Genomic DNA, 55,697 nt, shown 5'->3' with positions numbered 1-55,697 from the left:
CGCGACGGCCGGCGATGCGCTGGTGCGGCATCCGGACGTGCGTGCGGTGTCGTTTACGGGCGGCACGGTCACGGGCAAGCGCATCATGGAGCGCGCGGGCCTGAAGAAGTATTCGATGGAACTCGGCGGCAAGTCGCCGGTGCTGATTTTCGACGACGCCGATTTCGACCGCGCGCTCGACGCGTCGCTGTTCACGATCTTCTCGATCAACGGCGAACGCTGCACCGCGGGCTCGCGGATCTTCGTGCAGCGCACGATCTACGATCGCTTCGTGCAGGAATTCTCGCGCCGCGCGAACAACCTCGTGGTCGGCGATCCGTCCGATCCGGCGACCCAGCTCGGCGCGATGATCACGCGCCAGCACTGGGAGAAGGTGACGGGCTACATCCGCATCGGCGAGCAGGAAGGCGCGCGGATCGTCGCCGGCGGCGCGGACAAGCCGGCGGGCCTGCCCGATCACCTGCGCAACGGCAACTTCGTGCGGCCGACCGTGTTCGCCGACGTCGACAACCGGATGCGCATCGCGCAGGAGGAAATCTTCGGGCCGGTCGCGTGCCTGATTCCGTTCGAGGACGAGGAAGAAGGGCTGCGGCTCGCGAACGACACGGCCTACGGGCTCGCGTCGTACATCTGGACGCAGGACGTCGGCAAGGTGCATCGTCTGGCGCGCGGCATCGAGGCCGGCATGGTGTTCGTGAACAGCCAGAACGTGCGCGACCTGCGCCAGCCGTTCGGCGGCGTGAAGGAGTCGGGCACCGGGCGCGAAGGCGGCGAGTACAGCTTCGAGGTGTTCGCGGAGATCAAGAACGTCTGCATCTCGATGGGCTCGCATCATATTCCGCGCTGGGGCGTGTGACGCGCGCGGGTCGATCTGCCGCAAGAACAAACGGAGACTCACGATGGGCAAACTGTCCCTCGCCGCGAAGATCACGCACGTGCCGTCGATGTACCTGTCGGAGCTGCCCGGCAGGCATCACGGCTGTCGTGAAGCGGCGATCCGCGGCCATCAGCTGATCGGCGAGCGCTGCCGCGCGCTCGGCGTCGACACGATCGTCGTGTCGGACGTGCACTGGCTCGTCAATGCCGGCTATCACGTGAACTGCAACGCGCGGTTTGCCGGCACGTACACGAGCAACGAACTGCCGCATTTCATCCGCGACATGACGTACGCGTATCCGGGCAATCCCGCGCTCGGCCGGCTGATCGCCGAAACGGCCAGCGAACGCGGGATCGCGACGCGCGCGCACGAGATCGACAGCCTCGAACTCGAATACGGCACGCTCGTGCCGATGCGCTACATGAACGGCGACCAGCACTTCAAGGTCGTGTCGATCGCGGGCTGGTGCATGTGGCATCAGCTCGACGAAAGCCGCCGCTTCGGCGAGGCGCTGCTCGAAGCGATCGAGAAGAGCGATTCGAACGTCGCGTTCCTCGCGAGCGGATCGCTGTCGCACCGCTTCAACGACAACGGCAGCCCGGAGGAATCGATCCACGAGATCAGCCGCGAGTTTTTCCGCCAGGTCGACCTGCGCGTGGTCGAGCTCTGGAAGCAGGGCGATTTCAAGACGTTCTGCGCGATGCTGCCCGACTACAACACGCATTGCCACGGCGAGGGCGGGATGCACGACACCGCGATGCTGCTCGGGCTGCTCGGCTGGGACCGTTACAACAAGCCGGTCGAGATCGTCACCGACTACTTCGCGAGTTCGGGGACGGGGCAGATCAATGCGATTTTTCCGCTGTGCTGAGCACCACGGCGCCCACTCCGACCGACAGGATGAGCCATGCCCCATATCGTCGTTGAATACACCGCGAACATCCGCGACGACGCGCGCATTCCGGCGCTGCTGCGCACGATCAACGCGACGCTGATCGCACAGGGCGGCGTGTTTCCGATCGGCGGAATTCGCTCGCGCGCGATCGAGCTGCAGGACTACTGCGTCGCCGACGGCAGCGCCGACGACGCGTTCGTCCACGTGACGCTGAAGATCGGTTCGGGCCGCAGCGACGCGCAGAAAAAGGCCGCGTGCGACGCGCTGTTCGATGCGATCAAGACACATTTCGCCGAGCTGTATGCGAAGCGCTATCTCGCGCTGTCGATGGAGCTGACCGAGTTCAGCGAAAGCGGCACGTACAAGCACAACAACATCCATGCCCGCTACAAGCGGGCCGACTGACCCCGATCCCGATCCGACCATGCTCGACACCGCCATCATCGACCAGCTCGCCCGCCGCCTGCACGACGCCGAGCGCGAGCGCAAGCAGATCCGCCAGATCTCGCTCGACCATCCCGACATCACGATCGACGACGCGTATGCGATCCAGCGCGCGTGGGTCGCGCTGAAGCTCGCGGAAGGCCGCACGCTGAAAGGGCACAAGATCGGCCTGACGTCGAAGGCGATGCAGAACACGTCGCAGATCGACGAGCCCGACTACGGCGCGCTGCTCGACGACATGTTCTTCGACGACGGCGGCACGATTCCGACCGGCCGCTTCATCGTGCCGCGCGTCGAGGTCGAGCTCGCATTCGTGCTCGGCAAGCGCTTGAGCGGCCCGGACTGCACGATCTTCGATGTGTACGACGCCGTCGACTACGTGGTGCCCGCGCTCGAGATCATCGACGCGCGCAGCCAGTCGATCGATCCCGACACGCAGCGGCCGCGCAAGGTGTTCGACACGATCGCCGACAACGCGGCGAACGCGGGCGTCGTGATCGGCGGGCGGCCCGTGAAGCCGCAGGACGTCGACCTGCGCTGGGTCGCGGCGATCATGTCGCGCAACGGCGTGGTCGAGGAAACGGGCGTCGCGGCCGGCGTGCTGAACCATCCGGCCAACGGCGTCGCGTGGCTCGCGAACCGGCTGGCGCGCTTCGACGTCGCGCTGGAGCCGGGCCAGATCGTGCTCGGCGGATCGTTCACGCGGCCGTGCGCGGCGCGGCCGGGCGATACGTTCAGCGTCGACTACGGCCCGCTCGGGACGATTCAGTGCTACTTCGGGTGAACCCACGATGCAGATTCCTTCGAATGCCTTCAAGGCCGCGCTCGCGCGCGGCGATGCGCAGATCGGGCTGTGGCTCGGCCTTGCGAATGCGTACAGCGCGGAAGTCGTCGCGGGCGCCGGTTTCGACTGGCTGCTGATCGACGGCGAGCACGCGCCGAACACGGTGCCGACGATCCTTGCGCAGCTGCAGGCGATCGCGCCGTATCCGTCGCAGCCGGTCGTGCGGGTGCCGTGGAACGATCCGGTGATCGTCAAGCAGGTGCTCGACCTCGGTGCGCAGACGCTGCTGGTGCCGATGGTGCAGAGCGCCGACGAAGCGCGCGCGGCGGTGGCGGCGACGCGTTATCCGCCGCACGGGATTCGCGGCGTCGGCAGCGCGCTCGCGCGCGCGTCGCGCTGGAATCGCGTGGACGATTACCTGCATCGCGCGAATGAGGAGATGGCCGTGCTCGTGCAGGTCGAGACGCGCGCGGGACTCGATGCGGTCGATGCGATTGCGCGTGTCGAAGGCGTGGATGGCGTGTTCATCGGGCCGGCGGATCTCGCGGCCGATCTCGGGCATCTCGGCCATCCCGGGCATCCGGACGTGCAGGCGGCGATCGACGGCGCGATCCGGGCGATCAAGGCGGCGGGGAAGGCGCCGGGGATACTCAGTGCGGATGAAGCGGCCGCGCGGCGTTACCTCGAAGCGGGCGCGCTGTTCGTGGCGGTTGGCGTCGATACGACGTTGCTGGCGAGGGGGGCGGAGCGGTTGGCGGCGCTGTTCAAGGGGAAGGAGGGGGATGTTGGGAGGAAGGGGGATGGGGCGTATTGAACGAGGAAACCGGCTGTACTCGGCATATTTGGGGGCTTGATCAAGTTTCGTTTATTTCGAATAGACTGAGGGAGTTCTGAAATTCCGATTGGAGAGCGCCATGCCTCATGCCACGACACCCGACATGATCTTGCCCGTCGAGCGCGAGATGCAGGCGGCCGTCGAGGGGCAACGCATGCTGGCGGCTTATCTCGCAACACGAAACGATACGCAGCGCATTCAGATCTTTGATGACGAGAATCGAGCGCATCAGGTCGAACTGCCGACATCTGCGCTCCGCCTGCTGGTGGATATTCTTGCGGAGTTGGCGGACGGCAACGCGGTCAAGGTTGTGCCGGTTCATGCGGAATTGACGACCCAGGAAGCGGCAGATTTGCTCAATGTCTCCCGCCCGCACCTGATCAAGCTGCTTGAATCGAATGCATTGCCCTATCACCGGACAGGCAAGCATCGGCGCGTGCGCTTTTCCGATCTGATGCGCTACAAGGCTGAGCGCGACCAGGCGAGTGCCGATGCAATGGAGGAACTGAGCAAGCAGGCACAGGAACTGCGGATGGGCTACGAATGACGAGTTCGGCATTTACGGCCGTCTACGATGCCTGTGTACTTTATCCCGCGCCACTTCGCGATTTCCTGATGCGCCTTGCGTTGAAGCGGATGTTTCCGGGCCCGCTGGAGCGCGCATATTCGCGATGAGTGGAAGCGCAATCTGTTGGAGAACCATCCGGACCTGACAGCGGAACAGCTTGATCGAACCTCAAGTTTGATGGATCGAGCGATACCCGATGCCGTCGTGACCGGTTATGAATCGCTGATTGCCGGGCTTGTTCTTCCGGATGCCGATGATCGTCACGTGCTTGCCGCTGCAATCCGCTGCAACGCCAGCGTGATCGTGACGTTCAACCGGAAGGACTTTCCCGAAGAGGTGTTGTCGCCGTATGGCATCGAGGCGCAGCATCCCGACGAGTTCGTCGACAATCTTTTCGACCTTGAACCGGCCGTGGTCGTTGCGGCCGCGAGGCGACAGCGAGAGGCGCTCAAACAACCACCGTTGACTGCAGACCGGTATCTCGAGATCTTGCGGCGACAAGGCATGGTTCAGACCTGTCAGGCGCTCGAAGCCTATCGGGTACTTCTTTGAACGGGTGTTGCGCGGTGCGTGGATCCAGCGATGTGATGTGATCGCGCGTCGATGCTCTCGTACAGCGTCCATACATTGCACGGGCGTCGCTCCTGGCGATCGCCGTCACCGGCATGCTGCCGGCGATTTTCGCGACACTCGCGCGAGGGAAACGAACGAAACGAGCCGGACGAAGAAGCGAGATGCATCTTCGTCCTAATGCGTCGCTCATCGAGGCTCGAAACCGCTGCTGAATCCCCGCCGTCACTCCCACCTGCGTCGTCCCATACCCGGTGAAATCGCGCGACTCATCGACCTTTCGGTCCTGCTTCGCGAACGCGCCGGACCGGTGCCGAACGACGAATTCGCTATTTGCAGCTTTCAACAATGCTGTGCGCGTTACGTTCGGCGACATCGATCCGATCGCCCCCGCGCTGCACGCGGATCATGACGAACCTGCGTCCTTCCCGGTTTCAAGTCGCGCAAGCTCCCCATACTTCCCCGGCGTCGTCCCCAGCGCACGCCGAAACATGTCGATGAACGCGCTCACGTTGTCGTAGCCGAGATCGAGCGCAATCGTCGTGACCGGCACGCCGTCGGCCACTTTTTCGAGCGCGCGCATCAGCCGCGCCTGCTGACGCCACTGCGCGAACGTCAGCCCCGTCTCCGCGACAAAGCGCCGGCTCAGCGTGCGCGCGCCGATTCCGGCCCAGCGCGCCCAGTCTTCGAGCCGGCGGTTGTCGGCCAGATCGGCCGCGAGCGCATCGGTGATCCGGACGAGCCGCGGGTCGCGCGGCCGCACGAGGCCGAGCGACTGCGCCTCCGACGCGGCGATTTCGTCGACGATCACTTCGGCGATCCGCGTCTGTGCGGCGTCGAGCCCGGATCCGTCCCAACTCGCCGCGCGCCGCACGGCTTCCCGCAGCAACGGCGTCGTGCGGATCGCGCGCGGTTCCGACGGCAAGGCGCCGCAGCGCGCCTCGGCCACGAACACCGACCATCCCGAAAACGGTCCGAACGACTGCAGCCCATGCCGGCAGTGCGGCGGAATCCAGATCGCATGGATTGCCGGCACGACCCAGTCCTGATCGTCGAGCCCGATCGACAGCAGCCCGCTCAGCGCGCCGACGAGTTGTCCGCGCGCATGCGCGTGCGGCGCGGTCGTACGCGCGTCGCGCTGCGTGAGCACGGCCGCGGCGACGAACGGACCGTCGTCGCTGAGCACGAGCCGCACGGGAAGAAGGGGGGCGGACATGGCCGAATCTCCGTATCGAATGGCTCTTATACCGGAGATCGGCATCGATCGCACGCGTAAATTGTGCGCTTCGATCACAGACACGGAGCCAAACGATGCGAGCCGAACAATTGCTTCCCGACGATCAGGACCGGATCGACGCCGGCGACACGACGATCCGCAAGGGCACCGTCGGTGCGTTTCTCGTCAATGCGCGCGTGCTGACCGACCCGCATGCGTCGACGGCCGAGTGCGCCCGCGCGGAAGCCGACGTGCTCGACGCGTTGCCGGCGCTGCGCGCGCTCGGGCTGTTCGATGTGCTCGACGTGCGCGATGGCGCGCTGCGCGCTTGGCTCGACGCGCATTGACGGTTGCCGGCACCGCGACGTCAAGCGTACGCGTGCCCAGGCCGGGTATTCACATCAGCAAATTCGAGGAGTCGACATGAAGGCAGCAGTCGTGAAGGGGCGCGGCGAAGGGCCGGTCTATGCGGAATTCGACGCGCCGCAGGCGCAGCCGGGTCACCGGCTGATCGACGTGACGGCGTCGGCGCTGAGCCGGCTGGCGCAGGGGCGGGCTTCCGGCGCGCACTATTCGTTCGACGGGCGCTACCCGTCCGTCGTCGGCGTCGACGGCGTCGGGCGGCTCGACGACGGGCAGCGCGTCTACTTCTTCAGCGCCGCGGCGCCGTTCGGCGCGATGGCCGAGCGCACGATCGTGCCCGATACGCAGTGGGTGCCGCTGCCGGACGATCTCGACGACGTCACGGCCGCCGCGATCGCGATCCCGGCGATGTCGTCGTGGGCCGCGCTGACCGAGCGCGCACGCATTGCGGGCGGCGAGACAGTGCTCGTCAACGGCGCGACGGGCGCGTCGGGCCGCCTCGCGGCGCGAATCGCGAAGCACCTCGGCGCCGCGACGGTGATCGCGACGGGCCGCAACCCGGCCGCGCTGCACGCGCTGCTGGACGCCGGCGCCGATGCCGTCGTGCCGCTGCAGCAGGACGCCGCCGCGCTCGCGCGCGCGCTCGAACCGCACTGGCGTGCGGGCGTCGACGTCGTGCTCGACTATCTGTGGGGCGATACCGCGCGCACGCTGCTGGTGAGTGCCGCGCCGAACCTGCCGGCGGGACGCCCGCTGCGCTTTGTGCAGATTGGCTCGATCGGCGGAGCGGACGTGTCGCTGCCGGGCGCCGTGCTGCGCGCCGCCGCAATCGAACTGATGGGCAGCGGGCTCGGCAGCGTGCCGCTGCCGCGGTTGACTTCGGTCGCGCGCCGCGTGTTCGACGCCGCCGCACTCGCGCGGCTGACGCTCGACACACGCGTGGTGCCGCTGTCGGCGGTCGGCGCACACTGGAACGACACGAGCAGTGCCGTTCGTACGGTGTTCACGATGGGAGCGGAACGCTGACCGCCGTGCGGCGCCGCGGGCGACATGCGTGCCGCCGCCCGCGGCGCCGAGCGAGGCGTCAAAACCGCTGCTGAATTCCCGCCGTCACGCCAATCTGGGCCGTGCCATATCCGGCGAAATCGCGCGACACGTAGACCTTGCGCACCTGCTTCGCGATTGCGAATGCCCCGAGCGCGCGTCCAATGACGAATTCACTGTTTGCAGTCTTCAACAATGCTGCGCGCGTCACGCTGCGCCGCTAGCTTGTCTACGAGATGCATCAGGAAACGCGTTTCCGCCCGGAACGGACGAGCGTATGTGCGATTCCTGTATGCGGAACTGGAACGACCTAATTCGGGATTCGATTGTGTCGACCATGGCAAGCGAGGCACCATCGAGCCGGCGACTTCATCACATTTCCCGACGACAGGCGATCATGCTGGCCAAGCCCATAACGGTGCATTTCGAATGAACGGATTGGCGATAGGTGTGCAAGCGGCCGGCGTGATCGCACTCGCGGCCGTCGTCCTGCTCGGAATCATGGTAGGTCTGTTGATCGTCGTCCTATACAGCTTCTCGCGCCATGAGGGACGCCTCGAACGAATGAAGTCGGGAATGAAAGCGCTCGGTTCCGCTCTGGCAATTGTCGTCTTGTTGTTCTGCGCCGGCGTCTACTACAAGGACGCTCGCTTACGCACACGCGCGACGCAGTTCGTCACCGAACTTTCCCGGGGCGACGGGGGACGCTACACCGCGCGATATGCGTACCTCGGAGGGGAGCGAATCCTTTTGCGGCTCTATCGGACCTCCGATATGCGATTGCTTGCCGAGCGCACGTACGCGTACCCGGATGCCGTTCGCTTGATATGGACCAGGGAATCGCTGATCTTCGATACCGCCGTTGACCATGATGGCGAGATCCCGTTGCCGCCCACCGGCTTTGATCGACTCAAAGCCATGTTGCCGTAGTAGGCGGCGCTCCTGCGTGAGCGACTTCATGCGAGTGCGGAAAGGCGGCGCACGACGGCGCGCGAGCGCAGATAACCGCACCGCGCACAGGCACGGGCGACGTGCGTACCGTCGCCCGCGTCGTCGAGCGAGGTGTCAAAACCGCTGCTGAATCCCCGCCGTCACGCCCACCTGCGTCGTCCCATACCCGGCGAAATCGCGCGACACACCGACCTTCTGGTCGTGCTTCGCGATCGCAAACGCGCCGGACAGATACAGCACCGTGCGCTTCGACAGCGCGTAATTCGCGCGCATCGACACGAGCGTCGGATCGGCGTCGGTGCCGCCCTTGATGTCCTGGTGATAGACGGCCGCGATCAGCGAGAACGTCGGCGTGAACTGGTACGAGCCGCCGACCCAGTACGTGTCGCTCAGCTGGTTCGCGGCGCTCGTGTGATACGTGCGCCGATAGTTGCGGTAGCCGGCCATCGTCTTCAGGTTGCCGAAGTCGTAGCTCAGGCCTGCGTGGATGCCCTGGATGTAGTTGACCGTGTCGGCCGGCGTGACGCTGTCGGCTGCGCCGTTCTGCCGGTCGAACGTGACCACCGCCGCGAACGGTCCGGTTTCGTAGCCGAGCGCGAAGTCGTATTTCGAGCTGGTCTTGACGCTGCCCGGCACGTTGCCGAAGCCGTACAGCGCGCCGAACTTGAAGCCGCTGAACTCGCCGTCGTAGCGCACCGCGTTCGACGAGCGCGTAAACATGCCGTCCTTGCGGCCGCTTGTCGCCATCGACGAGGTCGCCCACGAGTAGTTCTGGGCATAACCCATCGGGTCGAACGGCAGCAGGTAGTCGTAGGTGACGGTGTAGTTGCGGCCGAGCGTCAGCTCGCCCCATTTGCCTTTCAGGCCGACCGTCGCGCGGCGCGCGAAGATCGAGTCGGGGCCGTCGTCGAACGCGCCGTTCGCGAGATCGATCCCGCTTTCCAGGCGGAACACGGCCTTCAGGCCGCCGCCGAGATCCTCGACGCCGCGCAGGCCCCAGCGCGACGTGTTCTTGTTGCCCGACTTCAGCTTGACCGAGCTGCCGCCTTCCGGCGCCGCGTGATTCGTGTACTCGATGCCGGCATCCATGATCCCGTACAGCGTGACTGACGATTGCGCGTGCGCGGCGCCGGCCGCGAGACCGGCGACGGCGGCCGAGCCGGTCAGGACCGCGGCGCGAAGGGAACGTGACTTCATTGACGGTGTCTCCTTGGTTTTTGTGGTTGAGGTGAAACAGATGCGGCGCGCAAGCCGCCGCCCGGGTCAGCCCGCTTTCGCGAACGCCCAGCAGTCGTTGGTCGGGAACTCGATCCAGTGCTTGCCGGCCGTGCGCGGCACGTGGCCGAACGCGCGCAGCCGCATGTCGCCGCAATGGAACAGGTATTCCCAGCGGTCGCCGAGATACATCGACGTGACGAGCTCGGCCTGCAGCCGGTTGGCGCCGGGGCCGTCGGCGACCTGCACGCGTTCGAGGCGGATCACGGCCTGCGCATCCTGGCCCGGCGCGAGTGTGTCGCGCGCCAGCGCGCGGATTTCCCAGCCGTCGCCGGCGAGCGTCACGCATTCGCCGTCGATCGCCGCGACGCGCGCGTCGATCCGGTTGTTGCTGCCCATGAACTCGGCCGTGTACAGCGAGCGCGGCGCGCCGTACAGCTCGGCCGGCGTGCCTTCCTGCTCGATGCGGCCGTTGCGCAGCAGCAGGATGCGGTCGGACATCGCCATCGCCTCGGTCTGGTCGTGCGTCACGCACAGCGCGGACAGGCCGAGCGACACGATCAGTTCGCGCAGCCACGCGCGCGCTTCCTCGCGCAGCTTCGCGTCGAGGTTCGAAAGCGGCTCGTCGAGCAGGATCACCGGCGGGTTGTAGACGAGCGCACGCGCGATCGCGACGCGCTGCTGCTGGCCGCCCGACAGCTGGTGCGGAAAGCGTTCCGCGAGATGGCCGAGGCCCAGCTGGTCGAGCGCGGTCTGCACGCGGCGCTTCTGCTCGGCCGGCGCGACGCGGCGCAGCTTCAGGCCGTAGCCGACGTTGTCGGCAACGGTGCGGTGTGGCCACAGCGCATACGACTGGAACACGAGGCCGAGCGAGCGCTGCTCGACCGGCAGGTCGACGCGCTGCGCGCCGTCGAAGAACACGCGGTCGTCGAGCTGGATACGACCGTCGGACGGCTGCTCGAGGCCGGCCACCGCGCGCAGCAGCGTGGTCTTGCCGCTGCCCGATGCGCCGAGCAGGCACACGACTTCACCGGCCTTCAGTTCGAACGACACGCCCTTGAGGATCGGGTTGGCGCCGTAGCTCAGATGCAGATCGTCGACGATGAGCTTATCCATGAAGTTTCACTCCGAAACGCAGGGCCACGCCGAGACCGACGCCGACCATCGCAATGTTGATGACAGAGAGCGCGGCAACCTGGTCGACGGCGCCCGTCGCCCACAGCGACACGAGCAGCGCGCCGATCACTTCGGTGCCGGGCGACAGCAGATAGACGGCGGTCGAATACTCGCGCTCGAAGATCATGAAGATCAGCAGCCACGCGGCGAGCAGACCGAAGCGCACGAGCGGCAGCGTCACGTCGAGCGACACGCGCTGGCGCGTCGCGCCGACGCTGCGCCCGGCTTCCTCGAGCTCGGGGCCGACCTGCAGCAGCGCGCTCTGGATCAGCCGCATCCCGTAGGCGAGCCACACGACCGTGTACGCGATCCAGATGCTCCACATCGAGTTCTTCAGCTCGCGCAGGCCCGGCACGAACAGGAAGATCCACAGGAACGCGAGACCGGCGAGCAGCCCCGGCACCGCGCGCGGCAGCAGCACGAGGTAGTCGAGCAGCTTCGTCGCCCAGTCGTGGCGGCGATGGCCGGCGAACGCGACGAGCGAGTAGAAGCCGATCGCGAGCGCGCCGCCGATCACGCCGATGCCGAGCGTGTTGACGATCGCGCGCACCAGGTTGTCCTGTTCGAACAGCTCGACGAAGTTCGACAGCGTCAGCACTTCCGCGAGCGCCACGCCTTCGCCCCAGTTGGTCACGAACGCGCGCAGCACGATGCCGGAGATCGGCACGATCACGGTCAGCGCGAGCCACAGCGCGACGATCGCGAGCGCGACCCAGCGCCACACGCCGAGCGGCAGCACGGTCGAACGGCCGGCCTTGCCCTTCACGGTGACGAAGCGGTTGGCCGTCTTCAGCAGCCGGCGTTGCAGCAGCACGAGCGGGAACGTGATCGCGACGATGCATACCGCGACCGCGGCCATCAGGTGATACGACGGCACGCCGAGCTTGTTGGTCAGCTTGTACAGATAGGTCGCGAGCACGAGATGGCCTTCCGGATCGCCGAGCACGAGCGGCAGCCCGAACACCTCGAAGCCGAGGAAGAACACCAGCACGCCGGCGAACAGCAGCGCGGGCATCGTCATCGGCAGGCTCACGTCGAGCGCGACGCGGAACGGCCGCGCGCCGCTCACGCGTGCGGCTTCCTCGACGTCGGAACCGAGGTTGCGTAGCGCGGCCGACGAGTACAGGTACACGTGCGGCACGTGCGTGAGGCCGACGATCACCGTGATCGCGAAGATCGAGTAGACGTTCCACGGTACGCTCTGCGCGCCGAACAGTGCCTTGAACCACACCGAATAGAAGCCGACCGGGCCGGCGGCGACCACGTAGCCGAACGCAAGCACCATCGGCGACACGAACACGGGCGTCAGCAGCAGCGGTTCGAGCCAGCGGCGGCCGGGCAGGTCGGTGCGCACCATCAGGAACGCGAGGATGCCGCCGAGCGGGATCGAGATGAACAGCATCCCGCTGGCGATGACGAACGAGTTCTTCACGGCCGACCAGAAGTCGGGATCGCTGAAGATGAAGCGGAAGCCTTCGATGCCGAGCGTCTTGTTCGCGTCGAAGAACGGCGCGGACAGCAGGCTCTGGAACAGGATGAAGCCGAGCGGCAGCGCGACCGCGACGGTCAGCACCGCGACGACGATCCAGCGCAGCATGCCGGCGAGCGGCTGCAGGCTGCCGGCCGGCAGCGCGGGAACCGCGCCGCCGCTGCCGGTGGTGGGCGGAACGGCCGGCGCCGTTCCGCGTGTGCTGGTTGAAAGCATGCGTGTACCCCTGCGGCCATCCGAATGGCCGCCTCCAGGACGTCATCAAGGGGAAGGGACCGCCCGCGAACCGGGCGGCCCGTCGATCAGCAGGTCAGCGCTTGATCGCCTGCTGCCACTGCTTCAGGAAGGCGAGTCGCTTCGACTGGTCGAGATAGACGAGCAGGCCGGTGCCGATCGGGATCGGCTTCAGCGAATCGCCGAGTTCCTTCGTGAGGCTCGCGGCCGAGGTTTCGCCGTTCACGTCCGTGCGGATCGCATACAGGTTCGCCTGGTTCGCGATCAGCGTCTGGCCGCGCTTCGACAGCAGGTAGTCGACCCACAGCTTCGCGGCGTTCGGGTTCTTCGCCTTCTTCGAGATCGTCGCGAGACGGCTCACGACCTGCGTGTAATCCTTCGGAAACACGTAGCCGATCGACTTGTCCTTCTTCGCCTTCGCGTAGGCATACGAGCCGATGATGTTGTAGCCGATCAGGTTCTCGCCCGACGAGATCCGTTCCATCATCGCGCCCGTGCTCGACTGCAGCTTCGGACCGGTCGCGCCGATCGCCTTCACCAGCTCCCACGTGACCTTTTCGTTCAGGTGCGCGTCCTGCGTCAGCGCATTGAAGCCGACGCCGGATTTCTCGACGTCGTACGTCGTCAGCTTGCCCTTGAACTTGTCGGGCTGCGACGCGAGCAGCTTGATCAGGTCGGTGCGCGTCTTCGGCACTTCGTTCTCGGGAATCAGCCGCTTGTTGTAGACGATCGACAGCGGCTCGAACGTCGTGCCGTACGCCTGCTTCTGGTATTGCGCCCATTGCGGCACGTTCGCGCCTTCGGGCGAGTCGTACGACGCCATCAGGCCGTCGTTCACGAGCTTGACCTGCAGGTCCATCGCCGAGCTCCACAGCACGTCGGCGCTGGTGCTGCTCGCCGCGTTCTCGCTGATGTAGCGGTTGTACAGCTCGGTGCTGTTCATGTCGTTGTATTCGACCTTGATGCCGTACAGGCTTTCGAAGTCCTTGATCAGCGGCCGCACGAGGCCGGTGTCGGTCGTCGAGTAGACGATCAGCTTGCCTTCCTGCTTCGCGGCGTCGATCACGCCCTGGTAGTTACCCGGATACCCGGCCGGAACCTGTGCGGCGGCCGTGCCGGCGGCGCTGCCCAGGACGACCGCCAGCGCGGCGGCGAGGTGCTTCGGTACGAACGGCATGTCTTCCTCCAGTTACGCTTGTGTGTTGTTCGAGTGCAGCGGATGGTAATTGCGAAGCACTTTCAGCCCGCTTTCATTTCGGTTCACAATAGCGTCCTTTGTGTCATGGATTTCCCGAGGTCCCCATGCGTGTGCTGCTTGTCGAAGACAACCCGAACCTGGCGCAGTCGCTGAACGACGCGCTGAGCGCCGCGCGCTTCGCGGTCGATCACATGGCGGACGGGGAGGCGGCGGACCACGTGCTGCGCACGCAGGACTACGCGCTGGTGATCCTCGACCTCGGCCTGCCGAAGCTCGACGGGCTGGAGGTGCTGCGGCGGCTGCGCGCGCGCCGCAATCCGGTGCCGGTGCTGATCCTCACCGCGCACGGCTCGGTCGAGGACCGCGTGAAGGGGCTCGACCTCGGGGCCGACGATTATCTCGCGAAGCCGTTCGAGCTGACCGAGCTGGAAGCGCGCGCCCGCGCGCTGATCCGGCGCAGCCTCGGCCACGAGCATTCGCGCGTCGCATGCGGGCCGCTCGCGTACGACAGCGTCGACCGCAGCTTCCGGCTCGCGGACGAAGCGCTGCCGCTGACGCCGCGCGAGCGCTCGGTGCTCGAAGTGCTGATCCTGCGCAACGGCCGCGCGATCAACAAGGAGACGCTGTCGGAGAAGATCTTCGGGCTCGACGAATCGGTCAACCCGGACGCGATCGAGATCTACGTGCACCGGCTGCGCAAGAAGCTCGAGAACAGCGGCGTCGCGATCGTCACGCTGCGCGGGCTCGGGTATCTGCTGGAAGCGAAAACGGAATGAACGGCCGCCCCGCCCGCAAGCGGCCGTCGGCCGCGCCGGCGCATGCGCGATGTACGACGGCGCGGCGCAGCGCATGACGATCCGTCCCAATCTCCGCACGCAGGTCGCGCTGTGGCTGCTGCTGCCGCTGCTCGGCCTGCTCGCGCTCGATTCGTGGCTCACGTACCAGCGTGCGATGAGCGCCGCGCACGTCGCGTTCGACCGCACGCTGTCGTCGTCGCTGAAGTCGATTCGCGAAGGCGTGCGGCTCAACGACGGCGAAATCGAGGTCGACCTGCCGTATCTCGCGCTCGAGATGTTCGAGTCCGGCGACGGCGGCAAGATCTACTACCTGATCCGCGAAGACAACGGCCGCACCATCACCGGCTATCCGGACCTGCCGTTGCCGCAAGGCGGCGACGCGGGCGACGGCGCGCTGTTCGTCACGCGCTACTACGACGTCGTCTACCGCGGCGAGCGGCTGCGGATGGCGGCGCTGCGCGTGCCGGTGCACGACGTGCCGACCGCGCAGACGCGCATCGTGTGGGTGATGGTCGGCGAGACGATCGAGGCGCGCCAGGCGCTCGCGCGCGAAATCCTGGCCGGCTCGCTGCTGCAGGAAGGCCTGCTGGTCGTGCTCGCGCTCGGCATCGTATGGCTCGGCGTCGGGCGCGGGCTACGGCCGCTGAACCGGCTGTCGGCGACGGTCGCCGCGCGCAGCGAGGACGATCCGACGCCGCTCGATACGGGCGGCATGCCGAGCGAGTTGGCGCCGCTCGTCGATTCGATCAACCAGTACATCGGCCGCACGCAGCGGATGCAGGTCGCGCGGCGCCGCTTCTTCGCGGATGCCGCCCATCAGCTGAAGACGCCGCTCGCGGCCGTGCAGGCGGGTGTCGAACTCGCGCTGCGGCCCGACGAGCAGCCGCGCGTGAACGTGCATCTGCGGCGCGTGAACGGCGCGGTGCGGCAGGCTGCGAAGATCGTCCAGCAGCTGCTGTCGCTGTCGCGGCTCGATTCGGACAGCGGCCACGCGGTCGCGCACCAGCCGGTCGCGCTGCACCGGCTCGCGCGCAGCGTGACGCTCGACTGGTCGCCGGTCGCGCGTGCGCGCGGCATCGATCTCGGCTTCGAGCACGAGGGCAATGTCGAGGTGCACGGGCAGCCCGACCTGCTCGGCGAGATGATCGGCAACCTGATCGACAACGCGATCCGCTATGCGGGCGACCGCGCGGTGATCACGGTGCGCGTGTCGCGCGACGGCGCGCAGGCACGGCTCGACGTGATCGACAACGGGCCGGGGATTCCGGAGGACGAACGCGACGCGGTGTTCGAGCGCTTCCATCGCGGCAGCAAGACGCAGACGGTCGAAGGCACGGGGCTCGGGCTCTCGATCGTGCGCGAGGTCGCGCGCGTGCATCAAGGGCGCGTGGTGCTGGTGGATGCGGCCGGCGGCGGCCTGATCGTCACGATCGAATTGCCGGCGGCGAGCGACGAGGCGGGGAGAAGGGCCTGAGCGGCCTGAGCGGATTCACGATGCCGACGCGACCGTCCGCCGTCCGGTCGCGACGGCTACAGGGTGCCGCCGCAGGCGCGCTCAGTCGCCGAAGCCGATCTCCGCGTCGAGCGGCTGGCCGACTTCGAGCCACGCACCCGCGCCGTGCACGACGATCGCGTTGTTGCCGAACGTCAGCGCGTTGTCGTAGTTCGGGTGCGCGCGATAGGTCTGCATCGTGTCGGTCGGCTCGTGCGGCCAGGCGGGGTCGGGGGCGCCGATGCGCTGGTCGATCGTCGGCACCGGGCAGCGCGTGCACAGCTTCACGAGGCGCAGCCGCACGGCCGCCGCACCGCCGGCGTCCGCGTCGAGATGCTCGACGTAGTCCTCTTCGTACGCGTCGAGCCCGGCCACGACGATGTTCGGCCGGAAACGGTTCATCGGGATCGCCGGCGCGCCTTTCGCGACGAGCCGCGCGTTCAGGTCGTCGAGCGACGCCTGGCCGATCACGAGCAGCGGATAGCCGTCCGCGAATTTCGTCGACGCGTCGATGTCGCCGGTCCATTTCGCGCTGCATGCGCGGCGCGAGCCGGGCGCGAAGCGCGCGAGCTTCGCGGGCATGCCGAGGTATTCGCTGAACCAGGCCGCCGTGTCGACGCCGGTGTCGATCGCCTCGACGGTGTCGCGCCACACGGTGGCGGCCATCGTCGGCGTGGCGGACGACGCGTTGCCGTCGAGCGGCGTGCGCAGTTCCGGCATGCCCGGCGCGTTCAGCACCAGCGTGTCGCCGTCGAACGCGGGCTGCACGAGCGCGAGGCGCGCGTGCGTGCGCTGCGTGATCATCTGGCCGTTCGCGTCGGTCACCATCCAGTGACGGTCGTACGCGAGCCCGGTGTCGAGCAACTGCGCGCGCGGCAGCGCGAGGCCGCCGCAGGATTTGATCGGATAGACGAAGAGTTCGGCGATGGCTGGCATGACGCTGGCGGCGCGCGGCGCGGATAGTCAAAGCGCGATTGTGCCAGATCGGCCCGGACCCGTTTTGTGTCGTTGGGCCGCCGCCGTCACGCGGACAACGGAAAGCCGTGGTCGAACGTCGCGCGTACGTCGAGCGGCTGGCGCAGCAGGCCCGCCTTCAGGTAGAAATCGGCGGTGCGCTGCTGTTCGGCGACGATCGTCGCGTCGATCGGCTGCCAGCGCGTGTGGCGTCGTTCGAACTGCAGCTTCGCGGCGGCCGGCGGGATGCCGATGATGCGCGCGAGCGTCGCGGAATAGGTGTCGACGTGGCGGTACGACCACGTTTGCGCACGGACTACGCGTTGCAGGAAATCGCGCAGCACGTCGCGCTTCGACGCGATCGCGGCATCGGTCGCCGCGACGTAGCTGAGACCCGACCACAGGCCGCGGCCGTCGACCAGCACGCGCGCGCGGCCGCTCGTCTCGGCGAGCGCCGTATAGGGTTCCCAGGTCGCCCACGCGTCGATCGAGCCGGTCGCGAGCGCGAGCATCGTGTCGGCCGGCGGCAGGAACCGGAACGACACCGCATCGGGCGGCAGGCCGGCCGCGTCGAGCGCCTTCAGCGTGACGAAATGGCCGATCGAGCCGCGCGTCGTGCCGATGCGCTTGCCCTGCAGGTCGGCCGCGCGCCTGAGCGTCGCGTCGGGCCGCACGAGCACGGCGGTGCCGTACGGATCGGAGCGGTTCGCGCCGATCACCTTGATGCGTGCGCCCGACGCGAGCGCAAAGATCACCGGCGCGTCGCCGATCGGCCCGCAATCGACGGCAGCCGCGTTCAGCGCCTCGGCGAGCGGCGCGGCAGCCGGAAACTCGGTCCACGCGATGTCGTACGCGAGGCCGTTCAGTTCGCCGGCGGCCTCCAGCAGCGCGCGCAGCCCGCCTTTCTGGTCGCCGGCGCGCAGCAGCGGCCGTGCGCCGGATTGCGCGTGCAGTGCGGCCGGCGCGGCAGCGAGGGTGGCAAGTGCGCTGGCCTGCGCAAGGAAATGGCGTCGGGTCGGATTCATCGTGAAGTCGATTCGGTCGAGAAACGGGTTCGGGAATTCAGTGCGGCAAGCCCGCCTGCACGTCGCGCACAGGTTCGGCGTCGACGCGCTGCAGCAGCGCGGTCAGCGGGTCGCGATCGCCGGGGCCGGTGCGCGACGGCGGCCGCGCGCCGGCGTCGGCGCGGCACAGCAGGTCGGCGTCCGACCATCCGGCGCTGCCCGGCAGCGCGCGCGCCCGCAGCCAGCCGCGGCGATCGGCGAGGAACTGCGTGCCGCCGAGCGCATCGGGCGCGACGCCCGCGATCGTCGCGAACGCCTGCCACGCGTCGGGCGTCGCGGCGACGCAGTTCGCGCGCGCGTCGGCGGCGGCTGGTATCGGCGCACCCTGCGTCGTGACGAGCAGCGTCTGCCAGCGCGGATCCTCGGGCGGCGGCGCCGCACCCGTTGCGAGCGCAACGATGCGCACGCGCTGGCCGTCGCGCCAGCGCGCGAGCGGCTGCGGCGCGGCGTAGCCGCAGCGCACGTCGAGCGCGGGCAGCGCAACCGGCACCGGCCACGCGCCTTCCGCCCGCGCGCCGCTGCCGGCCGCCAGCGCTTTCAGGTAATCGAGCACGGCCCACGTGTCCTGCGCATCGAGCGTCGCGGCAAAGCCCGGCATCGACGGCGCGCCGCCTGCGTCGCGCGTGCCGTGCCGCACGCGCCAGAACAGCTCGCCGTCGAGGCGACGGGCCAGCAGCGTGCCGGCGAAGGTCGGCGGCCAGTGCGCGAGCGTGGCCGCGAGCGGCCCTTCGCCGCGGCCATCCGCGCCGTGGCATGCGGCGCAGCGGCTCGCATACAGCCGCGCGCCGTGCATCACGCTCGCGACCGAGAACGGCACGGGGTTGCGTTGGAAACTGGTCGGCACCGCAGGCGCGAGCCACAGCGACGAAGGCGGCCACGGCGCAAGCCACGCGGCGGCCAGCGCGACGATCGCGCAAGCGAATCGCCGCTTGCGCGACGCGATTGCGACGAGTGCGAACCCGACGGCGAGCGCAGTCGCCGCACACGCGAACGCGAGTTGCCGCGTCAGCGCCGCGTCGATGCGCAGCGTTTCGAGCGCGATCCGGTGCGCCCACGGCCATGCGGCCTGGCCGTCGGCGTCGCCGCTCAGGCCGAGCGCATGCAGCGTGCGCGCGAGTGCGGCCTGCGCGCGATACAGCAGTTGCAGAAACGCGAGCGTCCAGTCGGAGAGCGGCGGCCCGTTCATGCGCGAAGCGGCCGCCGCGATGCGGCCCGACGACCGACGTGACCGACGAGCGCGACCCGGCCAGCGAATCCGGCACCGCGCATCTACCAGCTCGCATCGAGTCCGAGATGCCGCAGCGCTTCGTGGCGCAGCTCGGCGAGACGCGGATCGCCGCGATGACGCGGATACGGCAGGTCGACGCGCAGCTCGGCGACGATGCGCGCGGGACGCGGCCCGAGCACGATCACGCGTTGCGCGAGGAACAGCGCTTCCTCGACGTCGTGCGTGACCAGCAGCGCCGAGAAGCCGTCGCGCTGCCACAGCGCGGTCAGTTCGGCCTGCATCGTGAGCCGCGTCAGCGAATCGAGCTTGCCGAGCGGCTCGTCGAGGATCAGCAGGCGCGGGTCGTTGACGAGCGCGCGGGCGAGTGCGACGCGCTGCGCCATGCCGCCGGACAGCTGATGCGGAAACACGTTCGAGAAGTCCTGCAGCCCGACCCGCGCGAGCGCATCGTCGACGCGATGCTGCGCAACGCGCGCCACGCCGCGCGCCTCGAGGCCGAGCGCGACGTTCGCGCGCACGCGGCGCCACGGGTAGAGCGTCGGGTCCTGGAACACGACGATGCGCGACGGGTCGGGCCGCTCGATCGGCGTGCCGTCCTGCGCGATCGTGCCTTGCCGCGCGGCATCGAGGCCCGCGACGAGGCGCAGCAGCGTCGATTTCCCGCAGCCGCTCGGGCCGAGCAGCGCGACGAATTCGCCGGCCGCGACCGACAGCGTCACGTCGTCGAGCACGGGCAGCGGGCCGCCGGGCGCGTCGAACGCGTGGCTCACGCGGCGGATGTCGATGCGGGCGCCGCGCGGCGGCGTGCCGGCCGGCGATGCCGAAACGACAGGTTCGAGAGCGGCGACGTCTACCATTTGACGGTTCCTTTCTGCCACGCGAGCACACGATCGCGCACCGCGAACAGCAGCGCGATCAGCCCGGAAAACAGCAGCGCCATCACGAGCAGCGCCGCATACATGTTCACGTACGACGCCCAGCCCTGCGCCCAGCTCAGATACCAGCCGAGCCCGGACTTGACGCCCATCATCTCGGCGACGACGAGCACCGTGAACGACGCGCTCAGCCCCATGAAGATGCCGACGAACACGTGCGGCAGCGCGGCCGGAATCGCGACGCGCAGTACGAGGAAGCGCGCGTTCGCGCCGAGCGTGCGCGCGACGTCGTAGTACTGCCGGTTCACGCTCGCGACGCCGGACCAGGTCAGCACCGCGACCGGAAAACCGGTCGCCAGCGCGATCAGGAACGCGGCGGCCGAATAGCTCGACGGGAAGAAATAGAAGGTAAGCGGCAGCAGCGCGGTGGCCGGCACCGGGCCGAGCACGCGCAGCACGGGATGGACCCAGTAGCCGATCCGGCGCGACCAGCCGATCGATACGCCGACCGCGAACCCGACTGACACGCCGTACGCGAAGCCGAGCGCGAGCAGCTTCAGCGTGTTGCCGGCGCTGCCGGCGAGGCGCGGCCAGTCGTCGACATAGACTTCGATCAGCGCTTGCGGCGGCGCGAAGAACGGCGTCGGCAGCCAGCCGGTTTTCGCGGTGAGGATTTCCCATGCGGCGAGCGCGAGCGGCAGCGCGACCAGCCACGGGCCGGCCGGTCGCAGGCGGGCGAGCCGCACGCGCGACGCGGCCAGCCGGTGGCCGAGCGTCGCGGCGACCAGCAGCAGCGCGGCGATCGTCCACGCGGCGGTGCCGAACGTGTCGGTGTAGGCCCAGTCGGTGAAGCCGACGATGCGGTTCGGCCACAGCCGCGTCACCGCGCCGAGTGCGCCCCACGCGAGCGCGGCGACGATGCCGGTCGGCCAGGTCCGCGCGCGGCGCGCTTCGGCCGCGAGCGTGGCCTCGCATGCGGTGCAGGCCGCGCGGGAAGCAGCGGGGGCGTGGGCCGGCGCGGACGTGGCGCGCGGCGCGGCGGTCGGTTCGAGCGTCGACATCGCGTTACCCCAGCACGTTCGCATAGACCTGCTGCGCGAAGCGCTGCGGGTCCGTGCTTTTCTTCAGCACGTTGATGCGGCGGAAATCGTCCGCGTAGAACGCGATTTCCTGCTGCAGGTCGACGTTGGTCGGATGATGCGTATAGGTCAGCGTCGCGTACAGCTTGCGCAGGTCGTCCGGGCTGATCTTCGGCGAATACTTCGCGAACACCGTCGCGGCCTCGTTCGGGTTGTCGTGCGTGAACTCGGTCGCCTGCACGATCGAGCGCGCGAGCGCCGCGGCGGCCGGCCGGTCGTTGCGCACGAGGTCGCCGCGCGCGCCGATCACGCAGCACACCTTGCGCGCGTATTCGCCCGACAGGTTGGTCGCGAGTTCCGTATACGCGCCTTGGGTGCGCTTTTCGAGCAGGTAGAGATTCGGGTCGCCGTCGGCGATCGCCTGGATCTCGCCCTTGTCGACCGCGACGCCGAGCAGGTCGGCCGGATACTGCCGCCACGTGATGTCGCGTTCGGGATCGATGCCGTTCTTCGCGAGCAGGATCGAGAAGAAATGCTTGCCGGGCGCGGCGAGATCGCTGACGCCGACCGTCTTGCCCTTCAGCGCCTGCAGCGTCGTGACGCCGGCCGCCTTCGCGCCGACCAGCCGCACGCAGCCGCCGTGCGAGCTGCCGATGATCTTCACGTCGAAACCCGCTTCGAGCGGCTTCAGCCAGCGGTGGATCATCCCGACCGCCGCGTCGGCCTTGCCGGTCGCGATCGATTCGAGCAGCTGGTCGGTCGAGCCGCTGTAGTTGATCAGGTCGACCTTCAGGCCGTTCTTCTCGAAGAAGCCGCGCTCCTGCGCGACGACGATCGGCGTCAGGCAGAACGCGTTCTGGTTCCACGCGAAGGTCAGCTTCTTCAGCGGCGGCGCGGACCACGCCTTGCGACCGAGCGTGATCGCGGGCGCGGCGAGGGCGGCCGCGCCGGCGGCGCGCAACAGTCGGCGGCGCCGGTCGTCGGGCGCAGCGTTCGGCGCGGTGGCGGGCGGGTGGGTCATCTTATGGTCTCCGTTCGTGCGGAAGGGGATGCTCAATCGAGCAGGTCGGGTTCGTCGGCGACGACACGCGCGAACAGGCTGTCGAACGCGTACAGCGCGCCTTCGGGGCCGCCGATCTGGCCGTGCGTGTGACGCGCGGTCGCGTGGTCGATCGGTTGCGGCGTGCCGGCCGCCTCGGCGAGCAGCTGCGTATGCGCGGCGTTGTCGAGCGCGATGTACCACCACGCGGCGGCCTCGACGCTCGGCCCGGCCGTCAGGATGCCGTGGTTCTTCAGGATCACGCCCTTGTGCGTGCCGCCGTCGGGCTTCGCAAGCGCGTGCGCGATGCGCGCCCCTTCGTCGGTGTCGACGACCATCCCCGTGAAGTCGTCGAACAGCGCGTGATCCTCGTAGAACACGCACGCGTCCTGCGTCAGCGGATCGAGCGTGCGGCCGAGCGTCGACCACGCCTTGCCGTAGGTCGAATGCGTATGCGCGGCGGCGACCAGGTGCGGATGCGCGTCGTGGATCGCCGCATGGATCGCGAATGCGGCCTTGTTCAGCGGCCGGCTGCCGATCGCGGTTTCGCCGCGTGCGTTGACCAGCAGCAGGTCGGAGACCTTGATCTGCGAGAAATGCACGCCGAGCGGATTCACCCAGAAATGGTCGGGCAGCTCCGGATCGCGCGCGGTGATGTGGCCGGCGAGCCCCGACGCGAAACCGTAGCGCGCGAACAGCCGGAACGCGCCCGCGAGCCGCTCCTGCCGGTGACGACGCTCGGCGGCGACGTCGCTGCGCGGCGCGGGCGGGTCGAACCAGAAATGCTGGCGCGGCGATTCGGCGAGCACGAGGCCCGACGCGGTGCGCACGGGCGAGGAAAGAACGGCGGACATCGGGTCGGTCTCCGTGGTTCGTCAGGCCGCGCGGCGGGCCGCGTCGCGTGCCGCGACCGCGCTGCGCACGCGCGGAATCAGTTCGCGGCCGTAGTCGATCGCATCTTCCAGCGGATCGAAGCCGCGGATAAGGAAGGTCGTCACGCCGAGGTCGTAGTAGTCGAGCAGCGCGTCGGCGACCTGCTCGGGCGTGCCGACCAGCGCGGTCGAATTCGAGCGCGCGCCGGTGAGCTGCGCGATCTCGGTCCACAGCCGCTTGTCGACGCGCGCGCCGCGCTCGGCCGCGGCCAGCAGCCGGCGCGCGCCTTCGCTCTGCTGCGGGCCGCCGGCGCCGAGGCCGGCCGCTTCGCGCAGCCGGCGCGTTTCGTCGAGGATCCGGTGCGCGCGGGCCCAGGCTTCGTCCTCGGTCGCCGCGAGGATCGGGCGGAACGACACCGAGAAACGCACCTGCCGGCCGTGCTTCGCGGCTTCGGCGCGCACGCGCGCGGTCAGGTCGCGCACCTGGTCGAGCGATTCTCCCCACAGCGCGTAGACGTCCGCGTGCTTGCCGGCCACCGCGAGCGCGGCCTCCGATGCACCGCCGAAATAGATCGGCACGTGCGGCCGCTGGAACGGCTTCACTTCCGAATAGCCTTGCGTGAAGCGGTAATGCGCGCCGTCGTGATCGAACGGCCGCGCTTCGGTCCAGATGCGGCGCAGGATGCCGAGGTATTCGTCGGTGCGTGCATAGCGCGCGTCGTGATCGAGATAATCGCCGTCGCGCTGCTGCTCGCTGTCCGAGCCGCCCGAGATGAAGTGGACCGCGAGCCGCCCGCGGCTGAACTGGTCGAGCGTTGCGATCTGCCGTGCGGCAAGCGTCGGCGCGGTGAAGCCCGGACGATGCGCGAGCATGAAGTGGATGCGCTCGGTCGCGGCGGCCGCGAACGCGATCGTCAGCGTCGCCGACGGGCCGGTCGAATGATGCGGAACGAGGATCCGGTCGAAGCCGGCCGTTTCATGCGCGCGGGCAAAATCGCGCACGTAGTCGGGATCGACCGCATTGCCGGTCGGCGGATGGATTTCCGACTGCTTCTGACTCTGGATCATGCCGATGAATTCGACGCTCATCTGGGTCTCCGGGGCTGAGGGCGGCCCGACGCGGCGCACGGGCCGGCTGCGGGCAGGAATGGAGCGCAGATTACCGCCGCGATCATGCGGAATGGAAATAATCAATCCCGATTTGAATATCAGATTTGCATGGTTTGGGCGGCGTGGCGTTGCGCCTACGCTGTGGGCTCACGATCGATCGGGCGTGACGCGCCGGCGCGCCGCGCGCCGGGTTTGCCGCCCGCTCGATGTCCGTTTTTGCGCTACCGAAGGAATCCGTCCCGATGTCCGCGAGTCCCGCCGTTGTCCCGACGCCGTTGCAGCCGTCGTCGCTGCGCCATCTGCCCGCCGACGACGCGCGCGTCGCGCTGCTCGACCGGCTCGCGCCCGAGCTGGCCGCCGATGCCGCGCGCAACGACGCCGACGGTCGTTTCCCGCACGAGAACTTCGCGCGGCTGCAGCGCGCGGGGCTGATCGCGCAGGTCGTGCCGCGCGAACACGGCGGCGCGGGCGCGACGCTCGCGCAGGCGAGCCGGATCGTGGCGGCCGTCGCGCGCGCCGATCCGGCCACCGCGCTGGTCCTGACCATGACGTATCTGCAGCATCGCGCGCTCGCCCGCGCCGACAACCGCTGGCCCGAGCGGCTGCGGCGCCGGGTGTTCGACAGCGCGGTCGCGCAAGGGGCGCTGATCAACGCGCTGCGCGTCGAGCCCGGGCTCGGCTCGCCGTCGCGAGGCGGCTTGCCCGACACCGTCGCGCGCCGCGACGGCGACGGCTGGCGGCTGTCGGGTCACAAGCTGTACAGCACCGGGATTCCGGCGCTGCGCTGGCTTGCCGTCTGGGCGCGCACCGACGAGCCGCAGCCGCGCGTCGGCGTGTTTCTCGTGCCGCGCGATCCCGATGCCGACGATCCGCACATCCGCGTGATCGAAAGCTGGAACCACCTGGGGCTGCGCGCGTCCGGCAGCCACGAGGTCGTGTTCGACGACGTGCGGCTGCCGGCCGACCACGCGGTCGACGTGCGCGCACCCGAGGCATGGGCCGTGTCGGCCGCGAGCCACGCGGACACCGATGCGCAGGCCGACCAGCAGGCATGGATGGTGGCGCTGCTCGGCAGTCTCTACGACGCCGTCGCGCGCGCATCCCGCGACTGGCTCGTCGAATTCCTGACGACACGCGCGCCGAGCGGGCTCGGTGCACCGCTCGCGACGCTGCCGCGCGTGCAGGAGGCCGTCGGCGAGATCGAGGGCTGGCTGCACGCGAACCGCGTGCTGCTCGACGATCACATCGCGCGCACCGACGCGGGCGAGCCGCCGGCGGTCACGACGAGCGGCCTCGTCAAGCGCAGCGTGACCGAGCATGCGATCCGCGCGGTCGAGCAGGCGCTGAAGCTGTCGGGCAATCACGGGTTGAGCCGCCACAATCCGCTCGAACGCCACTATCGCGACGTGCTGTGCGGCCGCGTGCATACGCCGCAGGACGATGCGATCGCGGTCGCGGCGGGCCGGGCCGCGCTCGATGCGGCGCGTTCGCGCGACACGGCGGCGTAGGCGGGCGCGTGTGGCGGGCAGGCGGGGCGATCAAGCCGGAAGCGGCGGCGATGCATGAGCGGCATGGCCGCGTCGCGCGGCATGGCGGCGGCCGTGCAACGATAAACGCCGGGCCGCCGCGTGGAAGACGTTTGCGGTCACGCGGCCTTATCGCGCGTTTGCGGCGACAGGTCGAACGCCGTGCGCGCCTGCCCGGCGATCGCGGCGAGCGGCGCCGCGAAGCGGGCTGCGTCCTGGCGGCGCAGCAGCCACAGATCGATCTGCGGTTTGAAATCGGCGAGCGGCACGATGTCGAGCGCCGCGCGCAGCGGGCTGTCTTCGACGAGCGGCAACGGCATCAACCCGAGGCCGACGCCGTTCGCGACGCTCTGCAACTGCAGGTCGCGGCCGTACGTGTCGAGCGTGACCGGCATCGGCAGGCCCTGCGCGTCGAGCGCGCGCCGCAGCCCGGCGCGAAAGCCGCAGCCGTCCGGATTGAGCACCCAGCCGCGCGCATGGCAGTCGGCGAGCCGGTAGCTGCGGCGCGGCCAGTCGCCGCGGCGACCGACCACGACGAGCCGCGTGGCGAGCAGCCGGTCGCCTTCGACCTGCGCCGGCAGCGTCATTTCGCGCGCGAGGAACACGAGCGCCGCATCGAGTTCGCGGCGTGCGACCCGCTCGACCAGCATGCCGCCCCATGCGGTCGTGACCTGCGTCGCGAGTGCCGGCCATTGCGTGGTCAACTGCGCGATCAGGCCCGGCAGCATCAGCCCGCCGAGGCCCTGCGTGAGCCCGACGCGGAATTCGCCCGCGGGCGGCTGCCCGCCGGCCGTCAGTTCGCGCAGCGCGTCGACCTCGCGCAGGATTGCGCGGCATTGCTCGAACACCTGCCGGCCGATGTCGGTCGGACGCGGCGGCTTGGTGTTGCGGTCGAGCAGCGTCACGCCGAGCGCTTCCTCGAGATTCTGTACGCGCCGCGTGATCGCGGGCTGCGTCATCCCGAGCTCGGCCGCGGCCTGGCTCAGGGTCTGGCAGCGGACGACTGCTGCAAAAGCGTCGATATCGCTAATTTTCATGTTTGTTCTGCATGGTATTTCAGGTGCATCATAACGATCCATCATATTCGAAGAGGCCGCCGATGAGTACGCTTTCGTTGCATCAGACGCCGTTGCGCCCGTTCGTCGACGGGCTCGATGCACTGCTCGCGTTCGGCGCGAACGAGGCGCGCATCCTCGACGAGGGCGGCACGCTGCTCGCCGCGCTCGTCGCGCACGACGACTGGCTGCCCGACGCGTTCGCGCAGCCCGACCCCGAGCGCTACCGCCAGTACCTGCTGTATCTGGATCCCGACGAACGTTTCTCGATCGTCAGCTTCGTGTGGGGACCCGGCCAGACGACGCCGGTCCACGATCACACGGTGTGGGGCTTGATCGGGATGCTGCGCGGCGCCGAGCTGTCGCAGCCGTACCGGCTCGACGAAGCGGGCCGGCCCGTGCCGTCGGGCGACGCGGTGCGGCTGGCGCCCGGGCAGGTCGAGGCCGTGTCGCCGCGCATCGGCGACATCCATCGCGTGACCAACGCGTTCGCCGACCAGGTGTCGATCAGCATCCACGTGTACGGCGCGAACATCGGCAAGGTCGAGCGCGCGGTGTACCTCGACGACGGCACCGTGAAGCCGTTCGTATCCGGCTATTCGAATGCATGATGCGCGAATGCGTGACGCATCGCCCGTTGCAGGCGCGCACGCGCCGGCTCAAGATGCCGTTCGCGTTTCCTTTTCCTCGACTTCAACCGACCTCACCGTGACGCTATCCGCCGATTCCACTTCACGTTTCCCCACCGCGTCGTACCAGCAGGTACGCGCGCGCCTGCTTGCCCGCGACGAGATCGCGCTGATCGACGTGCGCGAGGAGGATCCGTACGCGCAAGGCCATCCGCTGTGGGCCGCCAATTTCCCGTTGTCGAAGCTCGAGCTCGACGCCTGGACGCGCATTCCGCGTCGCGACACGCCGATCGTCGTCTACGGCGAAGCGAACGGCGAGGATCTCGCGCCGCGCGCGGCCGAAACGCTGGCCCGGCTCGGCTACACCGACGTGCGGCTGCTCGACGGCGGCCTCGCGGGCTGGCTCGCCGCGGGCGGCGAAACCTTCATCGACGTGAACGTGCCGAGCAAGTCGTTCGGCGAGTGGGTCGAGGCCGAGCGGCATACGCCGTCGCTGTCCGCGCAGGAGGTGCAGGCGCTGATCGACGCGAAGGCCGACGTCGTGATCGTCGATGCGCGCCGCTTCGACGAGTACCACACGATGAGCATCCCGACCGCGACCAGCGTGCCGGGCGCGGAACTCGTGCTGCGCGTGCGGGCGCTTGCGCCGGATCCGGCGACGCAGGTGATCGTCAACTGCGCGGGGCGCACGCGCAGCATCATCGGCACGCAGTCGCTCGTCAACGCGGGGCTGCCGAATCCGGTCGCCGCGCTGCGCAACGGCACGATCGGCTGGACGCTCGCGGGCCAGACGCTCGATCACGGCGCGTCGCGCCGCTTTCCGGTCGAGATCGACCCGACGCTGCGCGCGGAGGCGCGCCAGGCCGCGCGCGCGGTGGCCGAGCGCGCCGGCGTGCCGCGCATCGCGCTCGCGGAGGTCGCGGCGCTCGACGAGCCGGGCCGCACGCTGTACCGTTTCGACGTGCGCACGCCGGAAGAATACGAGGCCGGCCATCTGCCGGGCTTCCTCAACACGCCGGGCGGCCAGCTCGTGCAGGAGACCGACCATCATGCGGCCGTGCGCGGCGCGCGGATCGTACTCGCCGACGACGATGGCGTGCGCGCCGACATGACCGCGTCGTGGCTCGCGCAGATGGGCTGGGACGTGCGCGTCGTCGAACCGGCGGGCGCCGCGGCGTTCGCCGAAGCGGGGCAGCCGCCGCGCGACGTGCCCGCGACGCCGCCCGCGACCGAGGTATCGCCCGCGACGCTGGCGGGCTGGCTGAAGGAAGCCGCGCCCGACGACGTGGCAATCGTCGACGTGACCGCCAGCGCGAACTACGTGAAGCGGCACATCCCGGGCGCATGGTTCGCGGTGCGCGCGCAACTGCGCGACGCGCTCGCGGCGATCCCGCCCGCGAAGCGCTACGTGTTCACCTGCGGTTCGAGCCTGCTCGCGCGCTTCGCGGCCGACGACGCGCGTGCGCTGCTGCCCGCGTCGGCGCAGATCGCGGTGCTGACCGGCGGCACGGCCGCGTGGATCGATGCGGGCCTGCCGCTCGAAAGCGGCGAGACGCGGCTCGCGTCGCCGCGCGTCGATCGCTACCGGCGGCCGTACGAGGGCACCGACAACGCGGCGGCGGCGATGCAGGCGTATCTCGACTGGGAATACGGGCTGGTCGATCAGCTGAAGCGGGACGGCACGCATCACTTCAGCGTGATCTGACGTTCGGCGGTGCGATGGGGCGCGATACGGCGAGGGCGGCGCGGTGGCGCACCGCGCCGCCGCCGCTCAGCGCCTGAACGTGTCGACGGCGGTGCGGCCGACGGCCGGATCGTCGGTGAAGAAACCGTCGATCCCCGCGCGCAGGTAGGCCTGGATTTCGCGCACCGAACCGTCGGTGTTGCGCGCGTCCGGCGTGCGGCCGTCCTTCAGCGACGCGGGCAGGAAGTTGTTCTCCGGCCGGAACGTGTACGGGTGCACGACGAGCCCCGCTTCGTGCGCGTGGCGCACGTACTGCGTCGGCTGCTGCAGCGTGCCGTCGGCGCCGACCGCGATGATCGACGTCTTGTACGGGCCGACGCCGTTCGCATAGGTCGCGATCTCGCGCATCCCGTCGCGCGTCGACAGGTCGCCGTAGGTGCGCTTGTCGTTCGCCTTCACGAAGTCGTACGGGCGCTGGTCGGCTTCGTCCATCAGCTGCACGAGCTTCCAGTTCGGCTGGCTCGCGCCGATCCGGCTGCGGATCGCCTTCAGGTTCGCGACCTCGAACGACTGGATGTAGACGGTCGCGGTGCGCGCCGTGTAGGGGTCCTTCAGCAGCGCATCGACGAGACGGTCCTCGAGCGGCAGGCCGATCGACTGGAAGTAGGTCGGATGCTTGGTTTCCGGATACAGGTGGATCGTGCGGCCCGTCTGCGCCGACATCTGCTTCGCGAGCGCGACGATTTCGTCGAAGGTCGGGATCTCGAACTGGTCGTTGTACGCGGTGTTCGCCGGGCGGAGCTGCGGAATGCGCTCGCGGGCGCGCAGCGTCTTCAGCTCGGCGAGCGTGAAGTCCTCGGTGAACCAGCCGGTCAGCGACGCGCCGTCGATCGTCTTGGTCGTCTTGCGGTCCGCGAACTGCGGCAGCGTCGACACGTTCGTCGTGCCCGAGATCTCGTTCTCGTGGCGCGCGACCAGCACGCCGTCGCGCGTCGCGACGAGGTCGGGCTCGATCACGTCCGCGCCGTCGTCGATCGCCTTGCGATACGACGCGAGCGTGTGCTCGGGACGCAGCGCGCTCGCGCCGCGATGGCCGACCACCTGGACTTTCGCGGCAATCGGCCGGGTCGGGTCGGCCACGAGCGTGTCGTCGCCGCCGCAGGCGGCGAGCAGGAACGCGGCGGCGCAGGCGAGCGGAACGTGGCGGACGGCGGTCAGGCGCTTGAAGAGCATGTCGGGGAACCTTTGAAACGGGAATCGGAAAAGGGCGGTCGGGCGGTCGCTGCGGCGGCGCGGCGTTCGCGACGGCCCGCCCGGCATCGAACGGGACGCGATCGTCGCACCGAATCATTGCATATGTATTACTTTCGCCTTTCTCGTTTATTGTGATGCCGCCCTGCGCGTGCATGCGGGCCGCGCGCCGGATGCACTAAACTTGCGGGACTTTTTGCATCGCCGCGCCGGGCCGGACGCCCGTCGCGCGGCGGTGCGGCGACTCGCGGACCGGCGCGTGCGCCCGGCGCCGCGTGCGTCCGGCGTGCGCGCCGGCCGATTTTTCCCGACCCATGACGACTCGTACCGATCCCGCCTATCTGCTCGGCGACCTGCTGAAGAACGTTTCCCGCTCCTTCTACCTGACGCTGCGCGTGCTGCCCGACGGCATGCGCGACCCCGTCGGCCTCGCGTATCTGCTCGCGCGCGCGGCCGACACGATCGCCGACACGGCGCTCGTCGCGCCCGATCGCCGCGCGGCGCTGCTGACCGACCTGCGCGACGAGATCGAACGGCTCGGCGACGGCGCGGCGCTGTCGCGCGCGCTGGAAGACGTGACGCGGATGCAGACCGATTCGCACGAGCACGTGCTGCTCGGCTCGATGGAGCCGATGCTCGCGCTGCTGCGCGCGCAGCCGGAAGCCGATGCCGCGTCGATCCGCAAGGTCGTCGCGACGCTGACGTCGGGGATGGAGTTCGACCTGCGCACGTTCCCCGACGAGCAGTCGGGGCAGGTCGCGGCGCTGCCGGCGCGCGACGTGCTCGATCGCTATACGTACCTGGTCGCGGGCTGCGTCGGCGAGTTCTGGACCGACATGACCGGCATGCATACGCGGGCCGCGCGGCGCTGGAACCTGGCGGACATGCGCGAGAAGGGCATCCGCTTCGGCAAGGCGCTGCAGATGACCAACATCCTGCGCGACTGCGCGAAGGATCTGCGCATTGGCCGCTGCTACTTGCCCGAGGACGTGCTCGGCGCGCACGGGCTCCGCGTGGCCGACCTGCTGGCGCCGGACGCGTCGTCGCGCGCGCGCGGCGTGCTGTTCGACCTGCTGCGCGTCGCGCTCGCGCAGTATCGCGATGCATGCAGCTATACGCTCGCGATCCCGCGCCGTTTCGTGCGGCTGCGGCTGGCGTGCCTGTGGCCGATCCTGATCGGCCTCGAAACGCTCGAACTGCTGGCCGCGAACGACGCATGGCTCGATCCGGCACAGCCGTCGAAGGTGCCGCGCAAGCGCATCTACCGGATCATGGCCTCGTCGCTCGCGATGGTCGGCTCGAATGCGGTGATCCGCACGCGCATCTCGGCGCTTGCCGACGCGGTCGACGCGCGCATTGCCGGCGTCGCAGCGCGCTGAATCCCGGCCGGCGCGCCGAGCCGGGCGCGTCCCTTCGGCCCGCGTTCGCCGGGCCGCTCCCGTTCGATATCCCGAGCATTTCCGGCCGCCGGCATGACGCTTCGGCCGACGAAATGCGCCTGTCACGATCGTCAGCGATCCTGCGCGGTTGCCTGCGTCGCAGCCGTGCGTGGTCGTCGAACACTGTAAGACGGTCGCGCCCGGAGGCGTCTGACGACTTCCGACGGTCGCCGTGCACCCGTAAAAATGTAAAGCTAGGGTTTTCACCGGGAAATGCCGGAAATGCCCGTCGCGTAAGCGTTTTCAGGTGTTATGTAACCGTTTGGTGAACCCGCGCGTTGCGTCGATCATACGATGACCGACTGTGCGTGTTGGGAAATAATCGGTAATCCGTCAGAATTGCGCCGGCATGTACTCGCACATGTGTCACAAGACCACACCAGAAAAGAATCATTCTTTGAGGACGGAGAATCAATGAAAAAGCGCGTCGCTGTCGCCATGACGGCAGCCGGCCTTGCGGCCGCTACCGCCGCCCACGCCCAGAGCAGCGTGACCCTGTACGGTATCGTCGATAACGCTATCGCCTACCAGAACAACTCGTCGGCAGTCGGCGCGACCACGGGCGGTCACTCGAAGGTGCAGATGGCTACCGGCATTTGGGCAGGCAGCCGCTTCGGCCTGAAGGGCAGCGAAGATCTCGGCGGCGGCACGAAGGCGATTTTCCAGCTGGAAGCCGGCTTCAATGCGAACAACGGTACGTCGCAGTGGTCGGGTGGCATCTTCACGCGTCAGGCATGGGTCGGGATGACGAACCCGGTCTACGGTACGCTGACGGCCGGCCGCCAGTACACCGCGTACTACACGCTGCTGTCGCCGTACAGCCCGACGACCTGGCTGACCGGCTACTACGGCGCGCACCCGGGCGATATCGACTCGCTGGATACCAGCTACCGCGCGAACAACTCGCTCGTCTACATGTCGCCGAAGTTCTACGGCTTCACGGTCGGCGGTTCGTACTCGTTCGGCGGCGTGCCGGGCAGCGTGAACCGCGGCTCGACGTGGAGCGCGGCGATCCAGTACCTGAACGGCCCGGCAGGCGTCGCGGTCGGCTTCCAGCGCATCAACAACTCGACGTACGGCGGCGGCGTGTGGGGCGCGAACTCGACGGTCCAGAACGGCCTCGATTCGAACGGCAACGGTGCGGAACCGGCCGTGTCGTCGATCAACAACGGCTATCGCTTCGCCCAGGCGCAGCAGCGCCTGGCCGTGACGGCCGGCTACCAGTTCACGCCGGCGTGGGACATCTCGGTGTCGTACTCGAACGTGCAGTACATCCCGGGCGCGAACTCGGGCTTCGCGAACACGGCGATCTTCAACACCGGCGGCGCCGTGCTGCACTGGAAGGCATCGCCGCAGTGGGACTTCGCGGCGGGCTACTCGTACACGGCGGCAACGCAGTCGAACGGCATCTCGAGCTCGGCCAAGTACCACCAGGTCACGCTGTCGCAGTACTACAGCCTGTCGAAGCGTACGGGCCTGTACGCGCTCGAGGCTTACCAGCACTCCAGCGGCAACACGATCGGCGGCAACGGCGGCATCATCGCCGCGACGACGTCGATCGGCGACGGCGTGGGCGCAGGTTCGAAGCAGAACCAGATCGGCGTCGGCGTCGGCCTGATCCACCGCTTCTGATGTCGCGCGGCGCGCGAGCGCCGCGTCACGTCCGCGGTATCGAAGAAACCGGCTTTCGGGCCGGTTTTTTCATGGGCGGCGCGAAGCCGCACGACAACCGCTCCGTCATTCACTGCGACTGCGACTGCGGCGCATCGTCGATTCCATTTCCCGCCAGTGCCTGGAACAGCGCCGCCGTATCGGTCAGCCGGTCGGCCTGCGCGCGCGTGCGGTCGAGCGACGTCTGCAGCACCTGCCGCTGCGTGTCGAGCAGCTCGAACGTGCTGATCCCGCCCGACGCGTAACGGTCGCCGGCAATCGCGCGGCGCGCCGACGCCTCCTGCGCGGCGATGTCGGTCGCCTGCAGTTCGGCCGCATCGTGTTCCACCGCCCGCATCGCGTCGGCGACCTGCTGCAGCGCCTGCAGCACCGTATCGCGATAACTCGCGAACGCGGCGTCGTACGCGGCCTGCGCCGCGCGTTTTTTCGCGCGCAGCTCGCCGCCGTGAAAGAGCGGCTGCGTGAGGCCGAGCCCGACGTTCCAGATATTCAATCCGCTGACGATATCGGCGATGCGTGTCCGCTCCGAACCGAGGCCGGCCGAGATCGAGAAACGCGGATACAGGTTCGCGGTCGCGACGCCGACGTTCGCGCTCGCCTGATGCAGCAGCGCTTCCGCCGCACGGATGTCGGGCCGCTCGCGCGCGAGCGTCGACGGCAGCGTGACGGGCAAGGTACGAGGCAATGCCAATGCATCGAGATTCAGCTCCGGCAACTCGCCCTCGGCCGGCGGCGTGCCGAGCAGGATCGCGAGGCGGTGATCGGCCTGCGCGAGCCGGGCCGCGAGCGGCGGCAGCGCGGCCTGCGTCTGCGCCAGCAGCGTGCGCTGCGCATGGACATCGGCCTGCGAGACGCCGCCGGCCGCGGCGCGCGCCTCGACGATGCGCAACTGCTGCGCCTGCGCATCGATCAGCTGGCGCGTGAGGGCGATCTGCCGGGCCAGCGACGCGCGCAGGATCGCGGTCGCGACGACATTGCCGGCCAGCGTCAGGCGCGCGGCATCGGCCGTGTACGACTGGTAGTCGACCTGCGCGAGCAGCGCTTCGAGCGCGCGCCGGTTGCCGCCGAACACGTCGAGCGTGTACGACACGTTCACCGATGCGTCGTACAGCGTAAACGGCCCCGGGTTGGGCACGCTGGCGGGCAGGCCGAACGCGGCGACATCGACTTTCTCGCGCGTCGCGGACAGGTTGGCATCGACGCGCGGCAGCATCGTCGCGCCGGCTTGCGCGATGTAGTTCTGCCGCGCTTCGTCGAGCCGTGCGCGGGCTTGGGCGAGCGTCGGGCTGTTGCGCCAGGCGGTATCGACGAGCCGGTTCAGCGGCGCGGAGCCGAACTGCGTCCACCAGCGTGTTAGCGCATGCGCGCTCGGCGCGAACGTCTGCGTGTCGCCGGCCGGGCCGCTCGCGGCCGCGGTCGCCGACGGCGCCGCGCCGCGCGTGTAGCGTTGCGTCGGCGGCGCATCCGGCGTGTGGAAATCCGGACCGACCGCGCATCCGGCCAGCAGCGACGCGGCCGCGAGCGACGCAATGGCGCTCGCACGCGCGGCGGCGGACAGGCGGGGCGGGACGGGCTTCATTGCGCGCACCCTAGTCGAGCGTGCGCCGGTAGAAGCGCAGCGCGACGCCCATCACGACGACGGTGAACAGCGCGACGGGCCACACCGACGGCCACAGGTCGGCCCAGCCGTCGCCTTTCAGCAGGATGCCGCGCACGAGGCGGTTGAAGTAGGTGAGCGGCAGCAGGTTGCCGATGAAGCGGGCCCACGCCGGCATCCCCGCGAACGGGAACATGAAGCCCGACAGCAGGATGTTCGGCAGGAAATAGAACATCGCGAGCTGCATCGCCTGCAGCTGGTTCTGCGCGAGCGACGACAGCGTGATGCCGACCGTCAGGTTCGCGGCGATGAACAGCAGCGCGGCCAGGTAGATCGCGAACAGGCTGCCGACGAACGGCACCTCGAACACGAAGCGCGCGGCCGCGAGGATGATCGACACCTGGATCAGGCCGATGAACACGTACGGGACGATCTTGCCCGTCATCACCTCGATCGGCCGCACCGGCGTCGCGAGCAGGTTTTCCATCGTGCCGCGCTCGCGTTCGCGCGTGATCGCGAGGCCCGTCATCATCACCATCGTCATCGTCAGGATCACGCCCATCAGGCCCGGCACGACGTTGTACTGCGTGATGCCCTCGGGGTTGTACAGCCGGTGCAGCTCGACGTCGAACGCGGGCGGGCGGCCGTTCAGGTGCGCGAGCGGGCCGGTCAGGTCCTTGTCGGCGACGGGCTGCACGAGGCCCGTCAGCGCGCCGAGCGCGGACGCGGTCGCGACCGGATCGGTCGCGTCGGCCTCGACCAGCAGCGACGGACGCTCGCCGCGCAGCAGCCGGCGCGAGAAATCGGCCGGGACGTTCAGCACGAACAGCACGTCGCCGCGCGCGAGCGCAGCGCGGCCGGCCGCTTCGTCGGGCAGCGTCTCGACGATGTCGAAGTACGCGGAGTTGCGCATCGCGGCGATGAAGCTGCGCGCAAACGGGCCCGGATCGGCGACGATCACCGCGGTCGGCAGATGCTTCGGATCGGTGTTGATCGCGAAACCGAACAGCGCGAGCTGGATGATCGGCACGCCGACGATCATCGCGAAGGTCACGCGGTCGCGGCGCAGCTGCAGGAATTCCTTCAGCACGATGCTCCACCAGCGGGCGACCGAGAAGGATTCGTGCAGGCGCGCCCACGTGCTCATGACGATGCCCCGCCGCCCGGGCCGGCCGCGCGGCTCATCATGTAGATGAACACGTCTTCGAGCCCGGTATCGATCGGCGCGACGCGCAGCGACGGGTCGCGCGCGACCTGGGCGAGCGTCGCGTCGAGCGCGGCCGCGTCGTGGCCGCTCACGTGCAGCGCGGAGCCGAACACGACGGTCTGGTCGACGCCCGGCATCGCGTGCAGCCGCTCGGACAGTTCAGCCAGGCGCTCGCCCGTGATCGCGCGGGTCGACAGGCGCTGCGATGCGACGATCTCGGCCGACGTGCCCTGCGCGAGCAGTTCGCCATAGGCGATATACGCGAGCTTGTGGCAGCGCTCGGCCTCGTCCATGTAGTGCGTGCTGACGAGCACCGAGATGCCTTGCGCGGCGAGCCGGTGCAGTTCCTCCCAGAAGTCGCGGCGCGCGGCCGGATCGACGCCCGCGGTCGGTTCGTCGAGCAGCAGCAGTTCGGGCTCGTGCAGCATGCACGCGGCGAGCGCGAGGCGCTGCTTCCAGCCGCCCGACAGCGAGCCGGTGAGCTGGTCGGCGCGGCTCGCGAGGCCGAGCCCGTCGAGCGCGCGCGCGACGACGGCCTGGCGGTCGGCCATCCCGTACACGCGTGCGACGAAGTCGAGATTCTCGCGGATCGACAGGTCTTCCCAGTACGAGAAGCGCTGCGTCATGTAGCCGACGCGGCGCTTGATCTGCGCGCTGTCGCGCACGATGTCGTAGCCGAGGCAGGTGCCGCTGCCGGAGTCGGGCGTGAGCAGCCCGCACATCATCCGGATCGACGTGGTCTTGCCGCTGCCGTTCGGCCCGAGAAAGCCGAAGATCTCGCCGCGCGCGACGCGCAGCGACACGTCCTTCACGACGTGCTTGTCGCCGAAGCGCTTGTTCAGGCGATCGACGTCGATCGCGTAAGGGGCGTGCGGCGCGCTCACGGCACCCTCACGGCGACGGGCTGGCCCGGGTGCAGTTTCGGCGCGTCCGCGACGGCCGGGTGCGCCTCGATCATGAACACGAGCTTGGTGCGGCTCTCGTTGCTGTAGATCACGGGCGGCGTGTATTCGGCGGCGTTCGACACATAGGTGATGCGCGCGGGCACGTCGGCCGCGCAGCCGTCGCAGTGGATCGTGACTGCGCGGCCCGGCGCGAGCGAGCCGACGGCGGCCTCCGGCACGAAGAAGCGCACCTTCAGGTTCTGCGGCGGCAGCATCTGCACGACCGGATTGCCGGCCTGCACCCATTCGCCGACGCGGTAGAGCGTGTCCTGGATGCGTCCGGCCGCCGGCGCGGCGACGCGCTTCTGGTCGAGCTTCCATTGCGCTTCGGCGACGGCCGCCCGAGCGGCATCGACCTGCGCGGCCTGGGCGGCGACCTGCTGCGCGCGGCCCGGCAGGCGCGCGACGTCGACCTGGTTCTGCAGTTCGCGCACTTGCGCGGCGGTGGTTTGCGCGGACGTGCGCGAATCGTCGAGCTGCTGCTTCGAGATGCCGCCCGCCGCGTACTGGCGCTCGTCGCGTGCGAGCTGCGCGGCGGCGCGCGACGCCTGCGCGGCCGCCTGAGCGAGCTGCGCCTTCGTCACGTTGACCTCGGGCGGCCGCTTGCCGGTGCGCAGGTCGGCCAGCTGCGCGCGTGCCGCGTCGAGCTGGTGCTGCGCCTGCTGCAGCGCGGCCGTCTCGCTGACGGCGTCGAGCGAGAATGCGGGCGCGCCGGCCGCGACCGTCTGGCCGCGCGCGACCGACAGCTGCGTCAGCGTGCCCGACTGCGACGACGCCAGGTACACGAACTCGCCCTCGACATAGCCCTGGTAGGTCGGCGTACGGTCGGCCGGTTTGCCGCAGCCGGCGAGCAGCGCGACGGCCGCGACCAGCGTGAGTGGCACGGTGCGCGCCGCATTCACGACGGCCTCCGCGGCGTGCGTGCGCGGGCGCGGGGCCGGGCGGCGGGCGGCTGCATGCCGGTGTCGAGCAGCGCGCGGACATGGCGGTGCAGCACCTCGCGGTCGATCGGCGGAAGCCCGCGTGCGCTTTGCCACAGCTTCGCGGTCGCGAGCGGCAGCATCACGAGCGCGATGATCGAATGGAACAGGAAGGCCGGTTCGAGCGCCGGGTTCAGCGTGCCGGCCTGCTGCGCGGCGCGCACGCGTTCGGCGAACCGCCCGACATGGTCGAGCGGGATGCGCCTGAGCATCCGTTCGCGCAGCATCCCGCCTTCGTGCACGATCTCGCGCAGCCAGATCGACGGCAGCCACGGCATCCGGTGCGTCACGTCGAAGAAGCGGTCGACGAGTTCGGCGACGAGCACGAACGGATCGTCTTCGATGCGCCGATCGGTCGGCCGCCACACGAACGCGATCGCGTGGGCGAGCCGTTCCTCGACGATCGCATCGAGCAGCTGTTCGCGGTTCGTGAAGTAGTAGTGGACCATCGCCGAGGTGACGCCCGCGGCCGAGGCGATCTGCGCGACCGTGGTCGCCGCGATGCCGCGTTCGGCGAACAGCGCGATCGCGACGTCGAGCATGTGGTCGCGCAGGTCGAAATCGTCCACCGACGGGCGGCGCCCGCGCGGCTTGCTGACGGTCGATTTCGCGCTCATGCAGACGACACTAATTGATGAGTTAGTTAATTGCAAGGAAGGGTTTTCGCCGGGGTTGATCGGGATCAGGGGAGCGGCGAACGGGGGCGGGGAGCGCGCTGGGGGCACGCGGACGGCGTGCCGGGGCGCGGCTGGAGCGCAAGCGGCGTGCGGACCGCAACGGGTCCGCACGCGCGGTGTGGCGTTACTGGTCGATCGGCGACTTCAGCGGGTCGTGCTCGCCGGTCAGCCCGAACACGACGAGCTGTGCGGACTCGGTCGTGCTCGCGTTGCGCGAGATGCGATGGCGCGCACCGGGCGGCTCGTACCAGCCTTCGCCGGCGCGGTAGCGGCGCAGCGGGCCGTCGTCGACCTGCGACAGCACTTCGCCTTTCGACACGACCGCGAACACCGAGCCGAGATGCCGGTGCGGCTCGGAGGCCTGGCCCGGCGCATAGTCGACGGTCGCGACGACGGCCAGCTTGCCGGGCGCTTCGGGCACCGGCTGCCGCATGATCGCGTGCACGCCGTCGGCGGCGTCATGAGCATGCGCGCCGGCCGGCAGCAGCGCGGCACCGAGCGACAGCGCCGCGCACAGGGCCGCGCACCGCAGGGCGGAACGAATCATCGTCGCCTCCTTACTCGGGCATCTTGCGGAACGCGATCGCGAAGCGGTTCCACGAGTTGATGGTGCCGATCAGCAGCGACAGGTCGAACAGTTCCTCGTCGCTGAAGTGCGGCTTCACGGCTTCCCAGACGGCGTCGGGCACGTGGTTGTCGGCGACCAGCGTCAGCGCCTCGGTCCATTCCAGCGCCGCGCGTTCGCGGGCGGTGAAGAACGGCGTCTCGCGCCATACGACGACCGTCGCAAGACGGCGATCGGTTTCGCCGCCGTTGCGCGCGTCGGTCGTGTGCATGTCGACGCAGAACGCGCAGCCGTTGAGCTGCGACGCGCGCAGCCGGACGAGTTCCGCGAGCGGTTTTTCGATCGAGCTCTTCGCGAGGAAGTCCTCGGCAGCGCGCATCACCTTGATGGCGTTCGGGCTGGCGGCGTAGAAGTTCAGGCGCGGTTGCATGGCAGGTCCTCTTTCGGTGGATGCGCCCGGAGGCGCGACAGGACCTACTTTAGGCATTCGATTGGCCTTCCAGAATGGCCAATTTTCTGAAAATTCAGGTAACCAGTGCGGCTTCACCGGCCGCGCCCGAGCCGAGCAGCGCGGCCAGCGTCGCGAGCGCGGTGTCGATGCGCAGCGCGTCGATGCCGCCATAGCCGAACAGCAGCCCGGCGCGCACCGGCACGCGGACGTGGAACGCGGCCGTCCCGTACAGGCCGATGTCGTGCGCGCGCGCCGCGCGGACCAGCGCGGCTTCATCGAGCCCCGGCTTCAGGTGCGCGACGAGGTGGATGCCGGCGCTCGGCACGACCACGTCGAACCACGGCGCGAGGTCGCCGCGCAGGTGTGCGATCAGCATCTTGCGGCGCGCGTCGTAGTGCTTCTGCACGCGGCGCAGGTGCCGCGCGAAATCGCCTTCGAGCATGAAGCGCGCGAGCGCGGCCTGCGTCAGCGTGCAGCTGTGCCAGTCGACGATCTGCTTCGCCTTGGCCAGCGCGCCGCGCAGCGCGCGGGGCGGAATCGCGTAGCCGATCCGCAGCTCGGGAAAGATCGTCTTCGAGAACGTGCCGACGTAGGCGACGAGGCCCGTGCGATCGAGGCTCTTCAGCGACTCCATCGGCCGCCCCTCGAAACGGAATTCGCCGTCGTAGTCGTCCTCGATGATCACCGCGCGCCGGCGCTGCGCCCATTCGAGCAGCGCGACGCGGCGCTCGAGGCTCATCGGCATCCCGAGCGGGAACTGGTGCGACGGCGTCACGTAGACGAGCCGGGCGTCGTCGGGCAGCCGCGCCGTGACGAGGCCGTGCGCATCGACCGGCACGCCGACCACCGTCGCGCCGAGCGACGCGAACGCGGCGCGGGCCGGCGGATAGCCGGGATCCTCGACCGCGACGACGTCGCCGGGCCGCACGACGACGCGCGCGATCAGGTCGAGCGCCTGCTGCGCGCCCTGCGTGACGAGCACGTCGTCCCAGTTGCAGGCGACCGCGCGGTTGAAGCCGGCATAGCGCGCGATCGCACCGCGCAGCTGCGGGTCGCCGGCCGGGTCGTGGTACTGGCCGGGGCCGCGCGCCTGCTGGCGCAGCGCATGATGCAGGCAGCGCCGCCATGCGTCGAACGGGAACAGCGTCTTGTCGGTCACGCCGCCGCGAAAATCGAAGCCCGGCGTGTCCGGCGGCGCGGGCATCGCGAGCGCGTCGGGCAGTTCGCGCCAGAGCGCACGTGCCTCGACGGCGTCGATGCGCGGCGTGTCCTCGATCAGCGACGGCGCCGATGCGCCGGCCCGATGCGGGACGCGCGCGAGACCGTCGGCGACGAAGGTGCCGTCGCCTGCGCGCGTGGTCAGGTAGCCTTCGGCGGCGAGGCGCTCGAACGCGTCGAGCGTGGTCTTGCGCGACACGCCGAGCTGCTTCGCGAGATCGCGGGTCGACGGCAGCCGCGCGCCGCTGTCGAGCCGCCCGTCGACGATCGCGGTGCGCAGTTGCCGGAAGATCTGGCCGGTCAGGTCGTGCCGGCCTTCGATGCGGATCGCGATATCCATCGCAGTGGTTACCTCGGTCGGGGTCGTTTTGCCCAAATCGGCATGCCGGCAGTATGCCGCCGGATCGTCTGGGTGGGGCGGCTTCGCGCACGGGGCGATTCGGCAAGCGGCTGCGGCTCGCCGGCCGGCCGACGGCCGTCGCGACATCGCACGCCGGCCGGCTGCGGGCGATTGGACCGCCGTCCGCCGCTGCCTTACGATCGCGACATCCCGGCACCGGAGCGACGCCATGCTGTCCGAAGACGAACTTGCACTGCTCGACGCGATTCGCGCGACCGGCAGCCTGTCGCGCGCGGCCGCGCGTCTCGGCAAGGCACCGTCGACGGTGTCGCACGCGGCGCGTCAGCTCGAGGCGCGCTTCGACGCGCTGCTGTTCGACCGGCGCCGCTACCGGTTGCAGCTGACGCCGGCCGGGCAGTTGCTGGCCGACGAGGCGTCGCGTCTGATGCTCGATGTCGCACGGCTCACGCGGCGCGTCAGGCAGGTCGCGAGCGGCTGGGAGGATCGGCTGTGGATCGTCAGCGACGAACTGCTGGAGTTCGACACGATGCTGCCGGTGATCCGGGCGTTCGACGCGCTCGAATCGGGCGTGTCGCTGCGCTTCACGCACGAGGTGCTCGGCGGCACGTGGGAAGCGCTGCGCGACGGCCGGGCCGACCTGGCGGTGGGCGCGACCAACGAGCCGCCGGCGATTCCGGGGCTCAAGTGGTTCGAGCTGGGCGCGATGGACTGGGTCTTCGCGGTGTCGCCGCGCCATCCGCTCGCGGCCGTGGACGATGCGTTGTCGCGCGACGCGATCGGCGCGCATCGCGCGGTCGTCGTCGCCGATTCGTCGCGGCTGGCCGCCGGTCGCATGTACGGGCTGCTGGGCGGGCAGGCGGTGCTCGCGGTGCCGTCGATGCGCGCGAAGATCCTCGCGCAGCGCGACGGGCTCGGCGTTGGCTGGGTGCCGCGCGGCCGCGTGGCGTCGCTGCTGGCGCGCGGCGAGCTCGTCGAGAAGCGCACGGCCGAGCCGCGCGAGCCGAACGTGCTGTATGTCGCGTGGCGCGGCGAGCGCGACGGCCGGGCGCTGCAATGGTGGCTGGAGCAACTGCGCGAGCCGAGACTGGCGCAACGGTTGCTCGACGGCGTCGACGTGCGCGGATGAGTTGAGGGCGCAAGGCGGCTGGGCAATCCGGTGGTCCGGCAATCCGGCAATCCGGCGGTCCGGCCCGATGGCCCGATGGCCCGATGGTCGCCCCGTTTCAGCGCACCAGCCGTGCGCGCGTCGCATCGCGGCGTCCCGCCTGCACGCCGAGCACGTAGATCGCGAGCATCGCGCTCGCCAGCGCGACCAGCGTCGTCAGTACCTCGCTGCCGAACGCCTTCATCAGCGCGCTCGCGACGAGCGGCCCCGCGATCGACGCGAAGCCAAACGCGAGCGATATCACGCGCATCGCGCGTCCGGGTGCGTCGCCGTTGGCGGCCGCCGCCGCGCACATGGCAAGCGTCAGGAATGCGCTGTTCGCGCCGCCGAGCGCGATCGCCGCGACGGTCGTCGCCCATGGCGACAGCGTCGGGAGCGCGAGCCCGAGCGCGGCTGCCGTGCCGGTGGCCGCCGTCGCGACGATCGCGATCGCGAGTCCCGCGCGGTCGACGAGCCAGCCGACCGGCACCTGCATCGCGATGGCGCCGATGCCGAACTGCATCAGCAGCGTGGCCGCCTGCGCGCCGGACAGGCCGCGCCCCGCGGCGAAAAACGACAGCAGCCCGTACAGCGCGCCGTCGCACAAGCCGGCGACGGCGGCCACCACGATGCCGAGCCCGACCAGCGGCCCGAGCGGCGCACGCGGCTCGTTCGGCTCGTTCAGCCCCTTCGGCCTGCGTGCCCGGACGTGCGTGCGCGGGTCATAGGCGGTCGCCATCAGCGGCATGGCGGCCAGCAGCGTGAACGCGATGCCGGCCGCGAACGTCGCGCGGCCATCGACACCCGACGCGGCGGCGAACGCCGGCGCGACGACGCCACCCAGGCCGATCAGCGCCTCGTGCACGCCGACGACGCGACCGCTCGATTCCGGCGGCACGAGCCCGTACAGCCAGGTCTCGTTGCCGATCCAGCGCAGCCCGAGCCCGAGGCCGATCAACGCGCCGGGTGCGATCCACAGCGGCCAGCCGGCGAGCGGCATCGCGGCGAATCCGGCGAGCGTCGCCGCGAGCGCGAGCATCACCGTGCGCTTGGCGCCGACGCGGGCGAGCAGCATCGGCGCGATCGCGAGGCCGGCCAGCATGCCGGCGAACTGCGCGCTGGAGAACACGCCGACCTGTGACGCACCGAGCCCGCGGCCCGCGAGCCAGACCGGCAACACGGTGAAGCCGAGGCCGAACTGCGCGATCTGCGCGCATGTCGAGACCGCGTTCAGCGATGCGACGGTGCGCCAGAGCGAACTCATGATGCGCTGCCGGACGGCATCGGTTCGCCGTTTTCCCTGCATTCGACCGGGCAGCCGGCCGCGATGCAGGGACCGTCGTCGCAGAAGCGGCAGAGTTGCATCGAATGCGACGGATCGCGCGTCTCGTGCCACAGGATCTTGATCAGCAGCTGCTCGAGCGTCGCCCGCTCGTGCGCGTCGAGCCGGCCCGCGATGCGCGACAGCATCTGCTCGCGCGCGTCGCGCAGGCGCTGCATCTCGGCGTGGCCGGCCGGCGTCAGCGCGAGCGAGACCGCGCGCTTGTCCGCGCCCGGACGCTTGTCGACGAGGCCGGCCTCGACGAGCGCCGCGATCGCGCGGACCGCCGCCGGATGCGACAGGGCGACCGCATCGCGGATCAGTTCGATCGATGCATTCGGGTACTGGGCGATCGCGTTGAGCATCGCGCGCGCGGTCTGGCCGGACGGCGCGGCCGCGACGTCGAGCCGGTTCATTTCGTCGCCGATCAGCAGCGCGAGCACGCCCAGCAGGTTTTCGGCACGGTGGGTCTTCGACATCGCCTCGTCTCGATATATGCGGAATGCATATATGCAGCCTACATGCATCCCGCGGGGCGTGCAAGCTGCGGTGCGCAGGCCGCCGACGCCGTCGGCGAAACTCGTTCGACGATTTCGAACGGGTGCGTCACGCCCGTCGTACGGCACGCGCCGGCTGCGCGCGCATCCTGTGTTCACGGTCAATCACCGGTTCACAGGAGAACATCATGCAGCGCTTCGAAGGAAAAACCGTATTCGTCACGGGCGGCAACAGCGGGATCGGCCTGGCGGCAGCCCGGGCATTCGCGGCGGAAGGCGCGCGCGTCATCATCACCGGGCGCGACGCGCAAACGCTCGAAGCCGCGCGGCAAGCGCTCGGCGCCGATGCGATCGCGCTTCGCAACGAGGCCGGCACGGTCGCCGGCGCCCGCGCGCTCGCGGACGCGATCGCCGCCGTCGGCGCGCGGCTCGACGCGATGTTCGTCAACGCGGGCGTCGCGAAGCTCGGGCCGTTCGCGGATACCGACGAGGCGCTGTGGGATCTCGTGTTCGACACCAACGTGAAGGGCCCGTATTTTCAGATCCAGGCGCTGGCGTCGCTGTTCAACCGCGGCGCGTCGATCGTGATCAACGGCTCGATCAACGCGCATGTCGGGATGCCGGGTTCGTCGGTCTACGCGGCGAGCAAGGCGGCGGTCAACTCGTTCGCGAAGACGCTGTCGACGGAACTGCTGCCGCTCGGCGTGCGGGTGAACGTCGTGAGCCCGGGGCCGGTGCAGACGCCGCTGTACGGCAAGCTCGGGCTCGATGCGGCGACGCTCGACGAGACGGCGGACAAGATCCGCGGGCTGGTGCCGGTCGGCCGGTTCGGGACGCCGGACGAGATCGCGTCGACGGTGCTGCACCTGAGCGCGCCGGAATCGGCGTTCATCGTCGGCGCGGAAATCATCGCGTCGGGCGGGATGGGGTTGCTGTGACGCGGCCTCGCGGCGCGGCGGCCGCGTGATGGGGCGGCGCGGTCGCGCGCCGTCCCGGTCACAATTGCGGCCGGCGCGCCGGTTTCATCCGGTGGCGAGGAGGCGCGTCGCCGAACCGGTTCGCATCTTTGCCGCGACGCATCAGTTCCTTGCATGTCGAGCGGCTGGAAACCCATGCAGATGGCAGGGTCGAACGCGCGTTTACTAGACGACCGGTCTAATCGGCGGCTATCATCCGACCCGGTGATGCAACGAAGCCGCTCGCTGAAAGGCGGATTCGCTGCCTCGACAGGGCGGGGCCGGTTCATCCGGCGCGGACGCGAAACTGCAATATGCGGCTGCGATGCTGATGAACCCGTTTTTTTGTGCCTCGATCTAGACGACTGGTCTAATACCGCGCGGCGCGCAGATTTCGCATCCCGCTCGCCGCACGTCGACGCGCAATCGCTGACTAACGGACAGGTACGGCGTTCGGCACGGCCATTGCGCCAGCCCGCGTGCCGCGCCGTGCGGCCCCGTCCTCGTCAATTTCAAAGGAGTGTCGATCATGAAGATCCTGATTGTCCTGACCTCGCACGATGCGCTCGGCGACACCGGCAAGAAGACCGGCTTCTGGCTCGAGGAACTGGCCGCGCCGTACTACGCGTTCAAGGACGCGGGTGTCGAGCTGACGCTGGCCTCGCCGAACGGCGGGCAGCCGCCGCTCGATCCGAAGAGCAGCGATCCGTCCGCGCAGACCGACGCGACGCGCCGCTTCGACGCCGATGCGGCGGCCAGGGCCGAACTGGCGGCGACGCGCAAGCTGGCCGATGTGTCGATCGACGACTACGACGCCGTGTTCTACCCGGGCGGCCACGGCCCGCTGTGGGATCTGGCCGAGGATCTGCATTCGATCGGCCTGATCGAGCGCGCGCTCGCGGCCGGCAAGCCGGTCGCGGCGGTGTGCCATGCGCCGGGCGTGCTGCGTCACGTGAAGGACCCGAAAACCGCCGAATCGGTCGTGCGCGGCAAGCGCGTGACGGGCTTCACCAACAGCGAGGAAGCCGCGGTCGGGTTGACGGAGGTCGTGCCGTTCCTCGTCGAGGACATGCTGAAGACCAACGGCGCGCAGTTCGAGCGCGGCGCCGACTGGGCGCCGCATATCGTGACCGACGGGCTGCTGATCACGGGGCAGAACCCCGCGTCGTCGGAACCGGCCGCCGAGGCGCTGCTCGCGAGGCTCGGCCACCAGTAAGCACACGGCGCGGGAGCGCGCCGTCACGTTTCCGTCGTCGGGCGCCGCAGGCCCCGGCGACGCCCCGGATCGGGCCGCGATGCGACGGCGTCGCGGTTCATCCAGTCGTTTCGCAGAACCAAGCAAAGGAGTCGTGGATGTCTGCCCTGTTCGAACCGTTCAAACTCAAGGATGTCACGTTGCGCAACCGGATCGCCGTGCCGCCGATGTGCCAGTACGTCGCCGAAGACGGCGTCGTCAACGACTGGCATCACGTGCACCTGGCCGGCATCGCGCGCGGCGGTGCGGGCCTCGTGATCGCGGAGGCGACGGCCGTGTCGCCGGAAGGCCGCATCACGCCGGGTTGCGCGGGGCTGTGGACCGACGCGCAGGCGGCCGCGTTCGCGCCGTCGGTCGCGGCAATCAAGGCGGCCGGCGCGGTGCCCGGCATCCAGCTCGCGCATGCGGGCCGCAAGGCGAGTGCGAACCGTCCGTGGGAAGGCGACGACCATATCGCCGCAGGCGACCCGCGCGGCTGGCAGACCATCGCGCCGTCGGCCGTGCCGTTCGGCGCACATCTGCCGAAGGTGCCGCACGCGATGACGCGCGACGACATCGCACGCGTGCAGGCCGATTTCGTCGCGGCGGCGAAGCGCGCGCGCGACATCGGTTTCGAATGGCTCGAACTGCACTTCGCGCACGGCTATCTCGGCCAGAGCTTCTTCTCGGTGCACTCGAACCGGCGCGACGACGAATACGGCGGTTCCGCCGAGAATCGCGGCCGTTTCCTCGTCGAGACGCTGGCGGCCGTTCGCAAGGTCTGGCCCGAACATCTGCCGCTGACCGCGCGTTTCGGCGTGATCGAGTACGACGGCCGCGACGACGAGACGCTCGCCGAATCGATCGCGCTCACGCAGCGGCTGAAGCAGGAAGGGCTCGACATGCTGAGCGTGTCGGTCGGCTTCTCGACGCCCGATGCGCAGATTCCGTGGGGTCCCGCGTTCCTCGCGCCGGTCGCCGAGCGCGTGCGCCGCGAGGCCGGACTGCCGGTGTCGTCCGCATGGGGAATCGATACGCCGCAACTGGCCGACCGCGTCGTCGCGGAACAGCAGCTCGATCTCGTGATGGTCGGCCGCGCGCATCTGGCCGATCCGCACTGGCCGTACTACGCGGCGAAGCAGCTCGGCGTCGAGCGCCCGTCGTGGACGCTGCCCGCGCCGTATGCGCACTGGCTCGAACGCTATCGCGTCGCCGACAAGGCGGCCTGACGAGGCGCCGTAAGCGGCCCGGCCTGGAAGCGGGCGCGGCGGCCGCCCTGGCCGTCCGCTCGCGGTGCGCGGCACATGATGCGGATGGCCGCCGCGGCGCGCGTTCCGGGCTTCGATGGATAGAATGGCGGTTCGCGCAGGCATTTCGCCTGCGCGAACCGCCATTTTTTCTTTCGACAGAGGTGCCATGCGCGCACACGCTTCGCCGTCTCACGAAGATTCCGCCGCGCGGCCGCGCGCGCAGCGGATTGCCCGCGCCGTGCTGTACACGGCCTTGCTGCTGCTCGCGCTGTGGGTGATTCGCGCGTTCATTCCAGCCATCGCGTGGGCATGCGTGATCGCCATCGCGATGTGGCCGCTGCTGAAGCGCTTCGAATCGCACCGGCTGTTTCGCAACCGCCCGACGATCGTCGCGACCGTCATCACGGTCGCGATCTCGCTGCTGGTCGTGCTGCCGGTGGCCCTCGCGCTGACCCAGGCGATCGCGCAGGCGCACGACATGCGCGTATGGCTGCGCACGATCCAGGACAACGGCATTCCGCTGCCGGACGTCGTCAGCCGGCTGCCATACGGGTCGACGCAGATCGCCGACTGGTGGCAGGCCAATCTCGGCCATCCGCTGCATGCGGCGTCGGCGATGCACGGCGTCAACGGCGAGAAGTTCATCGCATTCGGCCGGCTGTTCGGCACGAAGCTCGCGCATGCGCTGCTCGAATTCGGCTTCATGCTGGTCACGCTGTTCGTGATCCTGCGCGCCGGTCACAAGCTGTCGGGCGCATTGCTGCAGGGCGCGCGGCGTGCCTTCGGCGCGGACGGCGCGCAGCTGATCGAACGGATGGTCGGGGCCGTGAACGGCACGGTGACGGGGCTCGTCGTCGTCGGGCTCGGCGAAGGCGCGCTGCTCGGCATCGCATATGCGCTGGCGGGCGTGCCGCACGCGGCGCTGCTCGGCCTCGTCACGGCGGTCGCCGCGATGCTGCCGTTCTGCGCGCCGGTCGTGTTCTGCGGCGCCGCGCTGTGGCTGTTCGTGCAGGGCGCGACGACCTGGGCGGTCGTGGTCGCCGTGACCGGTTTCGTGGTCGTGTTCGTCGCCGAGCATTTCGTGCGTCCGGTGCTGATCGGCGGCTCGGCGCGGCTGCCGTTCCTGCTCGTGCTGTTCGGCATTCTCGGCGGCGCGGAGACGTTCGGGCTGATCGGGCTGTTCGTCGGCCCCGCGCTGATGACGGTGCTGACGATGCTGTGGACCGAATGGGTCGCGTAAGCGGACGGCGGCGCCGATACGCGTCGTCGGGGCGACGACCCGCACGCGCCTGCATCGGCGGCGGGCGCGCCTTCGGGCCTGTTACGACGCCGGCCGGCCGACGTTGCTCCGGACACCGATTCGTACACCGATTTCAACATTTCTTTTCGATTTGAACCCCAAGGTCGAGTAGCATGGGGCTTTCGGTCGCGCCGGCATGGCGCAGCAGAGTTTCCCCAGCATGCGATTGATTCCGATGTCCCGTCCCGCGGCGACGCTGTCTCTGGCGGCGAGCTGCCTGATGCTGCACGGCTGCGCGTGGTTCGACTCGTGGCTGCCGTTCTCGTATTCACGGATGTCGTTGCCGAAGGCCGCGTCGCGGCACGGCGCGACGCGCGAGGCCGTCGTGCGGGCGGGCGGCAACCCGCGCAGCGTATGGATGGTCCGTAACGGCAGCGGCGTCTGCTACAACTATCTGCTCGAACACGGCAACGATCACCGGCCTTACTTCGTCGTGTTCGACAAGGCCGGCGTCGTCACCGACTACGGCTTCGACACGTGCATGGACGCCGACCGCAGCGGCCGGTTCCGGACGGGCAAGGGCGGCGCGTCGTAGCGACCGCGGCACGGGTGCGCCGCGCGCGGCGTCATGCGATCGTGTCGACCACGCCGCCGTCGACGCGCAGCGCGGCGCCCGTCGTCGCCGACGCCTGCGGCGAACACGTGTAGACGACGAGGTTCGCGACTTCCTCGGGCGTCGCCGGTCGCTGGATGATCGAGCTGGCGCGATGGTTGCGCACGAAATCGACGGCGACGTCCTCGACGCTGCGGCCGGTTTCGTCGGCCGTCTCCTTCAGCAGCGCGCGCACGCCTTCCGACAGCGTCGGCCCCGGCAGCACCGAGTTGACGGTCACGCGGGTGCCGGCCGCGAGCTTGGCGAGACCGCGCGCGATCGACAGCTGCGCCGTCTTCGAGAAGCCGTAGTGAATCATGTCGACCGGGATGTTCAGCCCCGACTCCGACGAAATGAACACGACGCGCCCCCAGTTGCGTTCGAGCATCCCTTTCATGTAGTGCCGCGCGAGGCGCACGCCCGACATCACGTTCATCTCGAAGTAATGGGTCCATTCGGCATCGTCGATGTCGAAGAACGGCTTCAGCCCGTAGATGCCCGCGTTGTTGACGAGGATGTCGGCATTCGGCGTGTGCTGCGCGACGTGCGCGACGCCCGCCGCGTTGGACAGGTCGGCGGCGACGCCGTCGAGGTCCGCGCCGGGCACCACACCGCGCAGGTGCGCGAGCGCCGACTGCACCGACGCATCGCTGCGTCCGTTGACGACGACCCGTGCGCCGGCGCGCGCGAGCCCTTCGGCGATCGCGAGTCCGATGCCGGCGGTGGAGGCGGTGACGACCGCGGTCTTGCCTTTCAGATCGATGTGCATGAGCTTGACGGGAGAGGGTTGAACGGAAGCCGCCGGCGCTGGCCGCGACGGCCGGAACTCCAAGCTTAGGCGAAACCGCGCGAGTCGGCAGCGCAGCACCGTGCGCCGGTTGCGCGGCGCCGTGCAGTCTTGTACGGTGTGCGTTCGACATCCGTTCCGGGAGCCCGCCGCGTGAGCCGTTCCGCCAGCAAGACCGCCATGCCGTCGCCGTTCTGGCGCGATACCGCGCTGCCGTTCATCGAGGCGCGCACCGTCGACGACGGGCGCGCAATCTGCTACGCGAAGCACACGCACGACACCTTTTCGATCGGCGCGATCGTCGGCGGCACGAGCACCTACGTGAACGGCAGGACCAACGCGCACGTCGGGCGCGGCGTGCTGGTGATCATCGATCCGGAGCAGGTGCATGCGTGCAATCCTTACGGGCCCGACGCGTGGGCGTACCGGATGGTGTACGTCGACGTGCCGTGGCTCGCGCGGCTGCAGCATTCGCTCGGGCGCGACGCGAATAGCGACTTTCATGGCTTTTCGCCGAAGTTGACGGCGCGACGCGACCTGTTCGCGCAATTCGGCGATTTCTACCGCACGCTCGTGTCGCCCGGCATCGACGCGCTCGGCAAGGAGAGCGCGGCGGTCGAATTCTTTACGCGGCTGCACGGCGCGCTCGATCGCGACCCGCCCGCCGCCCGCCGCGGCGACGACAACGCGAAGCTCGCACGCGCGGCCGACTACATCGCCGCGCACTGCCGGCAGGCCGTCACGCTCGACGCGATCTGCGCGGCGGCCGATCTGTCGCCGTCGTACCTGATACGCGCATTCAACGCGCGCTACGGCATGACGCCGCACGCGTTCCTGATCGACCGTCGCGTGCAGTACGGCCGCACGGAACTGCGCCGCGGCCGGCCGATCGCCGAGGTCGCGCTCGACGCCGGTTTCGCGGACCAGGCGCATTTCCAGCGCGCATTCCGGCGGATCGCGGCGGCGACCCCGGGGCAGTATCGCAGCGCGGCGAACTGACGGGCCACGACACGGCCCGTCATCCACGCCCTAGACATCGAGCAGCAGCAACGCACTGCCGGCAAGCAGCAGCGCCATCGCGCGGTTGAACACGCGCATCCGCCGCGCGTTCGCGAGCCGGTGCCGCAACGACGCGCCCGCGTACGACCAGCACGCGATCGACGCGAAACAGATCACCAGATACAGCGCGGCGAACTGCCAGACCTGTGCGTGGTCGCCGTCGGCCGCATACGCGCCCATCGCGGCGACACAGGCCAGCCACGCCTTCGGATTCAGCCACTGCATCGCCGCGCCGGCCGCCGCCGACGGGCCGGCCACCTTCGCGTCGGTGGGCAGCCTGCCGTCGTCGAGCGCGAGCCGCAGCGCCATGTAAAGCAGGAACGCGATCCCCGACCAGCGGGTGGCCGTCGTCAGCACGGGCCAGTGCGCGAGCGCCGCGTGCAGCCCGAGGCCGATCAGCAGGAACAGCGCGACGAAGCCGAGCGTCGCGCCGGCCGCGTAGCGCAGGCTCGGGGCCAGCCCGTAGCGCGCGCCCGCGCCGAGCGCGACGATGTTGACCGGACCGGGCGTGATCGACGACGCCAGCGCGAACGCGGCCATCGAAACCAGCATGCTCATCAGATGTCTCCATGCGAATGTCGGAATTCGCATCGAGACTAAGGGCGCGGCGCGGTCGCGTATTGAAGAAAACTGCCCTCGGCGGCGTGCGGCCGCCGTCCGTGCAAGGCGCGGGGCGGCGTCAGTGATGCAGCACGCGCGTCGCGCGAGCCGGCGGCGCGGCGGGGGCGGCCGCATCGGCGGCTTCGGCTGCGCGCAACGGGCCGCCCGCGCAAGGCTCCGTCGATACCGAGAAGCCGAACGTATTGACGCCGCCTGCACACGCGACGAACACGCTGCCGCCATGCATCTCGGCGACGGCCTTGACGATCGACAGGCCGAGCCCGTGGTTCTCCTTGCTGTTCGCGCGCGCCTCCTCGAGCCGATAGAAGCGCTCGAACACGTGCGAGCGCCGCACCGGGTCGATCGGCTCGCCGGGGTTCGCGACCGACACCTCGACCAGCCCGTCGCGGCGCGTGATCGTCACGTGCAGCGTCGCGCCGGGCGCCGAGTGCTGGATCGCGTTGATCAGCAGGTTCGTCATCGCGCGGCGGAACAGCGACGGATCGACTGCCGCACGCGCGTCGCCGTGCAGTTCGGCGCGCAGCTGCGCCTCGTCGAGCGGGATTTCGAGGAAGTCGAGCATGCGCCGCACCTCGTCGGCGAGCGACACGTGCTTCAGGTCGGTCGCCCGTTCGCCGCGATCGCTGCGCGACAGGAACAGCATGTCGTTGATGATCACGCGCAGCCGCTCGAATTCCTCGAGGTTCGATTGCAGCGTCTGGCGCATCCGGTCGACCGAGCGATCGCGGCTCGTCAGCGCGACCTGGGTCTGGCCGATCAGGATGCTGACCGGCGTGCGCAGTTCGTGCGCAACGTCGGCGTTGAAGGCCTCGAGCCGCGCGTAGGTCTGCTGGATCCGGTCGAGCGCGCCGTTGAACGACGCGGCGAGTTCGCGCAGCTCGGCCGGCAGCGCGTCGGTATGCAGCCGCTGGCGGCGGTTCGCGAGGCTCACCGCGGCCGCGTCCTGCGACAGGCGATCGAGCGGCGCGAGCCCGAAGCGCGCGACCGCGCGGCTCAGCAGCAGCGCGACCACGGTTGCGGTCGCGATCAGTGCGGCGAGCGTCCAGCCGAAGCGGCGCAGCATCCGCTGCGTGCGCTCGCACGAGCTGGCGACGATCAGCTTCAGCGTCGGCCGCGTCCCGTTGCCGGCCACCGTGACGGTCTTCGTCATCACGTCGTAGCCGCTGTCGTTGAGCGCGTAGCGCTGGAACGCGCCGAACGGTGCGCCGACCGGCACGCCGTCGACAGGATGGCCGAAGCGGAAGTCGGGATTCGGCGTGTCGACCTGATAGCGCGTCGAGCCGTCGGGCGGTTCGAGGTCGGCCAGTTTTTCCTTCATCAGGCGTCCGCGCTCGGGCGTGAGCGCATGCGACACGATCATCTCGGCGACCTTGGCGCGCGTGTCGAGCGTCGCGCGCAGCTCGGCGAACAGCTGGCGCTCCATCATCACGAACAGCCCGCAGCCCACCAGCGTAAACACGAGCAGCGACACGATGCCGAACATCGCCGACAGCCGCAGCGTGATCGAGCGTTTCATGCGCGCCTCTCGGTGTCGCCGTCCTCGCGCGCCTCGAGCACGTAGCCCATGCCGCGGATCGTGTGCAGCAGCTTGTCCGCGAACGGACCGTCGAGCTTCGCGCGCAACCGCTTGATCGCGGTCTCGACGACGTTCGCATTGCTGTCGAAGTTCACGTCCCACACCAGCTCGGCGATCGTCGTCTTCGACAGCACCTCGCCGCTGCGCCGCGCGAGCACGCCGAGCAGCTGGAATTCCTGCGCGGTCAGGTCGAGGCGCGTGCCGTCGCGCGTCGCGCGGCGGCCGATCAGGTCGACGCGCAGGTCGCCGATCGAGATCAGCGTCGATTCCTGCACGCGTGCGCGGCGCGTCAGCGCGCGCAGCCGCTCGATCAGCTCGAGGAACGAAAAGGGCTTGGTCAGGTAGTCGTCGGCGCCGCCGCGCAACCCGCGCACGCGGTCGTCGACGCGGTCGCGCGCGGTCAGCATGATGACGGGCGTCTGCTTCTGTGCGCGCAGCGCGCGCAGCACGCCGAAGCCGTCGAGCTTCGGCAGCATCACGTCGAGCACGACCACGTCGTAGTCGAATTCGACGGCCTTCCACGCGCCGTCCTCGCCGTCCAGCGCGGTATCGACGACCCAGCCTTCCTCGGTCAGGCCGCTCTTCAGGTATTCGACGACCTTCGGTTCGTCTTCGACGATCAGCACTTTCATGTTCGGATCCGTTCTCCGCGTAACCGGTCAGGGACTGACGCCCGAGGCAGGCTGCGGGCCCGCCGCCGCGACTTCGGACGGCGCGGCGCCGTCCGTCGCGTGGCCGTCCCATCCGCCGCCGAGCGCCTTCGCGAGAAACACGACGAGCGCCGCGCGCTGGCCCTGGATCTGCACGGCCTGCCGCTCGCTCGTCAGCAACTGCTGTTCGGCCGTCAGCACGTCGATGAACGGCGTCAGCCCGCCCGCATAGCGATCCTGCGCGAGCGACACGAGCTTGCGCGCGTCGTCGACGGCGGCGGACGCCTGCTGCGCGGCTTCGGCCAGCACCGACAGGCCCGTCACCGCATTTTGCACCTCCTGGAACGCGGTGAGTACGGTCTGCCGGTAGTTCGCCTGCGCGGCGACATAGCCGGCCTGCGCGAAATCGACGCCGGCCTTCAGCTTGCCGCCCTCGAACAGCGGCTGGCTGACCGACGCGCCGACCGACCACAGCAGCGCCGGCACCGTAAACAGGCCCGAGAAGCGCGTCGCGTCCCAGCCGATGTCGGGCGACAGCGCGATGCGCGGGAAATACGCGGCGCGCGCGACGCCGATCTGCGCGTTGGCGGCGGCCATCGCGCGCTCGGCCGACGCGACGTCGGGCCGCCGCTGCAGCAGGTCGCTCGGCAGGCCGGTCGGCAGCGCGGGCGCGTTGATCGGCACCACGCGCGGCGGCAGCGAGAACGCGGGCGCCGGCGTGCCGACCAGCGTCGCGATCGCGGTCTCGACCTGGGCGCGCTGCTGGATCAGCAGTTGCGCCTGCGTGCGCGTCGCATCGAGCTGCGCGCGCTGCTGCAGCAGGTCGAGGCCCGACACTGCGCCGAGGTCGTGGCGCGACGTCACGTAGTCGAGCGCCTTTTGCTGCAGCTCGATCGAGCGCTTGACGACGTCGATCTCGGTGTCGAGCTCGCGCAGCGAGAAATAGCTCGACGCGAGATCGGCGCTCAGCACGAGGCGCGCGTTCGCGAAATCGTCGCGCGCCTGTTCGCTGCTCGCCTGCGCGGATTCGACGTTGCGCCGCACGCGGCCGAACAGGTCGAGCTCGTAGCTGACGCTCGCGCCGAC

53 protein-coding genes and 3 pseudogenes (2 of these 56 running past the window's edge) are annotated in these 55,697 nt (G+C 69.4%); 24 read left to right on the top strand and 32 right to left on the bottom strand.

Annotated features, from left to right (window positions below; genetic code table 11):
- The 7 genes and pseudogenes from hpaE to WS57_RS07250 form a co-directional block, all read left to right on the top strand.
- Window positions 1-856, top strand: partial view of a 5-carboxymethyl-2-hydroxymuconate semialdehyde dehydrogenase gene (gene hpaE, locus WS57_RS07280; RefSeq protein WP_040129401.1) — the 3' portion only. The gene continues 608 nt to the left of window position 1, outside the view; 856 of the gene's 1,464 nt are visible here — the last part of the coding sequence; its start codon lies off the left edge, out of view; its stop codon occupies window positions 854-856.
- Window positions 857-899: 43 nt separating this feature from the next.
- Window positions 900-1,748, top strand: a complete 849-nt coding sequence (hpaD, locus tag WS57_RS07275; protein ID WP_009691208.1) for a 3,4-dihydroxyphenylacetate 2,3-dioxygenase — start codon at window positions 900-902, stop codon at window positions 1,746-1,748.
- Window positions 1,749-1,784: 36 nt separating this feature from the next.
- The gene (locus WS57_RS07270) at window positions 1,785-2,177 is read left to right on the top strand and encodes a 5-carboxymethyl-2-hydroxymuconate Delta-isomerase (protein ID WP_009691207.1); all 393 of its coding nucleotides are present in this window, start codon (window positions 1,785-1,787) and stop codon (window positions 2,175-2,177) included.
- A 19-nt stretch (window positions 2,178-2,196) separates the two neighbouring features.
- Window positions 2,197-3,000, top strand: coding sequence for a 2-oxo-hept-4-ene-1,7-dioate hydratase (gene hpaH, locus WS57_RS07265; RefSeq protein ID WP_009691206.1), 804 nt, complete (start codon window positions 2,197-2,199; stop codon window positions 2,998-3,000).
- 7 nt (window positions 3,001-3,007) lie between these two features.
- On the top strand, window positions 3,008-3,814 hold the full coding sequence (gene hpaI, locus WS57_RS07260) for a 4-hydroxy-2-oxoheptanedioate aldolase (RefSeq protein WP_059602998.1): 807 nt from the start codon (window positions 3,008-3,010) through the stop codon (window positions 3,812-3,814).
- A gap of 100 nt (window positions 3,815-3,914) precedes the next feature.
- Entirely contained in the window at window positions 3,915-4,382 is a 468-nt protein-coding gene (locus WS57_RS07255; protein WP_059515667.1) for a helix-turn-helix domain-containing protein, read from the top strand.
- Window positions 4,379-4,955: pseudogene (locus WS57_RS07250) on the top strand (PIN domain-containing protein). The gene WS57_RS07255 and the pseudogene WS57_RS07250 overlap by 4 nt, the downstream one beginning before the upstream one ends.
- A 220-nt stretch (window positions 4,956-5,175) precedes the next feature.
- Here the strand turns inward: WS57_RS07250 and WS57_RS37950 are convergent.
- Window positions 5,176-5,310, bottom strand: a pseudogene (locus tag WS57_RS37950) (porin); the annotation flags it as partial.
- 69 nt (window positions 5,311-5,379) lie between these two features.
- Window positions 5,380-6,189 (bottom strand): AraC family transcriptional regulator, encoded by an 810-nt coding sequence (locus WS57_RS07245; protein ID WP_009691203.1) that lies wholly within the window; start codon window positions 6,187-6,189, stop codon window positions 5,380-5,382.
- A 95-nt stretch (window positions 6,190-6,284) separates the two neighbouring features.
- On the opposite strand from WS57_RS07245, the gene WS57_RS07240 reads away from it, so the two are divergent.
- Both WS57_RS07240 and WS57_RS07235 read left to right on the top strand, forming a co-directional pair.
- Window positions 6,285-6,536: a hypothetical protein gene (locus WS57_RS07240; RefSeq protein ID WP_009691202.1), complete on the top strand. Its 252-nt coding sequence runs from the start codon at window positions 6,285-6,287 to the stop codon at window positions 6,534-6,536.
- Between the two features lie 76 nt (window positions 6,537-6,612).
- Window positions 6,613-7,578, top strand: a complete 966-nt coding sequence (locus WS57_RS07235) for a quinone oxidoreductase family protein (protein WP_069243969.1) — start codon at window positions 6,613-6,615, stop codon at window positions 7,576-7,578.
- A 58-nt stretch (window positions 7,579-7,636) separates the two neighbouring features.
- On the opposite strand, the pseudogene WS57_RS07230 reads toward WS57_RS07235, so the two are convergent.
- A pseudogene (locus WS57_RS07230) lies at window positions 7,637-7,753 on the bottom strand (porin); the annotation flags it as partial.
- A gap of 122 nt (window positions 7,754-7,875) precedes the next feature.
- Between WS57_RS07230 and WS57_RS07225 the strand changes: the two are divergent.
- Window positions 7,876-8,526, top strand: a complete 651-nt coding sequence (locus WS57_RS07225; protein ID WP_230940134.1) for a hypothetical protein — start codon at window positions 7,876-7,878, stop codon at window positions 8,524-8,526.
- Window positions 8,527-8,661: 135 nt separating this feature from the next.
- On the opposite strand, the gene WS57_RS07220 is transcribed toward WS57_RS07225, so the two are convergent.
- From WS57_RS07220 to WS57_RS07205, 4 genes are all read right to left on the bottom strand, one after another.
- The gene (locus WS57_RS07220) at window positions 8,662-9,744 is read right to left on the bottom strand and encodes a porin (protein ID WP_069243968.1); all 1,083 of its coding nucleotides are present in this window, start codon (window positions 9,742-9,744) and stop codon (window positions 8,662-8,664) included.
- A gap of 66 nt (window positions 9,745-9,810) precedes the next feature.
- Entirely contained in the window at window positions 9,811-10,878 is a 1,068-nt protein-coding gene (locus WS57_RS07215; RefSeq protein ID WP_059478440.1) for an ABC transporter ATP-binding protein, read from the bottom strand.
- A complete protein-coding gene (locus tag WS57_RS07210) occupies window positions 10,871-12,643 on the bottom strand; it encodes an ABC transporter permease (RefSeq protein WP_069243967.1) in 1,773 nt (590 codons plus the stop codon). Before WS57_RS07210 ends, WS57_RS07215 begins: the two co-directional genes overlap by 8 nt.
- A 94-nt stretch (window positions 12,644-12,737) precedes the next feature.
- The gene (locus tag WS57_RS07205) at window positions 12,738-13,838 is read right to left on the bottom strand and encodes an ABC transporter substrate-binding protein (protein WP_040129378.1); all 1,101 of its coding nucleotides are present in this window, start codon (window positions 13,836-13,838) and stop codon (window positions 12,738-12,740) included.
- Between the two features lie 125 nt (window positions 13,839-13,963).
- Here WS57_RS07205 and WS57_RS07200 point away from each other — a divergent pair, with 125 nt between their 5' ends.
- Together WS57_RS07200 and WS57_RS07195 are read left to right on the top strand one after the other, a co-directional pair.
- A complete protein-coding gene (locus WS57_RS07200) occupies window positions 13,964-14,635 on the top strand; it encodes a response regulator (protein WP_059515655.1) in 672 nt (223 codons plus the stop codon).
- A gap of 73 nt (window positions 14,636-14,708) precedes the next feature.
- Window positions 14,709-16,130 carry a sensor histidine kinase gene (locus WS57_RS07195; protein ID WP_069244352.1) on the top strand — a complete coding sequence of 474 codons (1,422 nt, stop codon included), beginning with the start codon at window positions 14,709-14,711 and terminating at the stop codon, window positions 16,128-16,130.
- Window positions 16,131-16,211: 81 nt separating this feature from the next.
- On the opposite strand, the gene WS57_RS07190 is transcribed toward WS57_RS07195, so the two are convergent.
- The 8 genes from WS57_RS07190 to WS57_RS07155 form a co-directional block, all read right to left on the bottom strand.
- Window positions 16,212-17,084 (bottom strand): MOSC domain-containing protein, encoded by an 873-nt coding sequence (locus WS57_RS07190; RefSeq protein ID WP_069243966.1) that lies wholly within the window; start codon window positions 17,082-17,084, stop codon window positions 16,212-16,214.
- 86 nt (window positions 17,085-17,170) lie between these two features.
- Entirely contained in the window at window positions 17,171-18,127 is a 957-nt protein-coding gene (locus WS57_RS07185; protein WP_059602993.1) for an ABC transporter substrate-binding protein, read from the bottom strand.
- A 37-nt stretch (window positions 18,128-18,164) separates the two neighbouring features.
- Window positions 18,165-19,352, bottom strand: coding sequence for a c-type cytochrome (locus WS57_RS07180; RefSeq protein ID WP_069243965.1), 1,188 nt, complete (start codon window positions 19,350-19,352; stop codon window positions 18,165-18,167).
- A gap of 83 nt (window positions 19,353-19,435) precedes the next feature.
- Window positions 19,436-20,251, bottom strand: a complete 816-nt coding sequence (locus WS57_RS07175) for an ABC transporter ATP-binding protein (RefSeq protein ID WP_069243964.1) — start codon at window positions 20,249-20,251, stop codon at window positions 19,436-19,438.
- The gene (locus WS57_RS07170; RefSeq protein ID WP_069243963.1) at window positions 20,245-21,330 is read right to left on the bottom strand and encodes an ABC transporter permease; all 1,086 of its coding nucleotides are present in this window, start codon (window positions 21,328-21,330) and stop codon (window positions 20,245-20,247) included. The genes WS57_RS07175 and WS57_RS07170 overlap by 7 nt, the downstream gene beginning before the upstream one ends.
- 4 nt (window positions 21,331-21,334) lie before the next feature.
- Window positions 21,335-22,369 carry an ABC transporter substrate-binding protein gene (locus tag WS57_RS07165; RefSeq protein ID WP_060300365.1) on the bottom strand — a complete coding sequence of 345 codons (1,035 nt, stop codon included), beginning with the start codon at window positions 22,367-22,369 and terminating at the stop codon, window positions 21,335-21,337.
- Between the two features lie 32 nt (window positions 22,370-22,401).
- Window positions 22,402-23,241: a class II aldolase/adducin family protein gene (locus WS57_RS07160; protein WP_060334406.1), complete on the bottom strand. Its 840-nt coding sequence runs from the start codon at window positions 23,239-23,241 to the stop codon at window positions 22,402-22,404.
- Between the two features lie 21 nt (window positions 23,242-23,262).
- Window positions 23,263-24,348: an LLM class flavin-dependent oxidoreductase gene (locus WS57_RS07155; RefSeq protein WP_059515642.1), complete on the bottom strand. Its 1,086-nt coding sequence runs from the start codon at window positions 24,346-24,348 to the stop codon at window positions 23,263-23,265.
- Between the two features lie 263 nt (window positions 24,349-24,611).
- Here WS57_RS07155 and WS57_RS07150 point away from each other — a divergent pair, with 263 nt between their 5' ends.
- The gene (locus WS57_RS07150) at window positions 24,612-25,877 is read left to right on the top strand and encodes an acyl-CoA dehydrogenase family protein (RefSeq protein ID WP_069243962.1); all 1,266 of its coding nucleotides are present in this window, start codon (window positions 24,612-24,614) and stop codon (window positions 25,875-25,877) included.
- A 137-nt stretch (window positions 25,878-26,014) separates the two neighbouring features.
- Here WS57_RS07150 and WS57_RS07145 read toward each other — a convergent pair whose 3' ends face one another.
- On the bottom strand, window positions 26,015-26,932 hold the full coding sequence (locus tag WS57_RS07145; RefSeq protein ID WP_069243961.1) for a LysR family transcriptional regulator: 918 nt from the start codon (window positions 26,930-26,932) through the stop codon (window positions 26,015-26,017).
- 62 nt (window positions 26,933-26,994) lie between these two features.
- Here WS57_RS07145 and WS57_RS07140 point away from each other — a divergent pair, with 62 nt between their 5' ends.
- Window positions 26,995-27,561 carry a cysteine dioxygenase gene (locus WS57_RS07140; RefSeq protein ID WP_069243960.1) on the top strand — a complete coding sequence of 189 codons (567 nt, stop codon included), beginning with the start codon at window positions 26,995-26,997 and terminating at the stop codon, window positions 27,559-27,561.
- Between the two features lie 97 nt (window positions 27,562-27,658).
- A complete protein-coding gene (locus WS57_RS07135; protein WP_069243959.1) occupies window positions 27,659-29,284 on the top strand; it encodes a rhodanese-related sulfurtransferase in 1,626 nt (541 codons plus the stop codon).
- A 66-nt stretch (window positions 29,285-29,350) separates the two neighbouring features.
- Here the strand turns inward: WS57_RS07135 and WS57_RS07130 are convergent, their stop codons facing one another.
- On the bottom strand, window positions 29,351-30,496 hold the full coding sequence (locus WS57_RS07130; RefSeq protein WP_069243958.1) for a glycerophosphodiester phosphodiesterase: 1,146 nt from the start codon (window positions 30,494-30,496) through the stop codon (window positions 29,351-29,353).
- 332 nt (window positions 30,497-30,828) lie between these two features.
- Between WS57_RS07130 and WS57_RS07125 the strand changes: the two genes are divergently transcribed.
- Window positions 30,829-31,893, top strand: a complete 1,065-nt coding sequence (locus WS57_RS07125) for a phytoene/squalene synthase family protein (RefSeq protein WP_069243957.1) — start codon at window positions 30,829-30,831, stop codon at window positions 31,891-31,893.
- 474 nt (window positions 31,894-32,367) lie between these two features.
- A complete protein-coding gene (locus tag WS57_RS07120) occupies window positions 32,368-33,585 on the top strand; it encodes a porin (RefSeq protein WP_009695090.1) in 1,218 nt (405 codons plus the stop codon).
- Between the two features lie 109 nt (window positions 33,586-33,694).
- On the opposite strand, the gene WS57_RS07115 is transcribed toward WS57_RS07120, so the two are convergent.
- The 8 genes from WS57_RS07115 to WS57_RS07080 all read right to left on the bottom strand — a co-directional run bounded on the left by WS57_RS07115 (window position 33,695) and on the right by WS57_RS07080 (window position 41,603).
- The gene (locus WS57_RS07115; RefSeq protein ID WP_059602975.1) at window positions 33,695-35,203 is read right to left on the bottom strand and encodes an efflux transporter outer membrane subunit; all 1,509 of its coding nucleotides are present in this window, start codon (window positions 35,201-35,203) and stop codon (window positions 33,695-33,697) included.
- A gap of 10 nt (window positions 35,204-35,213) precedes the next feature.
- The gene (locus WS57_RS07110) at window positions 35,214-36,368 is read right to left on the bottom strand and encodes an ABC transporter permease (protein ID WP_009688473.1); all 1,155 of its coding nucleotides are present in this window, start codon (window positions 36,366-36,368) and stop codon (window positions 35,214-35,216) included.
- Window positions 36,365-37,312: an ABC transporter ATP-binding protein gene (locus tag WS57_RS07105; protein ID WP_009688474.1), complete on the bottom strand. Its 948-nt coding sequence runs from the start codon at window positions 37,310-37,312 to the stop codon at window positions 36,365-36,367. Before WS57_RS07105 ends, WS57_RS07110 begins: the two co-directional genes overlap by 4 nt.
- Window positions 37,309-38,274, bottom strand: a complete 966-nt coding sequence (locus tag WS57_RS07100; RefSeq protein WP_059602972.1) for an HlyD family secretion protein — start codon at window positions 38,272-38,274, stop codon at window positions 37,309-37,311. Before WS57_RS07100 ends, WS57_RS07105 begins: the two co-directional genes overlap by 4 nt.
- The gene (locus WS57_RS07095) at window positions 38,271-38,969 is read right to left on the bottom strand and encodes a TetR/AcrR family transcriptional regulator (protein WP_069243956.1); all 699 of its coding nucleotides are present in this window, start codon (window positions 38,967-38,969) and stop codon (window positions 38,271-38,273) included. The genes WS57_RS07100 and WS57_RS07095 overlap by 4 nt, the downstream gene beginning before the upstream one ends.
- Before the next feature lie 184 nt (window positions 38,970-39,153).
- Complete coding sequence (locus tag WS57_RS07090) at window positions 39,154-39,576, bottom strand: cupin domain-containing protein (RefSeq protein ID WP_069243955.1); 423 nt, start codon at window positions 39,574-39,576, stop codon at window positions 39,154-39,156.
- Window positions 39,577-39,586: 10 nt separating this feature from the next.
- Window positions 39,587-40,024: a carboxymuconolactone decarboxylase family protein gene (locus tag WS57_RS07085; protein ID WP_069243954.1), complete on the bottom strand. Its 438-nt coding sequence runs from the start codon at window positions 40,022-40,024 to the stop codon at window positions 39,587-39,589.
- Window positions 40,025-40,118: 94 nt separating this feature from the next.
- Window positions 40,119-41,603 carry a PLP-dependent aminotransferase family protein gene (locus WS57_RS07080; protein ID WP_069243953.1) on the bottom strand — a complete coding sequence of 495 codons (1,485 nt, stop codon included), beginning with the start codon at window positions 41,601-41,603 and terminating at the stop codon, window positions 40,119-40,121.
- 229 nt (window positions 41,604-41,832) lie between these two features.
- On the opposite strand from WS57_RS07080, the gene WS57_RS07075 reads away from it, so the two are divergent.
- Window positions 41,833-42,750 carry a LysR family transcriptional regulator gene (locus WS57_RS07075; RefSeq protein ID WP_059515620.1) on the top strand — a complete coding sequence of 306 codons (918 nt, stop codon included), beginning with the start codon at window positions 41,833-41,835 and terminating at the stop codon, window positions 42,748-42,750.
- Window positions 42,751-42,847: 97 nt separating this feature from the next.
- On the opposite strand, the gene WS57_RS07070 is transcribed toward WS57_RS07075, so the two are convergent.
- Both WS57_RS07070 and WS57_RS07065 read right to left on the bottom strand, forming a co-directional pair.
- Window positions 42,848-44,032: an MFS transporter gene (locus WS57_RS07070; protein ID WP_059515786.1), complete on the bottom strand. Its 1,185-nt coding sequence runs from the start codon at window positions 44,030-44,032 to the stop codon at window positions 42,848-42,850.
- Window positions 44,029-44,568 (bottom strand): MarR family winged helix-turn-helix transcriptional regulator, encoded by a 540-nt coding sequence (locus tag WS57_RS07065; RefSeq protein WP_059602957.1) that lies wholly within the window; start codon window positions 44,566-44,568, stop codon window positions 44,029-44,031. The genes WS57_RS07070 and WS57_RS07065 overlap by 4 nt, the downstream gene beginning before the upstream one ends.
- 206 nt (window positions 44,569-44,774) lie before the next feature.
- On the opposite strand from WS57_RS07065, the gene WS57_RS07060 reads away from it, so the two are divergent.
- The 5 genes from WS57_RS07060 to WS57_RS07040 all read left to right on the top strand — a co-directional run bounded on the left by WS57_RS07060 (window position 44,775) and on the right by WS57_RS07040 (window position 49,861).
- Window positions 44,775-45,524, top strand: coding sequence for an SDR family oxidoreductase (locus tag WS57_RS07060; protein ID WP_069243952.1), 750 nt, complete (start codon window positions 44,775-44,777; stop codon window positions 45,522-45,524).
- A 547-nt stretch (window positions 45,525-46,071) separates the two neighbouring features.
- Complete coding sequence (locus tag WS57_RS07055) at window positions 46,072-46,758, top strand: type 1 glutamine amidotransferase domain-containing protein (RefSeq protein ID WP_040131746.1); 687 nt, start codon at window positions 46,072-46,074, stop codon at window positions 46,756-46,758.
- A 137-nt stretch (window positions 46,759-46,895) separates the two neighbouring features.
- Entirely contained in the window at window positions 46,896-48,005 is a 1,110-nt protein-coding gene (locus WS57_RS07050; RefSeq protein WP_009688647.1) for an NADH:flavin oxidoreductase/NADH oxidase, read from the top strand.
- Between the two features lie 187 nt (window positions 48,006-48,192).
- A complete protein-coding gene (locus WS57_RS07045) occupies window positions 48,193-49,266 on the top strand; it encodes an AI-2E family transporter (RefSeq protein ID WP_059602954.1) in 1,074 nt (357 codons plus the stop codon).
- Window positions 49,267-49,486: 220 nt separating this feature from the next.
- A complete protein-coding gene (locus WS57_RS07040) occupies window positions 49,487-49,861 on the top strand; it encodes a hypothetical protein (protein WP_167361718.1) in 375 nt (124 codons plus the stop codon).
- Window positions 49,862-49,892: 31 nt separating this feature from the next.
- On the opposite strand, the gene WS57_RS07035 is transcribed toward WS57_RS07040, so the two are convergent.
- Window positions 49,893-50,687, bottom strand: a complete 795-nt coding sequence (locus tag WS57_RS07035) for an SDR family NAD(P)-dependent oxidoreductase (RefSeq protein ID WP_069243951.1) — start codon at window positions 50,685-50,687, stop codon at window positions 49,893-49,895.
- 198 nt (window positions 50,688-50,885) lie between these two features.
- Between WS57_RS07035 and WS57_RS07030 the strand changes: the two genes are divergently transcribed.
- Window positions 50,886-51,704, top strand: a complete 819-nt coding sequence (locus tag WS57_RS07030; RefSeq protein ID WP_069244351.1) for an AraC family transcriptional regulator — start codon at window positions 50,886-50,888, stop codon at window positions 51,702-51,704.
- A gap of 30 nt (window positions 51,705-51,734) precedes the next feature.
- Here the strand turns inward: WS57_RS07030 and WS57_RS07025 are convergent, their stop codons facing one another.
- The 4 genes from WS57_RS07025 to WS57_RS07010 form a co-directional block, all read right to left on the bottom strand.
- Window positions 51,735-52,322: a LysE family translocator gene (locus WS57_RS07025; protein ID WP_069243950.1), complete on the bottom strand. Its 588-nt coding sequence runs from the start codon at window positions 52,320-52,322 to the stop codon at window positions 51,735-51,737.
- Window positions 52,323-52,443: 121 nt separating this feature from the next.
- On the bottom strand, window positions 52,444-53,901 hold the full coding sequence (locus WS57_RS07020) for a heavy metal sensor histidine kinase (RefSeq protein ID WP_069243949.1): 1,458 nt from the start codon (window positions 53,899-53,901) through the stop codon (window positions 52,444-52,446).
- On the bottom strand, window positions 53,898-54,593 hold the full coding sequence (locus WS57_RS07015) for a heavy metal response regulator transcription factor (protein ID WP_009688307.1): 696 nt from the start codon (window positions 54,591-54,593) through the stop codon (window positions 53,898-53,900). Before WS57_RS07015 ends, WS57_RS07020 begins: the two co-directional genes overlap by 4 nt.
- 27 nt (window positions 54,594-54,620) lie before the next feature.
- A protein-coding gene (locus WS57_RS07010) for an efflux transporter outer membrane subunit (protein WP_081056759.1) crosses the window boundary here: on the bottom strand, window positions 54,621-55,697 show its 3' portion. It continues 432 nt past the right edge of the window; 1,077 of the gene's 1,509 nt are visible here — the last part of the coding sequence; its start codon lies beyond the right edge, outside the window — the gene reads right to left on this strand; it ends in the stop codon at window positions 54,621-54,623.

The organism is Burkholderia pseudomultivorans (assembly GCF_001718415.1).
Lineage (GTDB): Bacteria > Pseudomonadota > Gammaproteobacteria > Burkholderiales > Burkholderiaceae > Burkholderia > Burkholderia pseudomultivorans_A.
This window is presented reverse-complemented; position numbering and strand designations above follow the sequence as displayed.

Coding starts and splice junctions, on each gene's coding strand:
- hpaD (WP_009691208.1), top strand. CDS start 900: ATGGGCAAACTGTCCCTCGCCGCGAAGATCACGCACGTGCCGTCGATG.
- WS57_RS07270 (WP_009691207.1), top strand. CDS start 1,785: ATGCCCCATATCGTCGTTGAATACACCGCGAACATCCGCGACGACGCG.
- hpaH (WP_009691206.1), top strand. CDS start 2,197: ATGCTCGACACCGCCATCATCGACCAGCTCGCCCGCCGCCTGCACGAC.
- hpaI (WP_059602998.1), top strand. CDS start 3,008: ATGCAGATTCCTTCGAATGCCTTCAAGGCCGCGCTCGCGCGCGGCGAT.
- WS57_RS07255 (WP_059515667.1), top strand. CDS start 3,915: ATGCCTCATGCCACGACACCCGACATGATCTTGCCCGTCGAGCGCGAG.
- WS57_RS07245 (WP_009691203.1), bottom strand. CDS start 6,189: ATGTCCGCCCCCCTTCTTCCCGTGCGGCTCGTGCTCAGCGACGACGGT.
- WS57_RS07240 (WP_009691202.1), top strand. CDS start 6,285: ATGCGAGCCGAACAATTGCTTCCCGACGATCAGGACCGGATCGACGCC.
- WS57_RS07235 (WP_069243969.1), top strand. CDS start 6,613: ATGAAGGCAGCAGTCGTGAAGGGGCGCGGCGAAGGGCCGGTCTATGCG.
- WS57_RS07220 (WP_069243968.1), bottom strand. CDS start 9,744: ATGAAGTCACGTTCCCTTCGCGCCGCGGTCCTGACCGGCTCGGCCGCC.
- WS57_RS07215 (WP_059478440.1), bottom strand. CDS start 10,878: ATGGATAAGCTCATCGTCGACGATCTGCATCTGAGCTACGGCGCCAAC.
- WS57_RS07210 (WP_069243967.1), bottom strand. CDS start 12,643: ATGCTTTCAACCAGCACACGCGGAACGGCGCCGGCCGTTCCGCCCACC.
- WS57_RS07205 (WP_040129378.1), bottom strand. CDS start 13,838: ATGCCGTTCGTACCGAAGCACCTCGCCGCCGCGCTGGCGGTCGTCCTG.
- WS57_RS07200 (WP_059515655.1), top strand. CDS start 13,964: ATGCGTGTGCTGCTTGTCGAAGACAACCCGAACCTGGCGCAGTCGCTG.
- WS57_RS07195 (WP_069244352.1), top strand. CDS start 14,709: ATGACGATCCGTCCCAATCTCCGCACGCAGGTCGCGCTGTGGCTGCTG.
- WS57_RS07190 (WP_069243966.1), bottom strand. CDS start 17,084: ATGCCAGCCATCGCCGAACTCTTCGTCTATCCGATCAAATCCTGCGGC.
- WS57_RS07185 (WP_059602993.1), bottom strand. CDS start 18,127: ATGAATCCGACCCGACGCCATTTCCTTGCGCAGGCCAGCGCACTTGCC.
- WS57_RS07180 (WP_069243965.1), bottom strand. CDS start 19,352: ATGAACGGGCCGCCGCTCTCCGACTGGACGCTCGCGTTTCTGCAACTG.
- WS57_RS07175 (WP_069243964.1), bottom strand. CDS start 20,251: ATGGTAGACGTCGCCGCTCTCGAACCTGTCGTTTCGGCATCGCCGGCC.
- WS57_RS07170 (WP_069243963.1), bottom strand. CDS start 21,330: ATGTCGACGCTCGAACCGACCGCCGCGCCGCGCGCCACGTCCGCGCCG.
- WS57_RS07165 (WP_060300365.1), bottom strand. CDS start 22,369: ATGACCCACCCGCCCGCCACCGCGCCGAACGCTGCGCCCGACGACCGG.
- WS57_RS07160 (WP_060334406.1), bottom strand. CDS start 23,241: ATGTCCGCCGTTCTTTCCTCGCCCGTGCGCACCGCGTCGGGCCTCGTG.
- WS57_RS07155 (WP_059515642.1), bottom strand. CDS start 24,348: ATGAGCGTCGAATTCATCGGCATGATCCAGAGTCAGAAGCAGTCGGAA.
- WS57_RS07150 (WP_069243962.1), top strand. CDS start 24,612: ATGTCCGCGAGTCCCGCCGTTGTCCCGACGCCGTTGCAGCCGTCGTCG.
- WS57_RS07145 (WP_069243961.1), bottom strand. CDS start 26,932: ATGAAAATTAGCGATATCGACGCTTTTGCAGCAGTCGTCCGCTGCCAG.
- WS57_RS07140 (WP_069243960.1), top strand. CDS start 26,995: ATGAGTACGCTTTCGTTGCATCAGACGCCGTTGCGCCCGTTCGTCGAC.
- WS57_RS07130 (WP_069243958.1), bottom strand. CDS start 30,496: ATGCTCTTCAAGCGCCTGACCGCCGTCCGCCACGTTCCGCTCGCCTGC.
- WS57_RS07125 (WP_069243957.1), top strand. CDS start 30,829: ATGACGACTCGTACCGATCCCGCCTATCTGCTCGGCGACCTGCTGAAG.
- WS57_RS07120 (WP_009695090.1), top strand. CDS start 32,368: ATGAAAAAGCGCGTCGCTGTCGCCATGACGGCAGCCGGCCTTGCGGCC.
- WS57_RS07115 (WP_059602975.1), bottom strand. CDS start 35,203: ATGAAGCCCGTCCCGCCCCGCCTGTCCGCCGCCGCGCGTGCGAGCGCC.
- WS57_RS07110 (WP_009688473.1), bottom strand. CDS start 36,368: ATGAGCACGTGGGCGCGCCTGCACGAATCCTTCTCGGTCGCCCGCTGG.
- WS57_RS07095 (WP_069243956.1), bottom strand. CDS start 38,969: ATGAGCGCGAAATCGACCGTCAGCAAGCCGCGCGGGCGCCGCCCGTCG.
- WS57_RS07090 (WP_069243955.1), bottom strand. CDS start 39,576: ATGATTCGTTCCGCCCTGCGGTGCGCGGCCCTGTGCGCGGCGCTGTCG.
- WS57_RS07085 (WP_069243954.1), bottom strand. CDS start 40,024: ATGCAACCGCGCCTGAACTTCTACGCCGCCAGCCCGAACGCCATCAAG.
- WS57_RS07080 (WP_069243953.1), bottom strand. CDS start 41,603: ATGGATATCGCGATCCGCATCGAAGGCCGGCACGACCTGACCGGCCAG.
- WS57_RS07075 (WP_059515620.1), top strand. CDS start 41,833: ATGCTGTCCGAAGACGAACTTGCACTGCTCGACGCGATTCGCGCGACC.
- WS57_RS07070 (WP_059515786.1), bottom strand. CDS start 44,032: ATGAGTTCGCTCTGGCGCACCGTCGCATCGCTGAACGCGGTCTCGACA.
- WS57_RS07065 (WP_059602957.1), bottom strand. CDS start 44,568: ATGTCGAAGACCCACCGTGCCGAAAACCTGCTGGGCGTGCTCGCGCTG.
- WS57_RS07060 (WP_069243952.1), top strand. CDS start 44,775: ATGCAGCGCTTCGAAGGAAAAACCGTATTCGTCACGGGCGGCAACAGC.
- WS57_RS07055 (WP_040131746.1), top strand. CDS start 46,072: ATGAAGATCCTGATTGTCCTGACCTCGCACGATGCGCTCGGCGACACC.
- WS57_RS07050 (WP_009688647.1), top strand. CDS start 46,896: ATGTCTGCCCTGTTCGAACCGTTCAAACTCAAGGATGTCACGTTGCGC.
- WS57_RS07045 (WP_059602954.1), top strand. CDS start 48,193: ATGCGCGCACACGCTTCGCCGTCTCACGAAGATTCCGCCGCGCGGCCG.
- WS57_RS07040 (WP_167361718.1), top strand. CDS start 49,487: ATGCGATTGATTCCGATGTCCCGTCCCGCGGCGACGCTGTCTCTGGCG.
- WS57_RS07035 (WP_069243951.1), bottom strand. CDS start 50,687: ATGCACATCGATCTGAAAGGCAAGACCGCGGTCGTCACCGCCTCCACC.
- WS57_RS07030 (WP_069244351.1), top strand. CDS start 50,886: ATGCCGTCGCCGTTCTGGCGCGATACCGCGCTGCCGTTCATCGAGGCG.
- WS57_RS07025 (WP_069243950.1), bottom strand. CDS start 52,322: ATGAGCATGCTGGTTTCGATGGCCGCGTTCGCGCTGGCGTCGTCGATC.
- WS57_RS07020 (WP_069243949.1), bottom strand. CDS start 53,901: ATGAAACGCTCGATCACGCTGCGGCTGTCGGCGATGTTCGGCATCGTG.
- WS57_RS07015 (WP_009688307.1), bottom strand. CDS start 54,593: ATGAAAGTGCTGATCGTCGAAGACGAACCGAAGGTCGTCGAATACCTG.